Source organism: Glutamicibacter sp. BW78 (assembly GCF_002332245.1).
Lineage (GTDB): Bacteria > Actinomycetota > Actinomycetes > Actinomycetales > Micrococcaceae > Arthrobacter_H > Arthrobacter_H rhombi_A.
Genome location: NZ_NRGU01000011.1, coordinates 1 through 57,671 on the forward strand (window position 1 = coordinate 1; position 57,671 = coordinate 57,671).

Annotated in this window: 47 protein-coding genes (1 of these 47 running past the window's edge); 35 read left to right on the forward strand and 12 right to left on the reverse strand. The window is 63.5% G+C overall.

Going from position 1 to position 57,671, the window contains the following annotated elements:
• Positions 1 to 310 precede the first annotated feature (310 nt).
• The 13 genes from rpsD (at position 311) to nusB (ending at position 11,989) form a co-directional block, all read left to right on the forward strand.
• Entirely contained in the window at positions 311 to 937 is a 627-nt protein-coding gene (gene rpsD / locus CIK75_RS01880) for a 30S ribosomal protein S4 (RefSeq protein ID WP_087000669.1), read from the forward strand.
• Positions 938 to 1,187: 250 nt separating this feature from the next.
• The gene (locus CIK75_RS01885; RefSeq protein ID WP_096223042.1) at positions 1,188 to 1,559 is read left to right on the forward strand and encodes a DUF948 domain-containing protein; all 372 of its coding nucleotides are present in this window, start codon (positions 1,188 to 1,190) and stop codon (positions 1,557 to 1,559) included.
• 9 nt (positions 1,560 to 1,568) lie between these two features.
• Positions 1,569 to 1,814, forward strand: a complete 246-nt coding sequence (locus CIK75_RS01890; protein ID WP_342744405.1) for a hypothetical protein — start codon at positions 1,569 to 1,571, stop codon at positions 1,812 to 1,814.
• A 54-nt stretch (positions 1,815 to 1,868) separates the two neighbouring features.
• Positions 1,869 to 4,562, forward strand: coding sequence for an alanine--tRNA ligase (alaS, locus tag CIK75_RS01895; protein WP_096223043.1), 2,694 nt, complete (start codon positions 1,869 to 1,871; stop codon positions 4,560 to 4,562).
• On the forward strand, positions 4,559 to 5,083 hold the full coding sequence (ruvX, locus tag CIK75_RS01900; RefSeq protein ID WP_096223044.1) for a Holliday junction resolvase RuvX: 525 nt from the start codon (positions 4,559 to 4,561) through the stop codon (positions 5,081 to 5,083). The genes alaS and ruvX overlap by 4 nt, the downstream gene beginning before the upstream one ends.
• 16 nt (positions 5,084 to 5,099) lie before the next feature.
• A complete protein-coding gene (gene mltG, locus CIK75_RS01905) occupies positions 5,100 to 6,710 on the forward strand; it encodes an endolytic transglycosylase MltG (RefSeq protein WP_158225856.1) in 1,611 nt (536 codons plus the stop codon).
• The gene (locus tag CIK75_RS01910) at positions 6,707 to 7,573 is read left to right on the forward strand and encodes a shikimate dehydrogenase (protein ID WP_158225857.1); all 867 of its coding nucleotides are present in this window, start codon (positions 6,707 to 6,709) and stop codon (positions 7,571 to 7,573) included. Before mltG ends, CIK75_RS01910 begins: the two co-directional genes overlap by 4 nt.
• Before the next feature lie 26 nt (positions 7,574 to 7,599).
• Positions 7,600 to 8,799 carry a chorismate synthase gene (gene aroC, locus CIK75_RS01915; protein WP_096223047.1) on the forward strand — a complete coding sequence of 400 codons (1,200 nt, stop codon included), beginning with the start codon at positions 7,600 to 7,602 and terminating at the stop codon, positions 8,797 to 8,799.
• Positions 8,799 to 9,332: a shikimate kinase gene (locus CIK75_RS01920; RefSeq protein ID WP_096223048.1), complete on the forward strand. Its 534-nt coding sequence runs from the start codon at positions 8,799 to 8,801 to the stop codon at positions 9,330 to 9,332. Before aroC ends, CIK75_RS01920 begins: the two co-directional genes overlap by 1 nt.
• A complete protein-coding gene (aroB, locus tag CIK75_RS01925) occupies positions 9,329 to 10,420 on the forward strand; it encodes a 3-dehydroquinate synthase (RefSeq protein WP_096223049.1) in 1,092 nt (363 codons plus the stop codon). Before CIK75_RS01920 ends, aroB begins: the two co-directional genes overlap by 4 nt.
• Positions 10,417 to 10,920: a tetratricopeptide repeat protein gene (locus CIK75_RS01930; protein WP_096223050.1), complete on the forward strand. Its 504-nt coding sequence runs from the start codon at positions 10,417 to 10,419 to the stop codon at positions 10,918 to 10,920. The genes aroB and CIK75_RS01930 overlap by 4 nt, the downstream gene beginning before the upstream one ends.
• 98 nt (positions 10,921 to 11,018) lie before the next feature.
• Positions 11,019 to 11,579, forward strand: coding sequence for an elongation factor P (gene efp / locus CIK75_RS01935; protein WP_087000690.1), 561 nt, complete (start codon positions 11,019 to 11,021; stop codon positions 11,577 to 11,579).
• On the forward strand, positions 11,579 to 11,989 hold the full coding sequence (gene nusB, locus CIK75_RS01940; RefSeq protein ID WP_096223051.1) for a transcription antitermination factor NusB: 411 nt from the start codon (positions 11,579 to 11,581) through the stop codon (positions 11,987 to 11,989). The genes efp and nusB overlap by 1 nt, the downstream gene beginning before the upstream one ends.
• Before the next feature lie 95 nt (positions 11,990 to 12,084).
• Here the strand turns inward: nusB and CIK75_RS01945 are convergent, their stop codons facing one another.
• Complete coding sequence (locus CIK75_RS01945; RefSeq protein ID WP_158225858.1) at positions 12,085 to 13,314, reverse strand: PrsW family intramembrane metalloprotease; 1,230 nt, start codon at positions 13,312 to 13,314, stop codon at positions 12,085 to 12,087.
• A 262-nt stretch (positions 13,315 to 13,576) separates the two neighbouring features.
• Between CIK75_RS01945 and CIK75_RS01950 the strand changes: the two genes are divergently transcribed.
• A complete protein-coding gene (locus CIK75_RS01950) occupies positions 13,577 to 14,860 on the forward strand; it encodes an MFS transporter (RefSeq protein WP_158225859.1) in 1,284 nt (427 codons plus the stop codon).
• A 4-nt stretch (positions 14,861 to 14,864) separates the two neighbouring features.
• Here CIK75_RS01950 and CIK75_RS01955 read toward each other — a convergent pair whose 3' ends face one another.
• Complete coding sequence (locus CIK75_RS01955; protein ID WP_096223054.1) at positions 14,865 to 15,602, reverse strand: SDR family oxidoreductase; 738 nt, start codon at positions 15,600 to 15,602, stop codon at positions 14,865 to 14,867.
• Between the two features lie 108 nt (positions 15,603 to 15,710).
• Here CIK75_RS01955 and CIK75_RS01960 point away from each other — a divergent pair, with 108 nt between their 5' ends.
• A complete protein-coding gene (locus tag CIK75_RS01960) occupies positions 15,711 to 16,022 on the forward strand; it encodes a hypothetical protein (RefSeq protein WP_096223055.1) in 312 nt (103 codons plus the stop codon).
• 36 nt (positions 16,023 to 16,058) lie between these two features.
• Here the strand turns inward: CIK75_RS01960 and CIK75_RS01965 are convergent, their stop codons facing one another.
• The 4 genes from CIK75_RS01965 to zorA form a co-directional block, all read right to left on the reverse strand.
• A complete protein-coding gene (locus CIK75_RS01965; RefSeq protein WP_158225860.1) occupies positions 16,059 to 18,395 on the reverse strand; it encodes a DEAD/DEAH box helicase in 2,337 nt (778 codons plus the stop codon).
• 751 nt (positions 18,396 to 19,146) lie between these two features.
• Positions 19,147 to 20,571, reverse strand: a complete 1,425-nt coding sequence (locus CIK75_RS01970) for an EH signature domain-containing protein (RefSeq protein WP_158225861.1) — start codon at positions 20,569 to 20,571, stop codon at positions 19,147 to 19,149.
• Positions 20,572 to 20,646: 75 nt separating this feature from the next.
• A complete protein-coding gene (locus CIK75_RS01975; RefSeq protein WP_241895227.1) occupies positions 20,647 to 21,345 on the reverse strand; it encodes an OmpA family protein in 699 nt (232 codons plus the stop codon).
• 73 nt (positions 21,346 to 21,418) lie between these two features.
• Positions 21,419 to 23,209: an anti-phage ZorAB system protein ZorA gene (gene zorA / locus CIK75_RS01980; RefSeq protein ID WP_096223059.1), complete on the reverse strand. Its 1,791-nt coding sequence runs from the start codon at positions 23,207 to 23,209 to the stop codon at positions 21,419 to 21,421.
• 391 nt (positions 23,210 to 23,600) lie between these two features.
• On the opposite strand from zorA, the gene pyrR reads away from it, so the two are divergent.
• From pyrR to CIK75_RS02045, 13 genes are all read left to right on the forward strand, one after another.
• Positions 23,601 to 24,206 (forward strand): bifunctional pyr operon transcriptional regulator/uracil phosphoribosyltransferase PyrR, encoded by a 606-nt coding sequence (gene pyrR / locus CIK75_RS01985; protein WP_087000700.1) that lies wholly within the window; start codon positions 23,601 to 23,603, stop codon positions 24,204 to 24,206.
• Positions 24,203 to 25,183, forward strand: a complete 981-nt coding sequence (locus CIK75_RS01990) for an aspartate carbamoyltransferase catalytic subunit (RefSeq protein WP_087000702.1) — start codon at positions 24,203 to 24,205, stop codon at positions 25,181 to 25,183. The genes pyrR and CIK75_RS01990 overlap by 4 nt, the downstream gene beginning before the upstream one ends.
• A 14-nt stretch (positions 25,184 to 25,197) precedes the next feature.
• Positions 25,198 to 26,532, forward strand: coding sequence for a dihydroorotase (locus tag CIK75_RS01995; RefSeq protein ID WP_096223060.1), 1,335 nt, complete (start codon positions 25,198 to 25,200; stop codon positions 26,530 to 26,532).
• On the forward strand, positions 26,529 to 27,074 hold the full coding sequence (locus tag CIK75_RS02000) for a hypothetical protein (protein WP_241895228.1): 546 nt from the start codon (positions 26,529 to 26,531) through the stop codon (positions 27,072 to 27,074). Before CIK75_RS01995 ends, CIK75_RS02000 begins: the two co-directional genes overlap by 4 nt.
• Complete coding sequence (gene carA / locus CIK75_RS02005) at positions 27,071 to 28,258, forward strand: glutamine-hydrolyzing carbamoyl-phosphate synthase small subunit (protein ID WP_096223061.1); 1,188 nt, start codon at positions 27,071 to 27,073, stop codon at positions 28,256 to 28,258. Before CIK75_RS02000 ends, carA begins: the two co-directional genes overlap by 4 nt.
• Positions 28,258 to 31,557 carry a carbamoyl-phosphate synthase large subunit gene (carB, locus tag CIK75_RS02010; RefSeq protein ID WP_087000708.1) on the forward strand — a complete coding sequence of 1,100 codons (3,300 nt, stop codon included), beginning with the start codon at positions 28,258 to 28,260 and terminating at the stop codon, positions 31,555 to 31,557. Before carA ends, carB begins: the two co-directional genes overlap by 1 nt.
• Positions 31,558 to 31,617: 60 nt before the next feature.
• A complete protein-coding gene (gene pyrF, locus CIK75_RS02015; RefSeq protein WP_096223103.1) occupies positions 31,618 to 32,409 on the forward strand; it encodes an orotidine-5'-phosphate decarboxylase in 792 nt (263 codons plus the stop codon).
• 119 nt (positions 32,410 to 32,528) lie between these two features.
• Positions 32,529 to 32,864: an integration host factor, actinobacterial type gene (mihF, locus tag CIK75_RS02020; protein ID WP_096223062.1), complete on the forward strand. Its 336-nt coding sequence runs from the start codon at positions 32,529 to 32,531 to the stop codon at positions 32,862 to 32,864.
• A gap of 11 nt (positions 32,865 to 32,875) precedes the next feature.
• On the forward strand, positions 32,876 to 33,454 hold the full coding sequence (gene gmk / locus CIK75_RS02025) for a guanylate kinase (RefSeq protein WP_096223063.1): 579 nt from the start codon (positions 32,876 to 32,878) through the stop codon (positions 33,452 to 33,454).
• A gap of 48 nt (positions 33,455 to 33,502) precedes the next feature.
• Positions 33,503 to 33,769, forward strand: a complete 267-nt coding sequence (gene rpoZ / locus CIK75_RS02030) for a DNA-directed RNA polymerase subunit omega (RefSeq protein ID WP_087000714.1) — start codon at positions 33,503 to 33,505, stop codon at positions 33,767 to 33,769.
• Between the two features lie 8 nt (positions 33,770 to 33,777).
• Entirely contained in the window at positions 33,778 to 35,046 is a 1,269-nt protein-coding gene (gene coaBC, locus CIK75_RS02035; protein ID WP_096223064.1) for a bifunctional phosphopantothenoylcysteine decarboxylase/phosphopantothenate--cysteine ligase CoaBC, read from the forward strand.
• A 9-nt stretch (positions 35,047 to 35,055) separates the two neighbouring features.
• Complete coding sequence (gene metK, locus CIK75_RS02040; RefSeq protein ID WP_096223065.1) at positions 35,056 to 36,261, forward strand: methionine adenosyltransferase; 1,206 nt, start codon at positions 35,056 to 35,058, stop codon at positions 36,259 to 36,261.
• A 10-nt stretch (positions 36,262 to 36,271) separates the two neighbouring features.
• Complete coding sequence (locus tag CIK75_RS02045) at positions 36,272 to 38,329, forward strand: primosomal protein N' (protein WP_096223066.1); 2,058 nt, start codon at positions 36,272 to 36,274, stop codon at positions 38,327 to 38,329.
• On the opposite strand, the gene CIK75_RS02050 is transcribed toward CIK75_RS02045, so the two are convergent.
• Together CIK75_RS02050 and CIK75_RS02055 are read right to left on the reverse strand one after the other, a co-directional pair.
• Positions 38,295 to 39,206 (reverse strand): alpha/beta hydrolase, encoded by a 912-nt coding sequence (locus CIK75_RS02050; RefSeq protein ID WP_096223067.1) that lies wholly within the window; start codon positions 39,204 to 39,206, stop codon positions 38,295 to 38,297. The two genes, CIK75_RS02045 and CIK75_RS02050, sit on opposite strands and share 35 nt — an antisense overlap.
• Positions 39,207 to 39,270: 64 nt before the next feature.
• On the reverse strand, positions 39,271 to 40,293 hold the full coding sequence (locus CIK75_RS02055) for a sugar-binding domain-containing protein (RefSeq protein WP_096223068.1): 1,023 nt from the start codon (positions 40,291 to 40,293) through the stop codon (positions 39,271 to 39,273).
• A gap of 126 nt (positions 40,294 to 40,419) precedes the next feature.
• Between CIK75_RS02055 and CIK75_RS02060 the strand changes: the two genes are divergently transcribed.
• The 7 genes from CIK75_RS02060 (at position 40,420) to CIK75_RS02090 (ending at position 50,252) form a co-directional block, all read left to right on the forward strand.
• Complete coding sequence (locus CIK75_RS02060; protein WP_241895229.1) at positions 40,420 to 42,123, forward strand: glycerol-3-phosphate dehydrogenase/oxidase; 1,704 nt, start codon at positions 40,420 to 40,422, stop codon at positions 42,121 to 42,123.
• A gap of 147 nt (positions 42,124 to 42,270) precedes the next feature.
• Positions 42,271 to 42,999: an MIP/aquaporin family protein gene (locus CIK75_RS02065; RefSeq protein ID WP_087000721.1), complete on the forward strand. Its 729-nt coding sequence runs from the start codon at positions 42,271 to 42,273 to the stop codon at positions 42,997 to 42,999.
• A gap of 47 nt (positions 43,000 to 43,046) precedes the next feature.
• Positions 43,047 to 44,561 (forward strand): glycerol kinase GlpK, encoded by a 1,515-nt coding sequence (glpK, locus tag CIK75_RS02070; protein WP_096223070.1) that lies wholly within the window; start codon positions 43,047 to 43,049, stop codon positions 44,559 to 44,561.
• 253 nt (positions 44,562 to 44,814) lie between these two features.
• Entirely contained in the window at positions 44,815 to 47,319 is a 2,505-nt protein-coding gene (gene leuS, locus CIK75_RS02075) for a leucine--tRNA ligase (RefSeq protein WP_087000723.1), read from the forward strand.
• Positions 47,320 to 47,328: 9 nt separating this feature from the next.
• Positions 47,329 to 48,381 (forward strand): DegV family protein, encoded by a 1,053-nt coding sequence (locus tag CIK75_RS02080; RefSeq protein ID WP_087000724.1) that lies wholly within the window; start codon positions 47,329 to 47,331, stop codon positions 48,379 to 48,381.
• A 91-nt stretch (positions 48,382 to 48,472) separates the two neighbouring features.
• Positions 48,473 to 49,276 (forward strand): ComEA family DNA-binding protein, encoded by an 804-nt coding sequence (locus CIK75_RS02085; protein ID WP_087000726.1) that lies wholly within the window; start codon positions 48,473 to 48,475, stop codon positions 49,274 to 49,276.
• 19 nt (positions 49,277 to 49,295) lie between these two features.
• Positions 49,296 to 50,252, forward strand: coding sequence for a hypothetical protein (locus CIK75_RS02090; protein ID WP_096223071.1), 957 nt, complete (start codon positions 49,296 to 49,298; stop codon positions 50,250 to 50,252).
• A gap of 300 nt (positions 50,253 to 50,552) precedes the next feature.
• On the opposite strand, the gene CIK75_RS02095 is transcribed toward CIK75_RS02090, so the two are convergent.
• The 4 genes in view from CIK75_RS02095 to CIK75_RS02110 are tightly spaced (at most 2 nt apart) and all read right to left on the reverse strand, a layout consistent with a single transcriptional unit that may run on beyond the window.
• A complete protein-coding gene (locus CIK75_RS02095) occupies positions 50,553 to 51,971 on the reverse strand; it encodes a hypothetical protein (RefSeq protein WP_096223072.1) in 1,419 nt (472 codons plus the stop codon).
• A 2-nt stretch (positions 51,972 to 51,973) separates the two neighbouring features.
• Positions 51,974 to 55,120, reverse strand: a complete 3,147-nt coding sequence (locus CIK75_RS02100; protein ID WP_096223073.1) for a type I restriction endonuclease subunit R — start codon at positions 55,118 to 55,120, stop codon at positions 51,974 to 51,976.
• Positions 55,117 to 56,313, reverse strand: a complete 1,197-nt coding sequence (locus CIK75_RS02105) for a restriction endonuclease subunit S (protein ID WP_158225864.1) — start codon at positions 56,311 to 56,313, stop codon at positions 55,117 to 55,119. The genes CIK75_RS02100 and CIK75_RS02105 overlap by 4 nt, the downstream gene beginning before the upstream one ends.
• A protein-coding gene (locus CIK75_RS02110; protein ID WP_096223075.1) for a class I SAM-dependent DNA methyltransferase crosses the window boundary here: on the reverse strand, positions 56,310 to 57,671 show its 3' portion. 198 nt of this gene lie beyond the right edge of the window; the window shows 1,362 of its 1,560 coding nt (coding positions 199-1,560); its start codon lies off the right edge, out of view; it ends in the stop codon at positions 56,310 to 56,312. The genes CIK75_RS02105 and CIK75_RS02110 overlap by 4 nt, the downstream gene beginning before the upstream one ends.

Here is a 57,671-nt window from a genome sequence, read left to right on the forward strand (position 1 = left end):
GAGCTCTCGGCGAGGGTGACCCCCGCGGGTGCGGCCTCCGCCGTATTCGGACCTGCCGACCAAAGGGATCGAGAGGAACGACGATAAGGGGTTTCCGACGGTCCAGGGGTTTGAGCACGGGGCAGGGCCGTCGGGAGTGTTAGGATGGTTCCTTGGCTGGCAAGCCGATCACATCCGCATGACCTTTTGGGTGGCACCTTGGTGCCGCGGATGGAGATCGAGTTGTAGTACCAAGGGAGCGGCTTCCCTTAACTCTCCGACATGGAGGCCAGTTACACACAGCCGCCGATAGAAAAGAAGAAGGACACCAGTGGCTAATAACACCCGTGCCCGCCGTAAGGTTCGCCTGTCGCGTTCCCTCGGCCTCGCCTTGACCCCCAAGGCAGAGAAGTACATGGAGCGTCGTCCCTATGGCCCCGGCCAGCATGGACGCGCCCGCAAGAAGCAGGACTCCGACTACGCCGTGCGTCTGCGTGAAAAGCAGCGCCTACGCGCCCAGTACGGCATCCGCGAATCGCAGATGGCCCGCTACTTCGAGGATGCCAAGCGCTCAGCTGGCGACACCGGCGAAAACCTGGTGGAGTTCCTCGAAATGCGTCTGGACGCCCTGGTTCTGCGTTCGGGCATTGCCCGCACCATCGCCCAGGCCCGCCAGCTCGTTGTTCACCGCCACATCGTGGTTGATGGACAGCGCGTTGACCGTCCGTCGTTCCGCGTAGGCGAAGGCCAGCTGGTCGCCGTCCACGAGCGGTCCGAGACCATGGTCCCGTTCCAGATTGCCGCCGCTGGCGCGCACCGCGACGTCCTGCCGGCCGCACCGGCCTACTTGGACGTCAAGCTGGAAGCACTTCAGGCACGCCTCGTGCGCCGCCCGAAGCGCTCGGAGGTCCCCGTGACCTGCGAAGAGAACCTCGTCGTCGAGTACTACGCACGCTAAGAACCAGCCACCGCTGATTCTCGGCACGTAGTCCGCGTCAAGCAGGGAGTCCATGACCTTCGGGTCGTGGGCTCCCTGCTTTCGTGTGGCCGGTCGGGGGAGTCACCGCGCGGGGCCGACCAATAACTCCCATGGGCTACTTCCCCCGGAAAACACGGTACCGGGTGAGCCGACTGCGTCACCGGTGACGTAAAAAGGTAATGTTGTCCTTTGTTTGTTGATTAGTACCTAGTAAGAGGAGCAGTTCCATATGACCGGGTCCGATATTGCCGGCCTCATCGCCGCAGGGGTCTTTGCCATTCTGGTGGCGCTGCTGGCCGTTCCCGTGATCAAGCTGGGAAGGGTCTTTGATGAACTGCGTCTGGCCGTGCGCGAGCTCTCGGAAGGGACCAGCCCGCTGTTGGAGGAAGTGACCACCACGGTCTCCACCACCAACGCCCAACTGCAGAAGGTCGATGGCATCACCAATAATGTCTCCGACGCCTCGGCAAACGTCACGGCACTGTCTTCCTTGGCCGCCACCGTGCTCGGCGCCCCACTGATTAAGATCGCAGCATTCAGCCATGGCGTCCGTAGTGCCATTAATACCCAAACGGGCGGCACCGGCCGCCGCAGCCGCTAGGAGGCCAGCATGATCAAGAAACTCTTTTGGGTGGGGATCGGCGTCGGCGTCGGCGTGCTCGCGGCCCGTAAGGTCGCCAGCGTGAAGCAGGGGTTGGGACGCGAGAACCTGAACCGTTCCGTCGGACGACTGGCCGACGCCATGACCGCGTCCGCCGAGGCTTTCCGCGACGGCATGCACGGTCGCGAAACCGAATTACGCACCGCTCTGGGGCTGGACAACCCACAGGACACCGGAGCTACGCACCGCCGCTAAGGCCCAGCTCACCACACGTCGCAGTACCGTTCCATGAAGGGATCGCCAGCACTTATGAAATCGCAGGAAATCGCCAACCGTTGGGTTGAGTTCTTCGCCGCCAAGGGACACACCCCAGTGCCCAGCGCCTCGCTGATCTCCACGGATCCCTCCTTGCTGTTCACCGTTGCCGGCATGGTTCCCTTCATTCCCTACCTCACTGCCCAAGAGGAAGCCCCCTACCCGCGCGCCGTGAGCATCCAGAAGTGCCTGCGTACCGGAGACATCGAAGAAGTCGGCAAAACGGCCCGCCACGGCACGTTCTTCCAGATGTGCGGGAACTTCTCCTTCGGCGACTACTTCAAAGCAGAAGCCATCGCCTACGCCTGGGAACTGCTGACCGGCTCGGTCGAGGATGGTTGCTTCGGTTTGGATCCCGAACGCCTCTGGGTCACCGTCTATGAGGACGGAGAGGAACGCGACGATGAAGCCCGGGCCATCTGGCGCGACCAGTTGGGCGTTCCCGACGAGCGCATCGTGGGAACCGGCAAGGAAGACAACTACTGGAGCACCGGCCAACCGGGCCCCGGTGGGCCTTGCTCGGAAATTTATTATGACCGGGGTCCCGCCTACGGGCTCGACGGCGGGCCCGCGGTGGACGAAACCCGCTTCGTGGAGATCTGGAACCTGGTCTTCATGCAATACCAGCTCTCGGCAGTGCGCTCCAAGACCGATTTCGACGTCGCCGGGGAGCTACCGCAAAAGAACATTGACACCGGTTTGGGTCTTGAACGTCTGGCCATGATCCTGCAGGGCGTCGAAAACATGTATGAGACCGACCAGGTCCGCCCGGTTCTGGACCGTGCCGCCGAACTGGCGGGGCGCGAATACTCATCCACTGAAGACCCGGAAGACCCGCGGCATACCGATGATGTGCGCCTGCGGGTCGTAGGAGACCACATCCGTTCGTCGCTGATGCTCATCAGCGATGGCGTGAGCCCCTCCAATGAGGGACGCGGGTACGTCCTGCGCCGCCTGATCCGCCGCGCGGTGCGCGCCATGCGCCTGCTCGGAGTCGAAGACCCGGTCCTGCCCGAACTGCTTCCGGTCTCACGCGACGCCATGAAGGGCGTCTACCCGGAGGTCGAAACTGATTTCGCCCGCATCTCACGGATCGCTTACGCCGAAGAGCGGGCCTTCCTCCGCACCATCGCCAGCGGTACGGCACGGCTGGAACAAGCCGTCACTGCGTCGAAGGCCGCCGGCACCTCACTGTCAGGGGAGGAAGCCTTCGCCTTGCACGACACCTACGGTTTCCCCATCGACCTAACCCTCGAGATGGCCTCTGAAGCCGGTTTGGCGGTGGACGAGGGGGCCTTCCGTTCACTGATGAACGAACAGCGCCAGCGGGCCCAGAAGGACGCGAAAGACAAGAAGGCCGGTCACGCGGACCTGACGGTCTTTAGCCGGCTCCACGGCGCCGGGGATACCACCTTCACCGGCTACGACGAGCTGACCACCGGTTCCTCGGTACGCGGGATTGTCCGTGACGGTGAGCTGGTGCGCTATGCCGAACAGGGCCAAGAGATCGAACTGGTCCTGGATGAGACCCCGTTCTATGCAGAAGCCGGTGGCCAGGCCGCCGACGTGGGGCTGATCACCGGAGACGGCTTCGTGGTGGAGGTCCTGGATGTGCAAGCCCCCGTCAAGGGACTTTCGGTGCACCGTGCCATCGTCCGCGAGGGCGAATTGCCTTCCGACGCCCTGGTGACCGCGGAAGTCGACGCGCAGCGCCGGCGTTCGGGGGAGCAGGCCCACTCGGCCACCCACCTGGTCCACGCGGCCCTCCACCAGATCCTCGGCCCCGAAGCCTTGCAGTCCGGTTCCTTCAATAAGGCCGGCTATTTGCGCTTCGACTTCAGCTGGACCGAGGCGCTTTCCCAGGCTGCCCGTTCGGAAGTTGAAGAAGTCACGAATCTGGCCATCCGCAACAGCCATGAAGTCCAGACCAACGTGATGGGCCTGGACGAGGCGAAGACCCTGGGGGCCACGAGCCTGTTCGGCGAAAAGTATGGGAACACCGTTCGTGTCGTGGAAATCGATGGAGCCTGGTCCCGCGAACTATGCGGTGGCACCCATGTGGCGAATACCGCCCAGATCGGCAGCCTGACCTTGCTCGGCGAGCAGTCGGTCGGTTCAGGCAACCGACGGGTCGAGGCGCTCGTGGGCATGGAGGCTTTCCGTCACGGTGCTGCCGAACGGGCGCTGGTTAACGAACTGACCGACCTGTTCAGGGTCCCTTCGGTGGAATTGACTGATCGGATTCATGCCACGTTGTCCCGGCTGAAGGCCGCCGAGAAGGAAATCGAGAAATTGCGGGCCGAACAGCGGGCCGCGCAGGCAGGCTCCTTGGTCTCGCAGGCACGCGAGGTATCGGGTGTGAAGGTCTTGGCCCACAACGTCGGAGTTGTCGCCTCCGCTGATGACCTGCGCGCCCTGGCCCTCGACCTGCGCAACCGGCTGGGCTCCCAGCCTTCGGCCGTGGCCTTGACCGGTGTGGCCAATGCGCGACCGTTGGTTCTGGTGGCCACCAATGAGGCCGCACGCGGTCTGGGTGTCAAGGCCGGCGCCCTGGTGCGCACGGCTGCCGGCATCCTCGGTGGCGGTGGCGGCGGAAAAGACGACGTCGCCCAAGGCGGAGGTTCCGACTCCACAAAAACTGATGATGCGCTGGCCGCTGTCCTGCACCAGATCGCGGAGCGATCCTGATCGGCTCGGCGGATCCGCGCCCTCCACGCGGTGTGAAACTCGGCGTCGACGTGGGCATGGCACGCGTCGGGGTGGCTCTTTGCGACCCCGACGGCGTTCTGGCCACACCGCTGAAGACTCTGAAACGAGATCTGAAAAAGCACAGTGACGTGCGCGTTCTACTCAAACTGGTGGCGGAGCACGAGGCAGTACAGGTCTTCGTGGGCTTACCCCGTTCCCTGCGCGGGCATGAAACCGGGTCGACGCAGATGGCACGTGAATATGCGGCCCTCGTGGCCGAGGGACTCCAGGACCCTGCTCCAGGGGTTTCCGTGCGCCTGATCGATGAGCGCCTGACCACGGTTTCCGCCCATCGTGCCCTCCACGAATCCGGGTTGGATGGAAGAAAACACCGTGAAGTGGTGGATCAGGTCGCCGCAGCGGATATTCTGCAACAAGCGCTGGATATGCAAAAATCACTAGGGCGCGATGTGGGGGACCCTGTGGTCCCCGGAGAACGTCCCACCAGCACAGATCTTTAGTGAAGGACATCAGACGATGAACGACCAGCAATCCGAGGGCCCCGGCGCCGAACCCGGGACTCCTCGGGAGCGCGCCCAGGGCACCGACGTGCCTGATGCGCCCGCGCCGTTCCGTCGTCTACGTTCGGGCCGCCGCCGTGCGGGCGGCACAGCCCCCTGGGATGCCCCAGCCCAGCAAGGCGACCCCGCCTACTCGGTTCCTGCGCAACATGCCGCCGAACCCGTTGACCCCGTGGAAGCCGTTGACCCCGAGCCGACGGCCGCTCATCCGGCCCCGGCTGAACCCTCCGACGAGGTGGCTTCACCGGAGCTGCCGGTCCGGGATCATCATCAGGCGGAAGTCCTCCAGGCCCACCCTCCCGTAGATACCGAGAACGACGACGCCGCCGGTTCGGCAGCCGCGGACCACTCCACCGAACTGCCGGTCAATGACGCTGGGGCACCGACGGAAGATCCGGTCATGGGCTCGTCCACCGTGCTGGCCGACCCCGAGGAAGTCCCGGAGGAGGAGAGTCCCACGGAATCCCTCCTCAATGGGGGGCATTCCGCTCCCGGAGTGCGTAAGCGTCGCCGGCGTCGCCGAAATGTCATCATGGGCATCGTCTTGGGCATCTTCGCCGTCATCTTGGCGGTCACCGTGCTGCTGCTGCAGAACATCCTGGGCATGTGGAGCGCCGAGGACTACCCGGGTCCCGGGGAAGGCGAAGTGACCTTCACCGTCGAACCCGGTTGGGGCCCCTCGGTCATCGGCGGGCACCTGACCGAGAAGGGCATCGTTTCGGATCGGAAGATCTTCCTCGAGGCCGTCCAGGAAGTGGATGCCGAGAATAAGGAAATCCATCCGGGGGAGTACCACCTCAAATACAAGATGGCCGCCAAGGATGCCGCAACCGTGCTGGTCGGCGAGGCCGCGGAAAAGGTCAGCTATGTGGCGGTGAAACAGAACGTCAGAACCAAGGCGGTCTTCGAAGAGATTTCCAAGGCCACCGAAATTCCGATCGGTGACCTCGAGGAACTCAACGACCAGCCTGAGAAGTTCGGACTCAAGAAACCGGTCAAGAATCTCGAAGGCTATTTGCATCCCGGCGAATACCGTTTCCCGCTCGATGCCAGCGCCCAGGACATCCTGCAGGAAATGGTCGATGCGACCCTGAAGGAACTCACCAGCCAGGACGTCACAGATCCGGCCAAACAATATCGGATCCTCAAGATCGCCAGTATCTTGCAGGCCGAGGCCAGCCCGAAGGACTATAAGATCGTTTCCGGTGCCCTGGATAACCGGCTGAAACCGGATAACAAGGAGACCGACGGACTGCTCCAGGTCGACTCCAGCGTGATCTACGGGTTGAACCGCTATACCTTGCAGCTGAGCAAGGAAGAGAAAGCGGATAAGGGTAATAAGTACAACTCGTACCAACATCGGGGTCTTCCCCCGACTCCCATCGGCTCGCCGGCCGATCAAGCCATCGAAGCTGCCATCCACCCGGATAAGAACGACTACTACTACTGGGTGACCGTGAACACCGAAACCGGTGAGACGAAGTTCGCCAAGACCTATGAGCAGCACAAGGTCTACCAGCAGGAATTTAGGGACTGGTGCGCCGACAACGAGGACACCTGCAAGTGATCGCGCCGGGAAAAGCCGCCGTCTTCGGCCAACCCATCGCGCATTCGAAGTCTCCGGCATTGCACCGGGCCGCCTATGCGGCCCTCGATGTCCCGATCGACTACCAATGCCTCGAAGCTGGCGCCGGCCAGGCGCCGGAACTGGCAGAAAGGATGCGCGAGGAAGCGGGCTGGCGGGGCGCCTCGGTGACCATGCCACTGAAGAACGTCATGGTGCCGTTAATGGATAGTGTCTCCGAACGCGTCCAGCGACTGGGGGTACTGAACACCATCGTGGTCAGTCAGGCTTCGGGTCGGGTCCACCTGCGCGGAGAGAACACCGACGTTGACGGGATCATCCGCGCCCTGGCCGAAGCTGGCGCCCAACACGTGAACACGGTGGCAGTCCTTGGCGCAGGAAGTACCGCTACGGCGGCCACTGAGGCCTTCCAAGCGATGGGTGCCACCACGGTTGACTACGTCGTCCGCGACGCCGGCAGGGCCACCGGAGTCATCGAACTGGCAACGGAGCTGGGGTGCACGGCCACGGCCATCGATGTGGCCGCCGCAGGCCAGGACCTGAACCGCTATGATGCGGTGGTCTCCACCTTGCCCCCACGCGCTGCTGATGCCCTGATCGCGGATCTACAACTCCAGAAACTGCGTCCGGGCACCGCCCTGCTCGATGTCGCCTACGACCCCTGGCCCAGTGCCCTGGCCACAGCCTGGGAAGCCGCCGGTGGGATGGTCATCGGCGGACTGTCCATGCTCTTGCACCAGGCCGTCGAGCAAGTGAAGATGTTCAGCGGGGTCACCGAAGCCGACTGGGGCCAAGTCACAAATGTGATGTGTGACGCAGTAGGGCTGCCTCACCCCCGAACCTGAGCCTTGGTCATGGCAGGATGGAGATCATGTTGCGATGGTTGACGGCGGGCGAATCACACGGACCCGCACTCGTAGGAATATTGGAGGGCCTGCCGGCTGGCGTGCCCCTGACCACATCCGATGTCCAGGACGCCCTGGCCCGTCGCCGGCTCGGTTACGGACGTGGTGCCCGGATGAAATTCGAGAAGGATCAGGTCACTTTCGTCGGCGGCGTCCGCCACGGACTCACCCAGGGCGGTCCGGTGGCGATCGAGGTCGCGAACACCGAATGGCCCAAATGGGAAAAGGTCATGAACGCCGACCCGGTGGACGACGCCGAATTGTCGTCCATGGCACGTAACGCGCCGTTGACCCGGCCCCGACCCGGCCACGCAGACTTCACCGGCATGCAGAAATACGATTTCGACGACGCCCGTCCCGTCCTGGAGCGAGCCAGCGCCCGGGAAACCGCAGCCCGGGTCGCCCTGGGCACCGCAGCCTCACGCTTCCTGGCCGGCCTGGGCATCGAACTGATCAGCCACACCGTGGCCGTGGGCAGCGTTTCGGTCCCCGAGAACGCCGCCCTGCCCATCCCGGAGGACGTCGTCGCCCTCGACGCCGACCCGTTGCGCTGTTTCGACCGCGATACCTCGGACGCCATGGTCGCCGAAGTCGACGCTGCCCATAAGGACGGCGAAACCCTCGGCGGGATCGTTGAGGTCATTGCCTATAACTTGCCCCCCGGTTTGGGCTCCTACGTCCACTGGGACCGCCGCCTCGATGGGCGTCTAGCCGCAGCCCTGATGGGCATCCAGGCCATTAAGGGGGTCGAGGTGGGAGACGGCTTCCTCACCGCCGCCCGCCGCGGTTCGGCAGCCCATGACGAAATTGTCCGTGGCGAAGACGGGATCATCCAACGCTCCTCCAACCGTGCCGGAGGCATCGAGGGCGGGATGAGTATTGGTGACCCGCTCAGGGTCAGGGCAGCGATGAAACCGATCGCGACCGTGCCACGGGCCCTGCGTACGATTGACACGGCCACCGGCGAAGCGACCACCGCCCACCACCAGCGCTCCGACGTCTGTGCCGTACCGGCCGCCGGGGTCGTGGCGGAAGCCATGGTCGCCCTGGTCCTGGCGCAGTCGGTCGTGGAGAAGTTCGGCGGCGACTCGTTGGGCGAGACCCGCAGAAACCTGGACTCCTACCTGGATTCCATTCCCGAGGCGTTGGGAACGGTCCGCCACTAATGGCGCAGGACATTTTCCTGATCGGCCCCATGGCCAGCGGCAAATCGGTGGTGGGCCGGGCCCTGGCACGCCGGCTGGGGTTCGATTTCATCGACACCGACGAGGAAATCACCGCCGAGCACGGCAGTATCGCCGGGATCTTCGCTGCCGGTGGAGAGGCTGAGTTCCGGCAACTCGAAACCGCCGCCTTGTTCCGGACAGCTTCACGGGATCAACCCTCGGTGGTCGCCACCGGTGGAGGGGTGGTCTTGGCCCCGGGGAATCGGGACCTGCTGGCCGGGCATTTCACGGTCTACCTGGAAACTGATCTGGAGACGGTTCGTCCCCGGATCGAGGCGGATACGGGCCGTCCCCTGCTGGAAGGTCATCCGGCGCAGCGCTGGACAGATATTCTGGCCGAACGCGAACACTTATACCGCGCTTGCGCGAGCCTGACCGTCGACGCGCGGACGCAATCCGTCGCGGAGTTGACGGAAATCATCGAGGGCGCCTACCGGCGTCGTGCATCAACATCTGGAGGCATCACCACATGAGCAGCGCTTCGACCCGCATTAGCGTGACGGGGACGGCCCCTGAAGACAACTACGACGTCGTCGTGGGAGAGCAACTGCTCGGGGAACTACCTGGCCTGCTCGGCGAGCGGGTCCGCAAGGTCCTGATCATTCACCCCCGTGCCCTGCGCACCACCGGGGATACCGTCAAATCCGATCTGGAGGCAGCAGGGCTGACGGCGATGACCGCGGAGATCCCCGACGCCGAAGAGGGCAAGCACATCGAGGTCGCCTCCTTCTGTTGGAAGGTCCTGGGCCAGAACGACTACACCCGTTCGGACGCCATCGTCTCCGTCGGCGGCGGGGCCGTGAGTGATCTTGCGGGGTTCGTCGCGGCCACCTGGCTGCGCGGGCTCAAGGTCATCCACGTTCCCACCTCGCTGCTGGGCATGGTCGACGCGGCAGTGGGCGGCAAGACCGGGATCAACACGGCCGAAGGCAAGAACCTGGTGGGTTCCTTCCACCCGCCGGCAGGGGTCCTGGTTGACCTTGACGCCCTGGCCACCCTGCCGCCCAATGAGCTGGTCACCGGGCTGGCCGAAGCCGTTAAATGCGGTTTCATCGCCGACCCGCGCATCCTGGAGATCATCGAAGCCGACCCGAAGGTGGCCTCCACGGCGGGAACACCCGAACTGCGCGAGATCATCGAGCGGACCATCGCCGTGAAGGCCAAGATCGTTTCGAGCGACCTGCGCGAAGCAGGCCAGCGAGAGTTCTTGAACTACGGCCACACCCTGGCCCACTCCATCGAATTGGCCGAGCGGTACCAGATGCGCCACGGGGCTGCGGTATCGATCGGTTTGGTCTTCGCCGCCGAACTGGCCCGTTCCATGGGCCGGATCAGCGATGAGCTGGCGGACCGTCACCGGAACATCCTCGAGTCACTGGGGCTGCCGGTGTCCTACCGTCGGGACCGTTGGCAGTCCCTGCTCGATGGGATGCGCCGGGATAAGAAGGCCCGCGGCGACCTGCTGCGTTTCGTGGTCCTGGACGGGCTGGCCAAACCGGGAATGCTCGAAGTCCCCGATACCTCACTGCTCTTTGCCGCCTACCAGGAAATTGCCGAATGAGTGCCACAGCGAATTGGATCCGCACCGGGATCCCCGGGCTCTCCATCGACCCCGACACCTTGCTCGCCGAGGTCGTCGACGCGGAGGCCGCCCGGCAGGCCTATTCGACGGCCAACCCGGTCGAGAAGGTCATGATCCTGGTGGCCCGCGGCGATGTGGCCGACGCGGCGGAGCTGGTCACCGAAACCCGGCTCGTGGAACCGCAAAACTTTCCGATGCGCGTCGTGGACGCCGACGTGGTCCGCGCCAACGGTGACCCGCATCGGGCCATCGACCGGCTGCGCAACCTCCTCGAGGAATATAAGGACCTGCCCCATGAGTCGGTATTGCAGCAGCAACTCGGGGTCTTGTATTACACGGTGGGCGATTTCCATGCAGCGGTGACCCGCTTCAAGCGGGCGTTGGACCTGCGCCTGGAGGCGGGAGATGAGCAGTTCAGGATCGAGATCTCCCGCAGGTCCCTTGAGGCCGCGCAGGCCAAGGCCTCGCCTGTACGTTAGAATGGCTATGGTTTTTTGATAAGGCGACCCGAACCGCAGTCCTGCCCCCACCTGAGCGGGCACTGACCGCGGAGCGGGAATCAACAGAGAGAGTATTTGTGGCTACCACTAACGACATCAAGAACGGCACCGTGCTGAAGATCGACGGCCAGCTATGGACGATCACCGAATTCCAGCACGTCAAGCCCGGAAAGGGTGGAGCGTTCGTCCGCACCAAGATGCGCAATGTGCTCTCCGGAAAGACCGTTGACAAGACCTTCAACGCCGGCCTGAAGATCGAAACCGCGAATGTGGATCGCCGCGATTACCAGTACCTGTACCAGGACGGCGCGGATTACGTCTTCATGGACACCTCCGACTACGACCAGCTCACCGTCGAAGGCAAGGTCGTCGGGGACGCCGCGAACTTCATGCTCGAATCCCAGATGGTCACCATCGCCATGCATGAGGGCTCCGTGCTGTACGTGGAACTGCCCCCTTCGGTCACCCTGGAGATCACCTACACCGAGCCGGGCCTGCAGGGCGACCGCTCCTCGGCCGGCAATAAGCCGGCCACGGTGGAAACCGGCTACGAGATCCACGTCCCGCTCTTCCTCGAGCAGGGCACCAAGGTCAAGGTCGACACCCGCACCGGCGAGTACCTGGGACGTGTCAACTAGTGAGTGCCCGCACCAAAGCCCGGCGGAGGGCGCTGGACGTCCTCTTCGAAGCCGAGCAGCGTTCCGTCTCCCCGTTGGAGGCCATGCGTCTGCGTCGGGAGACCACCGACATCACGGTCAACGCCTACACGTTGACGCTGATTGAAGGGGTCATGGCCCAGGGGGAGAGGATCGACGAGATCCTGAGCACCTATGCCAAGGGCTGGACACTGGAACGGATGCCGGCGGTGGATCGCACTCTGCTGCGGCTGGGGACCTGGGAGCTGCTCTATAACGACGACGTTCCCGACGCGGTGGCGGTGGCTGAAGCGGTCGCCACGGCGAAGGTCTTCTCCACCGATGACTCCCCGGAATTCATCAACGGCCTGCTCGGACGCATCCAGCAACTCAAGCCAACGCTGCTGGCCTAGCCGGCGCCGGGCTCTTCCCGGAAAAAAGACAGTGCACGACGGCGGGTGCCACCCCTGGGAAGGGGATGGCACCCGCCGTTGCTGTCTGTGCCGCCTCAGGCGAGGCCCGGGGCCTGCGGGCTGCCGGTCAGCGCCAGCCGGTAGTCGAGGATGAGTGCCAGCAGTCTGGCCTCGTCGCGTTGGGCCTTCTGCCGGTGGGAGCCGGCAATGATCCGGTTCCGGGTGGCTGCCAGACGCATCGCCGTCCGGGTGAAACCGCGCATGGCCTTCCGACGTCCGGTGGCCGAAGCCCAGCCATTGGCTTGGCGGCGTCCCCTGCGGGTGGCGAACATTTCGACCTCCTCCGGGCTGAACCAGCCGGCCTGGGCATAATCGTTCAACCGTTGGGCCACCAGCCGGCGTTCGGCCCGGCGCAGCATGATCACCGCCACGATGGCACAGATGAACAGGGGGACCTGCAGCAGCACGTAGAACGTCCAGAAGTTGTGGAAGATCAGCCCCACCCCGCCGTTCCACAGGAAATGTCCGAGCATCGCCGGGATCAGACCGGCCAGGAAGTATAGGGGCCAGTAGCGACGGGCCCCGCGTTGCACGGCCAGGCCCAGGGCGAATCCGGTCCACGCGGTGAACATCACGTGGGCGAAGGGGGAGAACAGGCCGCGCAACACGAACACCTGCACCGCCCCGGATCCGGCCCCGGCAAAGGCGTCGGAGAAGTAGAGAATATTTTCGGTGAACGCGAAGCCTGCGGCAATCGTGCCCCCGTAAACGATCCCGTCGACCGGCCCGTCGAAGTTCCTCCGGGCGACGAAGAAGATCAGCAGCACCCCCAGACCCTTCATGGTCTCCTCGATGACCGGGGCCTGCACCACGGCGCCGAAGAGATCGGGTCCGGTGACCGCGGCCAGGGACGCGAAGGCCCGCTGGAACGCTGCCCCGAAGATCAGTGACCCGGCGACGGAGACCCCGGCACCCCAGGCGAACGCGCTGATCAGGATCAGTTTGGGTTCGGGATCCCACCGGTCCACCCAGGCCAGTCCCGCCAAACAAATACCGAGCGGAAACAAGGCCAGCAAGCCCACGACAAAGAGTGTTCCGGCCCCCAGGACCAGTCCCAGCCACAGAGCGACCCCGAGCAGGATCAGCCCGCTGAGCGCCAGAACGACCACCAGCCCCGGGCTATGGCGCCGCGGCGGTTTCACGGGGGACAGCCGGGTCGGATGGAACAGGTTTTCGGCCGGCTCGTGATGGGGCCAGGCAGGAGTCGAGGGTGCCGACGGATCCACTCCGTGGAGCTGGGGTTCCCGGGGAGGGTATGCGTTCATGGTTTCCAGCATATCCATTCGTCGGATAGATTCCTTGACGCCCAGGCAGCGGGCAGGGACATACGGCGTCTTGGACATCGTGCCGGAGCGGCCCGGTCCGTAGACTGCTTGCGGCTCAGACCACCGCAGGAAATCCCTTCACGTTCCTGCGTGCATCCCCGGATGCGAGACACCCACCCTTTTTGGAGCGACCATGGTTTCCCCGACGCATCGCGAGAATAACCCTCCCGCAGTGCAGCCCTCGTCCTCCACACTTCGGCGGGTGATTACCTCCGCCGCGCTGGGCCAGTTCGTCGAGTGGTACGACTTCGTGATCTATGCCTACTCGGCGGTGATCATCGCGAAATTATTCTTTCCCTCGGAGGACCCCGTGGCGGGGGTGCTTGCCGTCTTCGGCGTCTATGCCGTGGGTTTCCTCATGCGCCCGCTGGGCGGCATCGTCTTCGGGCTGCTGGGTGACCGGATGGGACGGCGGCAATTGCTTGTCATCGTCATCGTCACGATGGGTGCCGCGACCATGGGAATCGGTCTGCTGCCCACCTACGGGCAAGTCGGCGTGCTGGCGCCCCTTCTACTCATCTTGTGCCGAATGGTCCAGGGCTTTGCCGCTGCCGGGGAAACCGTGGGATCCAACGCTTTCGTGGCAGAGCATGCACCCACGGGCCAACGTGGACTCTATGTGGCTTTCACCTATAGTTTCTCGACTGTTCCTTCTGTGGCCGCTGCCCTCTTCGTCCTGTTCCTGACCAACACGCTCGGGGAGGCGACCTATAACGCGTGGGGCTGGCGCATCGCCTTCCTGATCGGTGGCCCCATGGCATTGATCGGGCTCTACATCCGCATGAAGGTCGATGAGTCCCCCGTCTATGAAGCGGCACGAGCCGCCCGGACGGCGGACGACCAACCCCCAGGGCGCACCCCGTCGACCCGTCCGGCAGTGGTGAGGACCATCGCGTTGGCAGCTCTGGCCAGTCTCGCGTTCTATACGCTCAGTGGATACTTCGTCACGTTCCTCACCACCGGCGCGAATTTGTCCAGCAGCGATGCCCTGCTGAGCAACGGCATCGCTCTGAGCATTTCCTTCATGGCCTTTTGGGTTGGGGGAGCGCTTTCGGATCGTTGGGGCCGCAAGCCAGTGCTGTTCACTGCCATTTGGGCGGTCATCGTGTTGTATTTGCCGGCTCTCTGGCTCGCCAGTCTGGGGACCTTCGCGTCGGCTTTGGCTGGACAGCTCGTCATCGGGATGGTCTTCGGCGTGTACTGGGGAGTTTTCGGTGTGACCGTGATCGAGCTCTTTCCGACGCGTAACCGGCTCAGCGGGGCAACGATCAGCTGGAATCTGGCCTACACGGTCTTCGGTGGCACGGCCCCGCTCCTGGCGACCTGGCTCATCGACAGGACCGGGAGTCTGGTGTCCCCGGGAATCTACATGATGGTCATTGCCTTCATCGCTTTTCTCTGCGTGCGCGGCATGCCCGAAACCGCCGGGTCCAATCTGCTGCATGAACAAGATCGAAGCCAGCCGAGCGCTTCCGAACGGCTCTAGAGGCCTACACGGCCAGGCCACCATCAACCGGCAGGAGGACCCCATTGATATAGGAAGCCTCCTCCGAGAGCAGGAAAGCCACCGTGGCAGCAATTTCCTCCGGCTCGGCCATGCGTTGCATGGGCCCGAAGCCCGAGAGATCCGCTGATTCGGGCATGCCCGCGGTCATGGCCGTCTTCACACCCCCCGGGCACACGGCGTTGATGCGCAGTCCATGCGGGCCGTATTCGCTGGCCGCCGTCACCGTCAGCCCCGCCAGGGCGTGTTTGGTCGCGGCATACATCCCCATCGTCGGTTCGGCGCGAATGGCCGCATGCGAAGCCGTGTTCACGATCGCCCCCGAACCCTGGAGCATCATCTGCTCCAAGACGTACTTCATCCCCATGAAGGCCCCGCGCAGGTTCACCGCAACGATCTGGTCGAAGTCCTCGATGCTGGACTCGTGGAGCAGACCGGGGACCTGCAGGATGCCGGCATTATTGTGGAACAGGTCGACCCGCCCAAAATTCTCGATCGCGGCCTGGACGTAGCCGTGCACGGCACTGGAGTCCGAGACGTCTGCGCCGACCGCATGGGCTTCCGCGCCGTGGCCCGTGACCAGATCCAGCGTTTCGTGGAGGGCTTCCTCGTCGTAGTCGACCAGGATCAGCTTCGCCCCGTCTTCGGCCAGCCGTCGCGCCGTGGCACGCCCGATACCGCTCGCCGCCCCGGTAATGATCGCCGATTTGTTTTCAAGTCTCATGACCAGTCAACTCCCTTGCTGTCTCCACTGTCTCCATCGATCCTTGTCTGAAATATCCTTAAGCGCCAGAGCTGAGATAAGGACGCGGGTTTTACCTATGCCGACCTGATGGCTCTTCCCCGCATGCTGAAGCATCGGCATCTGCCGCGGATGGAAGCGGCAACCACCGGCGGCAGATATGCCAACGCCGACTACTATCAAATGTTGGCTTGCTCCACCGTTCTCGACAGCACTCCCGCATGGCTGCGCTACGCGGGCCCCGGGATGCCGGGTAGCCGTGAGCTCTTCGCGACGACGACACTGATCACCGCGTACTCCATCGTTCTCGGACGTGAGGCCGGCGAGCTCTTGGCCTGCTTCGATGCGCTAGCCGAGTCGGCCAAGGCCATGATGAAGCAAGCAGATTCCCGCGATGGATAACCGAGGAGCGTCGGTTCCGGTATTTTCTGTACGGATCTACTCCAACCCCAACGCGGAAAGCATCTCCTTTTCGGACACGGCTTCCGGAACCACTACGGCGTCCTTCAGATCCGTTTTCCGTTGCAACAACTGGTTGAGGTTCAGATCGAAGGAGCGAATCGACTCGTCGGGATGGATGGCCAAGGGAAGATAGACGTGCACCGGTCGTTGCTGCCCGATCCGGTAGATCCGGTCCGTCGCCTGGGCTTCCTTGGCCGGGTTCCAATGCCTCTCCAGGTGGATGGCATGGTTTGCCGCGGTCACGGTCAGGCCCGTGCCGGCCGCAACCGGTGACATGATGATGACACCGAAGCCTTGCCGTCGTTGAAAGTCCTCGATGAGTTGTTTCCGTGAAGGCGAACGGCCACCGGATAGAGCCTGGGTGTCGCCGTTGATGATGTGCACGCGCACGCCGTATCGGTCTTGGAGCCAGCGGGCCATCAGCCGTTGGAGCATTTTGTCGATGAGGAACACGATGGCTTTTTCGCCGCTTTCGCGGACCCGGTCAAGGACGTCGAAGGTGGCTTCGACGCGGCCTGCAGCGTTGGGAGCCACGGCCAGCGGGCCCGGACTCCCGTGACGGTCGACGGGATGCAGACTGACGGTCTTCAGCCCCTGAAGTGTTTTCAGGGCTGCTCCCTTTTTTCCGGACCGGGCGGAGTGGCTGCTGAGGGCTTGAAGGTATTTATGGGCCTGTTCCTCAGGCATCAGCCGATGGAGTTCCGGCAAATAGTCGACGCCGACACCCGGCAGGCCACTATGGATCGTCTTCGGAGGCAGGTTTTTCAGGTGGTCTTCCTTGATGCGCCTGAGCATGAACGGGCGGACGTGCTCGGCTAGTGCACGACCCTTCGCCAATTGGGCTTCCGCACTGGATTTTTCCACCGAACGAACCCATTCCTGATTGAACTCCGGCCAGGTACCCAGCAGGGCTGGCTGCGCCGTATCCATCAACGACCAGAGATCCTTGAGTCGGTTTTCCACGGGGGTTCCTGTGCAGATGAGTTTGAACCACGCCTTGAGCCCCTTGGCTGCCCGCGAAGCCAACGTCTCCGGATTCTTGGTCTTTTGGGCTTCATCGAAGATGACCGCACCCCACTCGACCTGGCCTAGGGAGAGCTGATAGGAAGCGAGGGTCTCGTACGTGGTGATGACCAATCGCCCGGGTTGGTCGAGGCGGTCCTCGCCGGCTTGCGGGCCGACGGCAAGGGAAAGCGTCAGGTCGTCTTCCGCAAGCATCCCCTCGGCGTCGAGTAGGGACGCACTCGCTGCGCTCTCGCGCTGGGCCCCGCGATATTTGAACCGGTTCAGGTCCTCACTGGCTTGAAGGACCACCACGTCCCGGAAGGGAGAGCGAATGAACGTCTCAGCTATTTCATCCTTCCAGTTATCTATCAACGAAAGCGGCAAAACCGCCAGTACGGGGCGGGGCTGGCTGCCCCCGGAGTCCTGCAGTTTTATCATTTCCCGCAGGGCCACCAGGGTCATGAACGTCTTGCCCAAGCCCATGTCGTCAGCCAGGATCGCCCCTTGGACACGGCAGGGTTCATCACGTTCGCGTGTCAGGGCCGTGGCCATGAGACGCACCATCCATTCGATGCCTTCGCGTTGATGCGGATACGGTTCCCTGCGGAGTCCGGAAAAATCGATAGCCGATGGCAGCTCCGCTTCCAACGCGGCAGTTCTCAGCCGGGTACTGAGGGAGTCGGCTTCATTGATGATGAAGCCCACCTGGACGGCGTCGTCGGCTTTTCCGGGCAGGGGAGACACCGGGTCCAGGAATTTTTGTCGTGCCCGGTCCAGCGATGCGTCGACCCGGGGACCGTCACTGATGTCGACCAGATGTTCACCATAGGTGGCTATCGCCGCATGAGCGGAGCGAGCGCGTTCCACGGATTCCTCAACGTTGGTGAGTTCGTCTTCGGTTTCGGCCAATTCAGCGAGTATTTCCGGTTCCAGAACCTCGTGGGCTTCGTCGATCCATTGAATACCGGATTCCGCGGCCTGATTGAAGGACACCGGTGCCAATACTCCGATGCCTTTGACCCGAACGCTGAAGGCACCTTCCATATCCACTTTTTCAGCATCGATGAAGCTACCGGGTGCCTCATAGAAATCACCGACACGGTCGGCCGGAATGTGAGGACGTCGATAGATCTCCCGAACCCCGTCCATCTGTTCCTTTTCCAGCAGAATGAGCTCGTTGCCCATCCTGAGGACATTCTCATCGCGGTCCAGGGCCAGCTGGTGACGTCGTTGCCTCAGCTCATCGGCGCCATGGCCAGTCCCGAGATCTGGCGTCAAGGCAAGGGAGCCATCGCCCAGTTCTTCCACGGTGAGTCCTACCTTTTCGGGCGTACTCGTTTGAAAACGTTGGAAGTAACCAAGATCCAGTGGGAAAGCGACACCTTCCGGTGGGGGGGTCATAGACGTCGTCGTCGAGATTGTTGGGGCGGAAGCTACTGGCCTCACGTTGCGCTTTCTGTAATTGAGCAATGAGACGAACGTTGGCGATCTCACCACGATCCTCCGCTCCCATCGCTTCGTGGGAATCTATGGCCTCAAGAGCATGCAAGACCGGGCTGGTCAGTCTGTAGCAGCTATCGGCAACCTGGAGAAAGGCACCAGTCCGGGTATAGGGTTCTGGATGTTCTCCCCGCAAGACGCGAACCGAAATCCCAAAGGATGCGGAGGTGGTGTTGCTTCGCCGGTCAACACTGAATAGATCAGAAAACGTCGGTGGCAGAGCAAGAATTTCTGCAACATCGTCTCCGAGCCGGGCAATGTCTTCCGTTGGAACCGAAAACCCCAATCCTGGTAGGTGGAGGGCGCTACCAGTTTCTTCCAGCATGGACAAGACAATGAACTGGTCTGCGAGCGTTCCGCTACCGCCACCGGCATCCAAGACAGCCAAGTTATCTTGACTCGTCGTCCACGTCGCACCTGATTCATCCATCTGAACATCAAGTCCCGCAGTGTCAGAAGAGTCCACCATAGTGGGACCCGAATCCGTCCCATTCTTGCGTCGCCTGATCATATCGAGCAAGCCCATCTGATCCTCCTTTTATTGGCGCCCTATGAGCCGCTATTTGGCTGGACGTCTGATACCGAATCGCACCGCATAGTTTCTGTAGGTGTGGGGATCGAGAAGTTTCTTCTCCGGCAACCAAATATCGTGATCAATCAGGAAGTCCATTGCTTTGAACTGCCAAGTACCGTTTTCGGAACCCTGATGGGTGATATCAACATACGCGGCAGGTGCAACATTTGTGTGGAGGAAGTTCCGAGGGATGTCTGCGCGGAGGAATCCCGGAGTGAACGTCGTCTTCCTGCGGTCCTTCAGCGCTTGGGCAGGTTTGCCGACGTAGACCCACAACCGGAAATTGTGCGAACCTTCGACCAAGTGGAAATCGCCGCAGTCCACGAAGATGATGGATTTTTGCGACTCCTGTTTCAACATGGCAATATCCGAGCGCAGCGACTTCCCCAGTCGCTCATGGACATACTGGTGCGCTTGATTGCCAAGGATCAGCCGGGTCTCTTTGATGAGGCCCAGCCCGAGAAGTCCCTCGAGGAAGGCCTTCCTTCCGGGGAACATGCGTTGGAGATCTTCTTGGCCGGAACGGATGCCATATTCTTCAACGGCTGCCAGAAACAGGCCCAGATCCTGGGCACTAAGCCACGATTTGACGCGGTCGATGCACCACTGGGGAAGGGGTTTCCACCATTCGAACCAGTCACTGGTGTGTTCCAGCCGGGGGTCTTTGGCGATGGTCAGGATGGTATCTAGCCAGGCCGGACCAGGTTTCTGGTTCTTATCGGCCATGGCCTGAAGGATCTTATGTCCGAAATATCCATCCTGAACCGGGGCCTTAAACACTGACGACCGGGTCAACTCGGTCAGGAAGTCATGATCTGCGGTGGGGTCCGCCTCGTGGATCTGCTGGATGTAATACCACAACCGGATTTGCTCACCGTAGTCACCACCGTCGAAGCCTGGTAGGCCAGCCTCGTCCAGGAAGTCATCCAGGCTTCTCCCGTTCTGGATCAGGTTCCGGGCGACCGTTTCCGGCGCTGTGGTGTCCAGTACCAGGTCGGCATGGCTACGAACATATTCAATGGCATCGCGCCGTGTTGGCTTCGATTCAAGCTGGGCAACGGCATAGGTGATCAAGCTACTCAGTGCAGCCAGCAGGCCGGGCTGCCAATGATCCAACCGGGAGAAATAGCGCAGATGAACCATCAGCAGCCCTGCTGTGGCCATACGAGAGAGCCGATGCGGCGAATTGGCGAGCATTTCCAACGGTGCCGCCCGCAACGTGGAAGTTGCCATATGCGGTTCATCGTTCCACAGAGTGATGAATGCCCGCCCCATCTTTTTCTCCTCCAGGGCGGCCGCAATTTCCTCCCCGTCGCCGCGCAGCAGGATCTCCCTGGCGCGGCCCAGGACTCGGGCAATCCCGACCCCAGCAGTGGCACTGCGCGATAATTCGGTGGCGCGGCTGGACAACTGTTCCCAGCCTTCGGCTGCTGCCGCCCGAGACGAAGGACTGAACAGTTCCGGGGTAGGGGCGGGCCCAAACATCTACTTCCCAGCCTTGTCGAGACTCTTGCTGATATTGAGCAGATCCTCCGCATCGGGCCGGACGATCGTGAATCGAATATCGATGCGCCGGTTGGCCGCACGTTTTTCATCATTGTCCTGTTGGGAGGCGACCGGACGGCTTTGGCCATAGCCCGAGACAGAAAAAAGCAGTTGGCTGTTTTGGTTCTGGAGTTTTCCCAAATTCAAGGTGGGCGGCAGTTCCTCGTCCCACAGTGACCATAGCGAAATAGCCCGGAATGTGGAAAGGCCCCAGTTGCCCGTGCCCTCCAGGCCCTTGAACCGGACATTATCGGTGTGGCCCTCGACGAAGACCGTGTCCAGGAACTTCATGCGGTCATCGGTCTGGATGCTCCCCGAAATAACGGAGCCGATGGACATGGCCACCCCCTTGAATTCGTCGTCAATATCGTAGGATGCCGCAGCAAATCCCAGCTTTTCGCTGGGAATGCTCAACACCGAGTTGTTCTCCGTGATGAGGACATCGATACCGCGATCCTTGAGGGTCTTTTGCATTTCCTCCAGCATGTCCTTTCGAACCACTTCCGCTTCCCTGAGCGTCGAGACCTGGTCATTGAAGCGATCTTGCTGAACTTGGACCTTGTCTTGTTGCACAGTGAGCTCGTGTTGCTTTTCCGATAGCTGCAGCACCAAGACCACCACCGCCAGGATGAAGATCATGACCAAGGCCGACATCAGGTCGGAAAAGGAAATCCAAAACGACTCGCCCTCCTGGTTCGACTCACTCCGAGGTCTACGCCGTGTGAACGCCATTCTTCACACGCCCCCTCAACTCGTCGATTTCCTCCAAAGTGTCTTGCAGACCTTGCGCGGTACGGAGCATCTGGGATGCGTACGCTTGGCTCTGGGCGTTCCATTCCTCGAACCGTTTTTGCGTGTGTTCGGAGACGGCGGTCGAGTACTCATTGAGCCACCCACGCATGGAGTCCTGTGTTGCTTCCAGACGGGTCGACAAGCCGTTCGTGAGGTCTTCGAATTCTGTGTGTAGGGCCTTCAGATAGGAGGTTTGGTGCTGCTCGAGGGCTGTAAACCCGTCCCGGGACGTTGCAGCCGCCTCGGTCAATGACTGGCCGGCCTCCTGCAGGTGACCGTGCAGTCGCTCCAGCTGTTCGTGCTGCTGGGCAAAGGTATCGGCGATTGCTTGTTGACGATCCACCGTTTCAATCAGTTTTTTGGTGGAGGAGTCCAAAAGCTCTGCGGAGGCCGTCGTCCGCTCACCAATAGTCGAGGAGGCGTCGGTGAAGGCATTCGCCGATTTTTCGAGATCCCGTGACGCACTCTGCAAGTGTTGCGAGGAAGTCTTCATCGTCAGACCGGCGGCATCAACAGTTTCAGCCAGAATGGCGACCACCTCTTCGGTATGGGTTCGTTGCTGCGACATGGCCAGCATCAACTCCTCCAAACGCTTTTGGGAGGCCTCGGACTGTTCCCCGCTTTTTTCCATGATGCCGTCGACCTTGGACGAAAGTCGCTCCATCATTGTGCTGAATTCACCGCTCATGGCCCCTAGGGATGCCCCGACATTGCTGGCGGCTTCCCCCATTTGCTGTGCCTGGCGATTGCCGATGTCCTCAAAGGAAGACGCGAACTTTCCCACCAGGTGCTCGAAGACTTCGGTTGACTGCTTCGATGCCGATTCGCTGATCTGCGCCATGGCCGGAGTGACTGAGGATTCGAGGGCAGCCGTCACCGCCGCCTGCATATCTTGGGACAGGCCGGTCACGGCTCGTTGCAGCTCGACACCGATCTTTTCGTGAAGCTCCTGTAAAGCAGTGTTCGAGTCTACGGAATTGCGCTCGATCTCGATGAGAGACCGTTCAGCCGTATGCCGGCTAAAAAGATGATCGATCCGTTCCTGGATCTTCTTGACGTCCTGGGACACCTGATTGGCAACATGATTACCCCACATATTTGCCGCCAGACTGAGAGATACCCCAAGAATCGAGGTCAGGAACGCCAAGGAGGCTCCGGAGATCAGATCTCCGACACCGGACCTCAATTCGCTACTGTCGGCGTCGCTGCCCAGGTCCAGCCCCCAGAGACCCGCAACCAATCCCACGAAGGTTCCCAGCACGCCCAAAGCAGTCAGGGCTGAAGGGAGGAATTTCTGGATGCGGTTGTGTAGTACTTCGCCGGCCAGCGTTTCGGTATCGAAGAAATATTCGGCATCCACTGTGTTGAAGAGGCGGCGGCGGTCCGGGGACTCCACCAGGGACTCGTCGAATTCCATCCACGCTTCAGGAGCGGCACGAGAGGATTCCCGGAGGGCACGGGCCGTATCCAAGGCAGACTGTCGCATGGCAACGAGGTTCTCGTCGCTCAGTGGGGAAAGGATGGTCTCGAGCTGGCGAATCCGTCGGCGAGCTTTCTTTTGTCCACGTCTGAGTGAATAACCGAACCAGGTAAAGCATCCGGCCAAGACGAGGACGAAGCAGATCAGCACCCAGAATGCCACGGGTGTCAGGTCTAGACCCAAGAGATTGATGGTGCTGGCAGAGTGAATTTGGGCTGCACTAGGCAACATGATGTTTCCCCCCCTAAGCGCTGCCGAGCAACATCACGTGAACAAGGAAGCGACGCGTAACAAGTTAGGACATCGACTCTACTCTCAGCACGTCACCCCATAAAACTGATGTTCCAATGAGCAGCGGTGAAATGCCTACCGAAGTTGTCGAGGCTTCCGAGGACTTCTGGGTGTCTTTGAATCACCTCACTTGACGAGATCAACCTGGAGGGCTTCACACGGCGGGATCGTGCGAGTTTGACGGGCCAGAGACGACCCGTGATCAACGCCTCCCGAGGCAGCTAGGTCACGCAGCTTCCCCGGGGCGAGAGCCGTCGTCCTCCTGTGGTAATTTTGATCGAGCAGTCACCCTTTAAATTCCGTCCAGTGAGGCGGGGAAGGAGGCGGCATCATGGAAACCTACGGCGCCACCGACGAGACCGGGTCCACCGGTCCCACCAGCGTTCGCACAGTACTTTCAGAAGCCGACATCTCGCGGGCGCTCACCCGCATCGCCCATGAAATCATTGAAGCCAATAAGGGCACCGAGGACCTGGTTTTGCTGGGTATTCCCACCCGCGGCTTCCCCTTGGCGCAGCGGCTCGCGGAACGCATTGCCCGCGCCGAACCGAGCACCAATCCCGCAGCGATCACCGGTCAACTCGATATCACCATGTACCGGGACGATCTGCGCCATTCCACCACCCGCACCCCGCTGCCCACGAAACTGCCGGCCGGCGGCATCGACGGCAAGGTCGTGGTCCTGGTCGACGACGTGCTCTACTCGGGGCGAACCATCCGCGCCGCCCTGGACGCCCTCTCCGATCTGGGCAGGCCGCGTATCGTCCGCCTGGCAGTGCTGGTGGACCGGGGCCACCGCGAATTGCCGATCCGTGCCGACCATGTGGGCAAGAACCTGCCCACCGCCTCCTCCGAAAAGGTGAGGGTCCGCCTGGGTGAATTGGACAGCGCCCACGGTGAACCAGTGAACGACGTCGTCATCGAGTCCCGCGCATGAGGCATCTGCTCTCCACCGCCGACCTGGCCCGCGCCGACGCCATCCGGATCCTGGACATCGCCGAAGACATGGCCGCCGTGGGCACCCGTGAGGTCAAGAAGTTGCCCGCTTTGCGCGGACGCACCATCGTGAACCTGTTCTTCGAGGACTCCACCCGCACCCGGATCTCCTTCGAAGCCGCCGCCAAACGGCTCTCGGCCGATGTCATCAACTTCTCCGCCAAGGGCTCCTCGGTGTCCAAGGGAGAATCCCTGAAGGACACCGCACAGACGTTGAAAGCCATTGGTGCCGATGGGGTGGTCATCCGCCACGGTTCCTCCGGCGCCCCGGCCCGGTTGGCAGCCGCCGGCTGGATCGATGCCCCCGTGGTCAACGCCGGAGACGGAACCCACGAACACCCCACCCAGGCCCTGCTGGATGCGTTCACGCTGCGCAACCACTGGGCGAAGGTCCAGGGCGTGGAATCCACCGGCTCGGACCTGACCGGGATGCGCGTGGTCATCGTCGGAGACATCCTGCATTCGCGGGTGGCCCGTTCGAACCTGTGGCTGCTGCGCACCCTGGGGGCCGAGGTCACCCTGGTCGCACCACCCACCCTGCTGCCGGTCGGCGCCGCCGCCTGGCCGTGCACCATCAGCTACGACCTCGACGCCACCCTGGCCGCGGGGGCGGATGCGGTGATGATGCTGCGTCTACAGGCCGAACGCCAGCACGCCTCCTTCTTCCCCAGCACCCGCGAATACTCGCGCATCTGGGGTTTCGACGACGCCCGCCTGGCGGCACTGGACGCGCAGCCGGGCCGGGAGACGATCATCCTGCACCCCGGACCGATGAACCGCGGGTTGGAGATCTCCTCGGCCGCCGCCGACTCACCCCGCTCCACCGTGCTGGAACAGGTCAGCAACGGCGTCGCCGTACGCATGGCCGTCCTGTACCTCCTGCTTTCCGCGGACCCGCAGCAACCGGGCTCCCTCTGAGAATCGAGAATCACATGAGCACCACCACCTACCTCATCCGTGGGGCGAGCCTCGCCGGCGGGGAAGCCTCCGATCTGCTGCTGATTGACGGCCGTATCGCCGCCATCGGCGCCGACGCGGGAACCCACGAAGCAGCAAACACAGCAGAAGTCATCGAAGCAACCGGCCTGATCGCCCTGCCGGGCATGGTCGACCTGCACACCCATCTGCGCGAACCCGGCCGCGAAGACGCAGAAACCGTCGAAACCGGCACCCGGGCGGCGGCCCGCGGCGGATTCACTGCGGTGCACGCCATGGCCAATTCCACCCCGGTGGCCGATACCGCGGGCGTCGTGGAACAAGTCCATAATCTGGGTCAGCGCAGCGGCTGGGTCGATGTGCGGCCCGTCGGCGCCGTCACCGTCGGTCTCGCCGGGGAACGACTTTCGGAGATCGGGGCCATGGCCGATTCCAGGGCCCGCGTCCGGGTCTTCTCCGACGACGGGATCTGCGTCTGGGATCCGGTGCTGATGCGCCGGGCACTGGAATACGTGAAGGCCTTCGACGGGGTGATTGCCCAGCACGCCCAGGAACCCCGGCTGACCGAGGGCGCCCAAATGAACGAAGGCGAGGTCTCGGCAGTGCTGGGTCTGGCCGGCTGGCCAGCGGTGGCCGAGGAATCGATCATCGCCCGCGACGTCCTGCTGGCCCAGCATGTCGGCTCGCGCCTGCACGTCTGCCACGTCTCCACCGCCGGGTCGGTGGAAATCATCCGCTGGGCCAAATCCCTGGGCATCAATGTCACCGCCGAAGCGACCCCGCACCACCTGCTGCTCACCGACGAAATGGTGCGCAGCTACGACCCCGTCTACAAGGTCAACCCGCCGCTGCGCCGCGAAGCCGATGTCATGGCGTTGCGGGCCGGTCTGGCCGACGGGACCATCGACATCATCGGCACCGACCACGCCCCGCACCCCTCGGAGGCCAAGGATTGCGAATGGGCGCAGGCAGCCATGGGGATGACCGGGCTGGAAACGGCGCTCTCGGTCGTCCAACACACCCTGGTCGAAACCGGGATGATGACGTGGGCGGATGTCGCCCGCATCACCTCGACCACCCCGGCACTGATCGGCCGGCTGGGCGACCAAGGCCGGCCGCTGGCGCTCGGGGAACCGGCCAACCTGATCCTCGTGGACCCGGCAGCACGCTGGACGGTGGACCCCACCACCATGTCCACCAAGGGCAGGAATTCGCCGTTCGCTGGGATGGAACTGCCCGGCAGCGTGCGCGCCACGTTTTTCCACGGCCACCCCACCGTCCTGGACGGCGCCTTGGCCACCCCTCGGCCCTATACCGGAGTCCCAGCATGAGCGAATACGTCCCCTACCTCATCGGCCTGGTCGTGATCGCCGCCGTCGCGATCCTGCTGATGCGCCTCGGCTGGCGTCACCGCCAAGGCCGCCAAGCAGATATCACCGCCCCCGTGGCAACCCCGGCAGCATTGAATGCGCCGCTGGCCGAAGCCGTCGGACAATACGTGTGCACCACCACGGCGGGGGACTGGTTGGACCGCATCAGCGTCCACGGTCTGGGCATGAAATCCAACGCCGAACTCTCCCTGCACCCCGAGGGCGTCCTGTTCTCCCGCAGCGGAGCCCCCGATGTGTTCATCCCCGCCGCCGACCTGGAATCGGTCCGCAGGGAATCCGGAATGGCCGGCAAATTCGTCGAATCCGGTGGCCTGCTGGTCCTGGGCTGGCGGCTGGGAGAGCACGACGTCGATACCGGCTTCCGGCCGCGCGCCGCCGAGGATATGGCCACCCTGGTCTCCGCAGCAGAAACTTTGATCCCCGATCACGGCGCCCCCGCGCCCACCGATGACCGCACAGCACCGAAGAAGGACAAGCCATGAGCGTCAACACCACCCCCGAACCGGCAGTACTGGTCCTGGAGGACGGCCGGATCTTCCGCGGCCGCGCCTATGGCGCCGGCGGCACCACCTTGGGAGAGGCAGTCTTCACCACCGGCATGACCGGCTACCAGGAGACCCTCACCGACCCCTCCTACGCCCGCCAGCTCATCGTCCAGACGGCACCCCATATCGGCAATACGGGAATCAACGTCGAGGACAACGAATCCGATCGCATCTGGGCTGCCGGCTACGTTGTCCGTGACGCGGCCCGCCGCCCCTCCAACTGGCGTTCCGAAGGCACGCTGGACGATGAACTCATCCGGCAGGGCATCGTGGGCATCCAGGGGGTCGACACCCGGGCCATCACCCGGCACCTGCGCGAACGCGGAGCCATGAAGGCGGGCATCTTCTCCGGGGACGACGCAGCGGCCACCGATGCCGAACTCGTCGCCCGGGTCGCCGAACAGGAATCGATGGAGGGCTCCCAGCTGGCCGAGGAGGTCAGCGCGAAAACCGCCTACACCGTCGAACCTGCCGACTACGGTTGGCAGGGCGAACCGCGGTTCACCATTGCCGCCATCGACCTGGGCATCAAATCCACCACCCCGGAACGGCTGGCCGAGCGGGGACTGCGCGTGCACGTGATCCCCGCGACCAGCAGCTTCGAGGACATCACCGCATTGAATCCTGATGGCGTGTTCATCTCCAACGGGCCAGGGGACCCGGCCACCGCCACCGACCAGGTGGCCACCCTGCGCCGGGTGCTCGACGCGCGGATCCCGTACTTCGGCATCTGCTTCGGCAACCAGATCCTGGGCCGGGCGCTGGGCTTCGGGACCTATAAACTGCGCTACGGGCACCGCGGCATCAACCAGCCGGTCATGGACCTGTCCACCGGGAAGGTGGAGATCACCAGCCAAAACCACGGCTTCGCGGTCGACGCACCCCGCGGGGGCGCCTTCCAGGCCCCCGAGCAGAAATACGGTCGCGTCGAAGTGTCCCATGTCTCCTTGAACGACGACGTCGTGGAGGGACTGCACTGCCTCGACCTTCCGGCGTTCTCCGTCCAATACCACCCCGAGGCGGCTGCCGGACCCCACGATTCCGCCTACCTCTTTGACCGCTTTTTTGACCTGATGGCCGCCAACGGCGCCCACTCCACGAACTCCAAGGAAGAGAACTAATGCCCAAGCGCGAAGACCTCAAGTCAGTCCTGGTCATCGGGTCGGGCCCGATCGTCATCGGACAGGCCGCCGAATTCGACTACTCCGGAACCCAGGCCCTGCGCGTGCTGCGCGAGGAAGGCCTGCGGGTCATCCTGGTCAACTCGAACCCGGCCACCATCATGACCGACCCGGAGTTCGCCGACGCGACCTACATCGAACCCATCACCCCCGAGGTGGTGGAAAAGATCATCGCCAAGGAACGCCCCGACGCCGTCCTGCCGACCTTGGGCGGGCAGACCGCCCTGAACACTGCCATCGCCCTGGATAAGTCGGGGGCACTACAGCGCTATAACGTCGAACTCATCGGCGCGAACATCGAGGCCATCGAACTCGGCGAGGACCGCGAGAAGTTCAAGGGTGTCGTCGAACGCTGTGGTGCCGAGTCGGCGAAGTCCATCATCGTGCACTCCATGGACGAAGCTTTTGCCGCCGTCGAGGAACTGAACTACCCCGTCGTCGTCCGCCCCTCCTTCACCATGGGAGGCCTGGGCTCGGGGATGGCCTATAACGCGCAGGACCTGCGCCGTATCGCCGGTGCCGGCATCCAGTACTCACCAACCTCCGAGGTGCTCCTGGAGGAGTCCATCCTGGGCTGGAAGGAATACGAGCTGGAAATGATGCGCGACGCCAACGACAACGTCGTCGTCGTCTGCTCCATCGAGAACTTCGACCCCGTGGGCGTGCACACCGGCGACTCCATCACCGTGGCCCCCGCCATGACGTTGACCGACCGGGAATACCAGAAGCTGCGCACCATCTCCATCGCGGTCATCCGTGAGGTCGGGGTGGACACCGGCGGCTGCAACATCCAGTTCGCGATCGAACCCGATACCGGTCGTGTCGTCGTCATCGAGATGAACCCTCGGGTATCGCGTTCCTCGGCGCTGGCGTCGAAGGCCACCGGTTTCGCGATCGCCAAGATCGCCACCAAACTCTCCCTCGGATACACCCTGGACGAGATCCCCAACGACATCACCCGCAAGACCCCGGCCAGCTTCGAACCGGCCCTGGACTATGTGGTGGTCAAGGTCCCGCGGTTCGCCTTCGAGAAGTTCCCGGCAGCGGATCCGACACTGACCACCACCATGAAGTCGGTGGGGGAGGCCATGGCCATCGGACGGAACTTCACCGAGGCCCTCCAGAAGGCACTGCGTTCACTCGAGCAGCGTGACGCCCAACTGGAATTCAGCAAACCCAACGCCCTGGACGTCCCCGGCCTGCTCGAACGCAGCCGGGTGGGCACCACCGGCCGGCTGGCCATGGTCCAGCAGGCACTGCTGGGTGGGGCGAGCATCGAGGAAACCTACGAGGCCACCGGAATCGACCCGTGGTATCTGGACCAGCTGGTCCTCATCAACGAGATCGCCGAACAGATCCGGGAGGCCGGTTCCCTCACCGAGGACGTGCTGCGCCTGGCCAAACGCCATGGCTTCTCCGACGAGCAGATCGGTGCACTGACCCACACCCCCGAGGCAGTGGTTCGCGGTATTCGCCACGCCTTGGGCGTGCGGCCGGTCTATAAGACCGTCGATACCTGCGCCGCCGAATTCGCCGCCTACACCCCGTACCACTACTCCTCCTACGACGAGGAGACCGAGGTCGAGCTCCATGAGAAGCCCTCGATCATCATCCTGGGTTCCGGGCCCAACCGGATCGGCCAGGGCATCGAGTTCGACTACTCCTGCGTCCACGCGACCATGGCCCTGCGGGAAGCCGGACATGAGACGGTCATGATCAACTGCAACCCCGAAACCGTCTCCACCGACTACGACATCTCCACCCGGCTCTACTTCGAACCGCTGACCCTGGAGGACGTGCTGGAGGTCATCCACGCCGAGGAGGCCACCGGTGGGGTGTTGGGCGTCTTCGTTCAGCTCGGCGGGCAGACCCCGTTGAAGCTGGCCCAGGAACTGGCCGACGCGGGGGTGCCGATCCTGGGCACCTCACCGGAGGCGATCGATCTGGCCGAACACCGGGGCGCCTTCCAACAGGTCCTGGACGCCGGCGGGCTCATTGCTCCGAAAAACGGGACAGCAGTGTCCTTCGAGGACGCCAAGCGCATTGCCGACGAGATCGGCTACCCGGTCCTGGTCCGCCCCTCCTACGTGCTGGGCGGCCGCGGCATGGAAATCGTCTATGACGAGGCAAACCTCGCCCGGTACATCGAAAACGCCACCGAAATCACCGTTGACCACCCGGTGCTGGTGGACAGGTTCCTCGAAGACGCCATCGAAATCGACGTCGACGCCCTCTATGACGGCACCGATATCTACGTCGGCGGAATCATGGAGCACGTGGAGGAAGCGGGCATCCACTCGGGAGATTCTGCTTGTGTGCTGCCCCCGATCACCCTGGGCACCGAAGTCCAGGCGCGGGTCGCCGAGGCCACCTTGGCCATTGCCCGCGGGGTGGGGGTCCGCGGACTGATCAACATCCAGTTCGCCCTGGCCTCCGACGTGCTCTACGTCATCGAAGCCAACCCGCGCGCTTCCCGCACGGTGCCCTTCGTGTCCAAGGCCACCGGCGTGCAGCTGGCCAAGGGTGCGGCCCTGATCGGTACGGGTGTTTCGATCAAGCATCTCCGCGAGGTCCATCACCTGCTGCCCGCCACCGGCGACGGATCGCATCTTCCCGACGACGCCCCGGTCTCGGTGAAGGAAGCCGTCCTGCCCTTCGCCCGATTCCGCACCCCGGAGGGTCGGGTCGTCGATTCCCTGCTGGGCCCGGAAATGCGCTCCACCGGCGAAGTGATGGGGATCGACAAATACTTCGATACCGCCTTTGCCAAGAGCCAGGCTGCGGCGAATTCACCGTTGCCCACCCATGGGCGCGTCTTCGTTTCGGTGGCCAACCGGGATAAGCGCTCCATCGTGTTGCCGGTCAAACACCTGGCGGATCTGGGCTTCGAAATCATCTCCACGGGAGGTACGGCCGAGGTGCTGCGCCGTAATGGCATCACCGCCACCGTGGTGCGCAAGGTGCGGGAGGGCACCGAGGACGGTGAACCGACGATCGCGGATCTGATCACCGACGGCAAGATCGACATGATCCTGAACACCCCTTCGGGGGGCGACGCCCGCGGCGACGGCTACGAGATTCGGGCGGCCGCCACCTCGGTCGGGACCCCGGTCATCACCACGGTGGCCTCCTTCGGGGCAGCCATCCAGGCCATCCAGGCGATGCGCCAATTCGAATGGTCGGTCACCTCCTTGCAGGAGCACGCCGAACGGCTCAACAATTCCCGCCAGGGAGTCTGAGTCGTGACCGCAGAGCACGACGCCGGCCGGGAGCCTTTCGGCTCCCGGCTCGGGCGGGCCATGAGGCAGTACGGCCCCCTCTGCGTCGGCATCGACCCGCATCCCGGGCTCCTCGCCGACTGGTCGTTACCGGACAGTGCTGCAGGGGTGGAACGCTTCGCCCTGACCGTCGTGGAGGCCATGGCGGGTCAGGTGGCCCTGGTCAAACCCCAGGTCGCCCTCTTTGAACGCCACGGTTCCGCCGGTATGGCCGCACTGGAACGGACGCTGGCCGCCTGCACCGAGGCCGGCCTACTCACTTTGGCCGATGCCAAACGCGGGGATATTGGCTCCACCATGGCCGCCTACGCTGATGCGTGGCTCCGCGATGACTCCCCGCTGGCAGCCGATGCCGTGACGTTGAGCCCCTATCTGGGGTTCGGTTCGCTGCGCCCTGCCCTGGAGCTCGCAGCCTCATCTGGCCGGGGGGTTTTCGTGCTCGGACTAACCTCCAACCCCGAGGGGGCCAGCGTCCAACATGTTGGCGGGGCCGCCTCGGTGGCTCGGAGGATCGTCGAAGCAACAGCCGTGGAGAACGAGGGCTCCGTTCTGGGGTCCACGGGGCTGGTGATCGGTGCGACCGTCGGCCCAGCCCTGCGGGAACTGGGGATCGACTTGGAGGCCAGCCATGCACCGATCCTCGCCCCGGGCCTGGGGGCACAAGGGGCGACGCCGGCAGATTTGCGTGCGGTGTTCGGCTCCGTCTGGGATCAGCTGGTTCCGACGTCGAGCCGCGATATCTTGGCTCACGGACCCGACGTTGCCTCCCTGCGTGCCGCCGCAGCCGGCGTGCAGGATTCCTTGCGCGACTGAGGATCTGCGGCTCAGCCCATTGCGCCTGCTGCCAGGGTTCGCTAGGTTCGGATCACATCGTCACTAGGGGCGTTCGGTTCCTGGCGACGACAGATTCCTAGCCGGCAGGGGATTACGCTATGGTTTTGAAGTCATTATCGGAGGAAGACCGCGCGAAGGCGCGGGCCAAGGCTCTGGTCTCGCGAACGCGCCGAGCCGAAGTGAAGCACAGCTTCGGTCGCGGTGAGCTGACCATTGCGGAACTGCTTGAACTGGCCAGGAGCGATGAGGCGGTCGGACGTTTACGCGTGACGGATCTGCTGGAGTCGGTTCCCGGGATCGGGTCGGTCAGGGCCGCTGCGTTGATGGAACGCATCGGCATCTCGGCTAATCGTCGGCTCCGCGGCCTGGGCCGCAAACAGCAGGCGGCGCTGCGGTCCCACTTCGACGACACGCCGCCCCACGCAAAAAAGTAACAAAGGACACCATGCCGGCTTCCAGCCACCCGCCCGTCACCGTTCTCGCCGGTCCCACAGCAGTAGGCAAGGGGACCGTATCCACCTATATTCGCGATCATTATCCTGAGGTGTGGCTCTCCGTTTCGGCCACGACGCGTGACCCGCGGCCGGGCGAGCAGGATGGGGTCCACTACTTCTTTGTCGGGCCCCAGGCCTTCGACGAACTGGTCAGAGCCGGGGACATGCTCGAATGGGCGGTGGTCCACGGGCGCAACCGCTACGGGACGATTCGTACCAAGGTCGAGGAAGCCGTTGCCGCCGGTCGCCGGGTCCTGTTGGAGATCGATTTGCAGGGTGCCCGCCAGGTCAAGGAGTCGCTTCCGGAAGCAAAATTCGTCTTTCTTGCCCCGCCCAGTTGGGAAGAATTGGTGCGCCGGCTCATCGGACGAGGCACCGAATCCGAGGAGGAACAGCAAAGACGGCTCGATACCGCTAAACTGGAACTTGCTGCCGAATCCGAATTCGACGTCACCATCGTGAACGACGATATTCGGCGTGCAGCCGACGAGCTGGTTTCCCAGATGGGCCTGACTCCGCACGAGCGGTAGTCAGGGTCAACCGGCACCGACGAACACCACACAGAATTTGGAGGCTTCGTGTCTACGAACACCGAAGGCATCATCAATCCGCCGATCGACGAGCTGCTGACCACCACGGATTCCAAGTACGCCTTGGTGATCAACTCGGCCAAGCGCGCACGCCAGATCAACGCCTACTACTCGCAGCTGCATGAGGGCCTGTTTGAGTATGTCGGCCCGCTGGTCGATACCCAGCTGAACGAAAAGCCGCTGTCCATCGCCTTGCGTGAAATCAACGAAGGTCTCCTGCAGGTCAAGCCGTTGGCCGCCGAAGACGCCGAGTAGCACCACCCGTGACGGCCCAGCAGCGCATAGTCCTCGGTATAGGCGGCGGGATCGCCGCCTATAAAGTTGCGTCGCTGCTGCGCCTGTTCACCGAATCGGGTCATCAGGTCGATGTTGTTCCCACCGAATCCTCGCTTCAGTTCGTCGGCAAGGCCACGTGGGAAGCCCTGTCCGGGCGTCCGGTGCACACCAGCGTGTTCGAGGCCGTGGAGGACGTCAATCACGTCCGTCTCGGCCAGGACGCGGACCTGATCGTCATCGCCCCGGCCACCGCCGACCTGATGGCCCGACTCGCCGCAGGGATGGCCAACGACCTGCTGACCAACACCGTTTTGGCCAGCAGGGCGCCGGTCGTCCTGGCGCCGGCGATGCATACCGGAATGTGGGAGAACGCCGCCACCACCGCCAACGTGGCCACCTTGCGCTCCCGGGGGATCACCGTCATCGATCCGGCCGTGGGGCGTCTGACTGGCAAGGACACCGGGGCGGGGCGCCTGCCCGACGCCGAAGACCTTTTCGCGGCAGTGCAACGCTTCCTGCCGCCACCTACACAGCAAAAACCCCCGGGGGAGGCGGCGCCCCCCTCGGGTGAAACTGCCTTGACGGGCCGAACCATCGTCGTCTCCGCCGGCGGTACCCGTGAGCCCCTGGACCCCGTCCGGTTCCTGGGTAACCGTTCCTCGGGTAAACAAGGTACGGCCATCGCCCGGGCCGCCCTGGCTGCCGGCGCCACCGTCCGGCTGGTCGCTGCCCACTTGGAAACCGACGTCCCCGAAGGCGTCGAGCTGAGCACCGCCTCCACTGCACTGGAACTACGCGACGCCGTCACCGAAGCCTGCCAGGGGGCCGACGCCGTGATCATGGCGGCGGCTGTCGCCGACTTCCGGCCCGCCGATTATGCCGGCACCAAGATCAAGAAGGTGGGCGAGGACGGGGCCCCCACCGTATCCCTGGTGCGCAACCCGGATATTCTCGCCGGTCTCGTCGGCCACCGCCGGCAGAACCCGGACGCGGGCCCGGGCCTCATCGTCGGATTCGCCGCCGAAACCGGTGACACCCACGGCTCGGTCCTGGAGTACGCGCGGGCCAAGCTGACGCGAAAGGGCTGTGACCTGCTGGTTGTCAATGAGGTCTCCACCACCCTCGGCTTCGGTACCGAAGACAACACGGTGACCATCCTGGCCGCGGACGGCGGCCCAGAGGCCCGGTTTGCCGGGACCAAGGACGAGGTTGCCCGCGGACTGATCGCGACGTTGGGAACCCTTTTGAACCGGTAGAGTAATCGGGTGACTTCCCAGAATCCCGCCTTGCGCCTGTTCAGCTCCGAATCCGTCACTGAAGGCCACCCAGATAAGATCTGCGACCAGATCAGCGACGCCATCCTTGATGCGATGCTCGCCCAGGACCCCAACTCGCGGGTGGCCGTGGAAACGTTGGTGACCACCGGGCTGGTGCACGTCGCCGGGGAGGTCACCACCGCAGGCTACGTCGAGATCCCGCATCTGGTGCGCAAAACGATCCTGGACATCGGCTATGACTCCTCGGCCAACGGGTTCGACGGGGCCCGCTGCGGGGTCTCGGTCTCCATCGGCCAACAGTCCCAGGAGATTGCCGATGGCGTCTTCAACTCGTGGGAACAGCGTGAAGGCACGGGCCAGGACCCCCGGGACGCCCAAGGCGCGGGGGACCAGGGCATCATGTTCGGCTATGCCTCCGATGAGACCCCGGTTTTGATGCCCACCCCCATCTGGCTGGCCCAGCGGCTATCCGAGAAGCTCACCGAAGTCCGCAAGACCGGCTCACAGCCACTCTTGCGTCCCGACGGCAAAACCCAGGTCACCATCGGCTATGACGGGAACGTGCCGGTCTCGGTGGAGACCATCGTCGTCTCCTCCCAGCACGCCCGCGAACTGGAACTCGAAGCGTTACGGACCGACCTCCATGAACTGGTCGTCCGCCCCGTCCTGGCGGGAATCGACCTGGACATCACCAATACCCGGATCATCCTGAATCCATCGGGCCCGTTCATCATTGGTGGTCCCGTCGGAGATGCCGGGCTGACCGGACGCAAGATCATCGTGGACACCTACGGCGGTTTTGCCCGCCACGGAGGTGGTGCCTTCTCCGGTAAGGATCCCTCCAAGGTCGACCGGTCGGCAGCGTACGCCATGCGTTGGATCGCCAAGAACGTGGTGGCCGCAGGTCTGGCACGCCGCGCCGAAATCCAGGTGGCCTACGCCATCGGTGTCGCCCGGCCCGTCGGTCTCTATGTGGAGACCTTTGGTACCGAAACCGTGGATCCGCTGAAGATCGCCACTGCCATCGAGGAAATCTTCGATCTGCGCCCACTGGGTATCATCGAGGACCTTGACCTGAAACGACCTATTTACCAGCGCACCGCAGCGCATGGCCACTTTGGCCGAGAGGAACCAGGCTTCACCTGGGAGCAGACGAACCGCGTCGACGCGCTGCGGCACTACTTCAACTTCTAGGAGGGCCCGCGTGGACCGGTCAGCGTCCGAGCCCGAGCAGCCCACGTTGCTGCAGGGTTTCGACCTGCGCCGGCCCCTGCCAACCGGTGTCACCCCGGCGGCCTCGCTGCCCGTCGCGCGGGTTTTGTTGGAGACCCAGGTGCCCCATCTGGACCGGTTCTACGACTACCTGGTCCCCGCCGACCTGGACGCCGTCGCCGTCCCCGGGGTTCGTATCAGGGCCCGTTTCGGCGGGCAGGAACTCACCGGCTACCTCGTCGAGCGGCTCACCGAAACCGACCCCGGACTGAAGCTCCAACCCCTGGGCAAGGTCGTCTCGCCGGAGGTCGTCCTGCGCCCCGACGTCCTGGCGCTGTGCCGGGCGGTGGCTGACCGCTATGCGGGAACCCTTCCCGATGTGGTCCGCTCGGCCATCCCACCGAGGATGGCGCGCGTCGAAACCGAAATCAGTGCCGCGGACGCCTCGGATGCACCACGGGCCGCGCAGCCCATGATCCCCAAAGACCAGAGCGAGGCCTGGCCTCCGTCCTGCCTGATGCAGTACGACGGCGGCACCGGGTTCGGGCAGGCCCTCACCGCTGGCGAGTCTCCACGGGCCGTGCTCAGCGTGATCCCCAACCAGCCGGGCGGCTGGCCGGCGCTACTCACCGAGGCGGTGGCTGCCTGTTTGGATTCGGGACGCGGAGCCCTGGTGGTCGTGCCCGATGCCCGCGACCTGGAACGGCTCAGCGAGACACTGACCGCGACGCTGGGACCTGCCGCCGTCGCCCGGCTCAGCGCCGAGGATGGCGCCACCCCGCGGTACCGCGAATTCCTCCGGGTATCGCGGGGGCAGGCCACCGTCGCCGTGGGGACGCGGTCGGCGGCCTACGCCCCGGTCCATGACCTGGGCCTGGTGGTGCTCTGGGAGGACCAGGATTCCAGCCACGCAGAACCGCGGGCCCCCTACCAACATGCCCGCGAAACCCTGCTCTTGCGCGCCCAACTGGCCGGCTGCGCCTTGCTGATGGCCGGCACATCGCGCAGCGCCGAGGCCCAACGCCTCGTGTTGACCGGATGGGCCGTCGAACTTGCGGCCCCGCGGCCGCTGCTGCGGGCCCAGGCGCCCCGCGTGGTGGCCAGTTCGGACTCCTTCGAACAGGAACGCGATCCCGTCCTGCACGCCGCCCGGTTGCCGCGGTTGGCCTGGACGACGGCCTCGAAGGCGTTGGATCACGGTCCCGTCCTGGTCCAGGTCGCACGCACCGGGTTCCTGCCGGCGGTGCGCTGTGAACGGTGCCGCGAACCGGTGCGCTGCACCGAATGTTCGGGCCCCATGGGACTGGATCATTCCACTGCCGTACCCGGCTGCCGCTGGTGCGGGGTCCAAGCGCCGAACTGGAGCTGCCCCACCTGCGGGGGTCACCGTCTGCGGGCCGCGGCCATTGGCGCCGACCGTACCGCCGAAGAACTGGGAAGAGCCTTCCCGAAGGTCCCTGTCATCAGCGCCACCGGCGGCCTGCCCCGACGTCGCGTCCCCGGCTCCCCGTCACTCGTGGTCGCCACCCCGGGAGCCGAGCCGGTAGCCGAGGGAGGCTACGCGGCCGTGTTGTTGCTGGACGGGGACCGGATGCTCGCCCGTGACGAACTGCGCACCGGGGAGGAAGTGCTCCACCGGTGGCTCGCGGCGGCCTCATTGGCCAAAGCATCGCGCGACGGTGGTGTCGTGGTGATTGCCGCGGGGGAGTCGGATCCGGTGCGCGCCCTGGTGCGCTGGGATGCCGCCGGATTCGCCGAACGCGAGCTGAACCTGCGTCGGGAACTGGAACTGCCTCCGGCGGTGCGCACTGCTTCCCTGTCCGGCCCCGCCAGGTCGGCAGACGCCTTTGCCGAGGCCCTCGAACTCCCGGAGGGTGTCCGGCTGACCGGGCCGGTCATCGAAGAGGACGGGGTCCACCGCTGGCTGCTGTTCTTCAGCTACGGCCACGGAGGTGCGGTCTGCACCGAATTGCGGCGGGTCAAGGCCAGATCCTCGGCCAACCGGGACCCGGTGGTCAACGTGCGGGTCGACCCGCAGGGCCTGCTGTAGTTCGGGCGTCCACGAAGTTGCTGATCAGGCGCGCCGCAGTGCGTGGACGTTCATAATGGATGAGATGCCCCACCCCGGCGATGATCTCGATCCAGGCCTGCGGGAAGGTGGCAGCCAACGAGTACTGTCCCGGGACGGAGCCCAGGTCATCGACTTCACCGACGATCAGCAGGGTCGGTTCCTGTACCGTTGCGGCAACGTCGCGGACCGTATCGGTGATCGAGGAAGCGAAGGCCTCCTGGAGGCTGGCCCGGGTGGCGAATTTGCTGAAGTATCGTCGGTGCTGGTCCACCACGTAGGCCTGGGTTCGGGCATCACCGGAGGTTCCCATCGTGGCCGACATCAGGTCCACGATCAGCCGGTTGCGTAGTATCGCCAGCCCCCACCGTTCGGGGAGCAGACGTCCCGCCGCATAGTAGCCGGCAGCCAGCCGGGAAAAGAGGGCCTGCCGTCCCTCCAGGGCGGGTTCGCAGATGGGGTTGATCAGGATCAGGGAGGCGAAGCTGCCCGGATGTGCTGCCAAGTACCCGGCGGCGACGATGGATCCGAAGGAGTGCCCCAGCAGGAGGGCCGAGGCGGGAATCCCCAGATCTTTCCGCAAGGTATCGATGACACCGGCGTAGGTGACCGCGTCGTGGCGGGCGTGAGTGAAGGCCGTGGAGTCGCCGAACCCCGGGAGGTCGGGAACGATGATGGTGTACTCCGGCAACTGGCGGACCAACAGGTCCAAGCCGTGGTGGTCTCCACGGAAACCGTGGATCGCCAGGATGATCCCGTGGGATGGTCCGTGTGAAGGGTAGGTCCGAACCGATAGGTCCGAACCCAGATGGTGGTGGTGGGTGACCCACGGGGGACGGTAATCGGTGGGGGAGTTCATGAACCGAGCCTATCGGGCAGTGGGGTGGGGGTACCGCTGTGGCACACCGAGGGTGGGGTTCCTCCTACTTCAACAACCGCCAGGCGGTTCCCTCGTCGATCACCAGGTCGGTCATCAGCCGGCCCTCCAGGGCGCCCCGTACCGCTTCGAGCTTGCCGCGTCCGGCGACGATCGCCAGACGTTGCGGAATCCTGCGCAGGGCCTCGAGCGGGAGACCGGTCGAGCGATCGTTCATCGCAATCGAATCGTCGCTGCCGTCCCGGCGGTAGAAGACGGTGGCCACGTCCCCGACAACCCCCTGATCGCGCAGCCCGGCGGCTTCCCGGGCACTGACATAGCCTCCACGGTAGATCTGGCTCGGGACGGCAGCGTCGATGGAACCCAAACCGAAAACCGCCAATCGGATCTCCGTTCGGGTGTCCAGCACGCGACGGACGGAGCGTTCCTGCCACATGGCGGCCCGCGTCTCGGCACGATCGAAGAAGGCCGGCACCGGGAACTGTTCCACCCGGGCGGTGAAGGCTGCCCCGAACCTGAACAGGATTTCACTGGCATAGGAGATGCCGGTGGTCTGGGGGTTGGCGGCGCCGTTGAGCTGGACGAACACCGTGTCATGGGTGGGTTTATGAACCAGGTGCCGGCTCAAGGCCGTGAGCGTGGAACCCCACGCCAGGCCAACGGTCATCCCCGAAGAAATCAGGGGTTGGACCACATGCGCCCCATGCGCTGCCACGCGTTCGAGGACCTCTGCCTCGGACAGCGAACCGTCGGTGGGCACCACATGACCGCGCACCCCGTACCGTGTCTCCAGCTCCTTCACCAGTGAGGTGGCTCGGCCCCGCGGTGGGTTCAACTCGATCTTCACGAGGCCGTTGCGTTTAGCCAGCGATAGCAGGCGGGAGACGGTCGACCGGGAGACCCCCAGGTCCCGGGCAATGGCCTCCATGGTCAACTCCTGGACGTAGTACAGCTGGGCAGCACGCAAGGCATCACGTTCTCGCCGATCGCCGGAAATGTGTCGTGCGCCATGAACGTTCGGCTCACCTATTCCGTCTCCCGGCTGCTCTGCCAGCGGGTCCCGAGCCATGATTCCTCCGGTTCTTGCACATTTGTGCAATGTGATTGACGGCAACGTTCTGCACTGGCAAGACTACTGGTCGGTTGCCCGTTCAGGGGACCAACAGTTCCATTTCGCAGCAAAGGATTGATCAGAGTGTCACCCACGCAAGCAGCCCGCCAGAGCGTTTCACAGTTGTCGGAGCGGCCTCAGGCCCAGGTCCTGATCGTCGGTGGCGGCATCAATGGGGTCGCCACGTTCCGCTACCTGGCCCTGCAAGGCATCGATGTCGCGCTGGTCGAGCGCGGAGACTACTGCCAAGGGGCCTCGGGGGCCTCCTCCCATATGATCCATGGGGGCATCCGCTACCTCGAAAACGGTGAATTCCGGCTCGTGCGCGAATCCGTCCAAGAGCGCAACACCCTGCTGGCCATCGCCCCGCATTACGTCAAACCCCTGCGCACTACCATTCCGATCTTCTCCACCTTCTCCGGGATCCTCAGTGCACCGGCCCGCTTTCTGACCCACCGCAACGGCAAGCCCCAAGAACGCGGGGCACTGCTGATCAAGGCGGGACTCATGATGTATGACGCCTTCGCCGGTTCAGGGCGCCTGACCGAACGCCACCGCTTCCATGGCCGCCGCCAGGCCCTCCACGATCTCCCGGCCCTGCGGGACGACGTGAAGTATGCGGCCACCTACTTTGATGCCTCCGTGCACAACCCCGAACGGCTCACCTTGGATGTGCTCCACGATGGCCTGCGTGCCAACCCGGACTCGAGGGCCTCGAACTACGTTTCCTTGGTCAACGAGCACGACGGCGTCGCGAGACTGCGCGACGAACTCACCGGCGAGGAATTCGATTTCACTGCCCCGGTCATCGTCAACGCCACCGGCGCCTGGGTCGATGAGACCAACGGCGCCCTGGGCCAGAAGAGTCGGTTCATGGGAGGCACGAAGGGATCGCATATCGTGCTGGACAGCCCCGAACTGCTGGCAGCCTGCGGTGGACGCGAAATCTTCTTCGAGCACAGCGATGGACGGATCGTGCTGATCTACCCGATGGGGGACCGGGTGCTGGTGGGCACCACGGACATCGACGCGGATATCAACGAGCCCGCACGCTGCACCGCCGAGGAAGTCGACTATTTCTTCGAGCTGATCAACCATGTCTTCCCCGAAGTTGCCGTCTCCCGGCAGGAGATCGTCTACCGTTTCTCGGGTATCCGCCCCCTTCCGCGCCACGACGACACCCAGCCCGGGTTCGTCTCGCGTGATTACCGCATCGAAAAGCGAGCAGGTGCCCAGGGATCCACGATGCTCAGCCTGGTCGGCGGCAAATGGACAACATTCAGGGCTTTGGCCGAACATTTGGGAGGCGAGGTCCTCACAGCGCTGGGACGGTCCGGCGGCCCCGATACCAGTTCCCTAGCCATCGGCGGCGGCGTTGATTACCCGCGCAACGACGTCGAACGCGAACAGTGGATCTCCGCCAGGGCTTCACAGGCAAGCCGCGAACGACTGGCGGTCCTGCTCGAACGCTACGGAACCCGTGCCGACGAGGTCCTGGATGCCAGCGGAGCCGATGACGCACTGCTGCTGAGCAGCAGCGAACTCAGCGTGGACGAGCTGACCCATATGGCCAACCACGAGCAGGTCGGACGGCTGGTGGACGTCTTCATTCGCCGGACCTCGCTGGCCTTCCGTGGTCTGGTCACCACCGAACTGATCGACGAATGCGCCGACGTGTTGGCGCCCGTGCTGGGCTGGGACGCCGCTCGCGTCGAGTCCGAGCGAGCCGATACCCGCCGCGTCCTGTCCGAAGAGCATGGAGTCGCCTTCACGCAGGCATCTGCCTAGCCAACACAGCGAAACACCACCGTGCCGGACCGCGCTGATGAGCCCGGCCCGGTCCCATGATTTCCGCGCCGGCAACCGCCGGCTGCCGGATCACCGCGGGAGCATCGAATGATGCCCTGACAATTGAAATCTACATAGGAGTCAACGATGTCTCTGCAAGTTTTTAGCGCCGAAGCGCTCGGCACCATGCTGCTGATGCTCCTCGGCTGTGGCGTGGTGGCCAACGCCGTGCTCAGGGGCGCCAAAGGCAATAATGGCACCTTCCTGATGGTCAACTTCGGCTGGGGACTCGGCGTCTTCGCCGGCGTGTGGGTCGCTGCCGCTTCCGGCGCCCACCTCAACCCCGCAGTCACCGTCGGGCTGCTGGTCAACCCCAACGTCGACGAGTACGCCCCGGGTGTGGCCATCACGCTGGCGAGCACTTTGCTCTACTTCGCCGCCCAAATGGTCGGCGCCATCATCGGCGCCGTGTTGGCCTACCTCTCCTATAAGCAACATTTCGACGCCGAGGAGGACCCCGCAGCGAAGCTGGGCGTGTTCGCCACCGGCCCCGTCTACCGCCACAAGGGCTGGAACCTGCTGACCGAGATCATCGCGACGTTTGTCCTGGTGTTCGTCATTGCCGGCTTCGGACTGACCCCCAACGGATTGGGCCCGCTGGCCGTGGCCCTGATCGTGGTCGGCATCGGCGCATCCCTCGGTGGCCCCACCGGTTACGCCATCAACCCGGCCCGTGACCTGGGCCCCCGCATTGCCCACGCCTTCCTGCCGATCAAGGGCAAGGGTCCCAGCGACTGGGGCTACTCCTGGATCCCGGTCGTCGGCCCACTGATCGGTGGAGCCATCGGTGGCCTGGCCGGAGGCGCCCTCTTCTAGGGAACGATTGCGCTGCTCATCACCCGTACTTCGAAGGGAAGAAACCCATGACCAAAAACATCATCGCCATCGACCAAGGCACCACGAGTTCACGTGCCATCATCTTCGACCACGACGGTTCCATCGTCTCCGTCGGACAGAAGGAACACGAGCAGATCTTCCCGAAGGCAGGGTGGGTCGAGCACGACGCCGAGGAAATCTGGACCAACGTCCGTGAAGTCGTCGGCAGCGCCCTCTCCAAGGCCAACCTGACCCGGCACGACATCGCCGCCGTGGGCATCACCAACCAGCGTGAAACCACGGTGGTCTGGGACAAGAACACCGGCAAGCCGGTCTACAACGCGATTGTCTGGCAGGACACCCGGACCCAGAACACCGTCGAGGAGCTCTCCGCCGACGGCGGCGGGGACCGTTATAAGGACCGGGTGGGCCTGCCGTTGGCCCCGTATTTCTCGGGCACCAAAATCAAGTGGATCCTGGACAACGTCGACGGCGTCCGTGAACGCGCCGAAGCAGGGGAGTTGCTGTTCGGCAACACGGATACCTGGGTGACCTGGAACCTCACCGGCGGCACCGACGGCGGCATCCACATCACCGATGTCACCAATGCCTCCCGCACCCTGTTCATGGACCTGGAGAAGTTGGCCTGGGACGAAGAGATCCTCGCCGACTTCGGCGTCCCGATCTCGATGATGCCAGCCATCAAATCCTCCTCGGAGGTCTACGGCACGGTGCACACCAACCAGCTGTTGCGTGAGGTCCCGGTTGCGGGCATCCTGGGGGACCAGCAGGCCGCGACCTTCGGCCAGGCAGCGTTCAACGCCGGCGAAGCGAAAAACACCTACGGCACCGGTTGCTTCTTGATCTTCAATACGGGTGAAGACATTGTGAAGTCCTCCAACGGGCTACTCACCACCGTTGCCTACCAGCTCGAAGGCGAGAAGCCCGTCTATGCCTTGGAGGGCTCCATTGCCGTGGCCGGCTCCCTCGTCCAGTGGCTGCGCGACAACATCGGCATGATCTCCTCCGCCGCAGAGGTCGAGGACCTGGCCGCGCAGGCCGAGGATAACGGTGGCGTCTACATCGTCCCGGCATTCTCGGGGCTCTTCGCCCCCTACTGGCGTCCCGACGCCCGGGGCGCGATGGTCGGGCTCACGCGGTTCGCCAACCGCTCGCATATCGCGCGGGCGGCCATGGAAGCCACGGCATTCCAAACCCGGGAGGTCCTTGACGCGGTCAATGCCGACGCCGAAGTGCCGCTGACCGAGTTGCGGGTCGATGGCGGCATGGTCGCCAACGAGACCCTGATGCAGTTCCAGGCCGATATGCTCGGTGTCCCGGTCGTCCGACCCCAGGTCACCGAGACGACGGCCCTGGGTGCCGCCTACGCTGCCGGGCTGGCCGTCGGATTCTGGTCGGACCGCGACGAATTGCGGGCCAAGTGGGCCGAGGATAAGCGGTGGGAACCCGAAATGGATCCCACCGAACGTGACCGTCAGATGCGTCTGTGGAAGAAGGCCGTCACCAAGACCTTCGACTGGGTCGACGAGGACGTGCGCTAGACCACCGTGCCGATGCTCTGATCTGCAGGCTGGGGCCGTGACATCCACCGTGTCACGGCCCCGCCGTACTGTAGACTGGCCCCATGTCAGCAGTCCTACTTCTTTTCTAGCCGGGCCCGAACCGTCCGGCTGCCCCTTGTATGCCAAGGGGTTTTTTCATGTTCGGCCTTCGTTGGAACCCCGTGGGGGAACATCGGCGGCTGCCGGGACTGCATGACCAACCGAATCTGCACTACCAGAAGGCGAACCCACCGTGAGCACAGAGGCACCCGGAACCCCGGAGACCGGCACCACCTACAGCTTTAGTGAGCTCGAGGCACGGTGGCAACCCGTATGGGAGGAACTGGGAGTCTTCACCCCCAAGGACGACGGCAGCGCCGAACGCCGCTACGTGCTGGACATGTTCCCGTATCCGTCGGGTGACCTGCATATGGGCCACGCCGAAGCCTTCGCCATGGGTGACGTGATTGCCCGGTACTGGCGCCAGCAGGGGTACGACGTCCTGCACCCGATCGGGTGGGACTCCTTCGGCCTGCCCGCCGAGAACGCGGCCATCAAACGCAACGCCCATCCTGCGGAGTGGACGTATAAGAACATTGAAACCCAGGCAGCGTCCTTCAAGCGTTACGCCATCAGCGCCGACTGGTCACGACGGATCCACACGTCGGACCCGGAATACTACCGGTGGACCCAATGGCTGTTCACCCGCTTCTACGACAAGGGGCTGGCCTACCGCAAGGACCACCCGGTGAACTGGTGCCCCAAGGACCAGACGGTGCTGGCCAACGAGCAGGTCGTCAACGGCACCTGCGAACGCTGCGGAACCGCGGTGACCAAGAAGTCCCTGAACCAGTGGTACTTCAAGATCACCGACTATGCCGACCGTCTGCTCGAGGACATGGACGCCCTGAAGGGCCACTGGCCCGAACGCGTGCTGGCCATGCAGCGCAACTGGATCGGCCGCTCCGAGGGGGCGCATGTCGATTTCGTGATCCAACCGACCGACGAGGACGCTGCGGAGCGTCAGGTGACGGTCTTCACCACCCGGCCCGACACCCTGCATGGGGCAACGTTCTTCGTCGTTGCCGCCGACGCCGTCTTGGCCGACGATCTCGTGGCACCGCAGCACCGCGAGGAACTGGCCGCCTACCAGGATCAGGTCAAGGCACTGACGGAAATTGAACGTCAGTCCACCGAACGCACCAAGACCGGGGTGTTCCTCGGCAGGTATGCGATCAACCCGCTCAACGGTGAACGCCTGCCGGTCTGGGCAGCCGATTACGTCCTGGCCGATTACGGCACCGGGGCCATCATGTCAGTGCCCGCCCACGATCAGCGTGACTTGGACTTCGCCAGGACCTTCGACCTGCCGATCCGCGTCGTCCTGGATACCGGCGAAGAGGACCCGGCAACCAGTGGGGTCGCCACGACCGGTGAGGGGACCTTGGTGAACTCCGGGGAGCTGGACGGCCTGGAGAAGGACGCCGCCATTGCCCGCGCCGTGGAAATTGTTGAAGCCGCAGGAACCGGCCAACATACGGTGAACTACCGGTTGCGCGACTGGTTGCTGTCGCGCCAGCGTTTCTGGGGAACTCCGATCCCCATCATCCATTGCCCACGGTGCGGTGAGGTCCCGGTCCCCGACGACCAGCTGCCGGTGCGTCTGCCGGATGACCTGCGGGGGGAGCAGCTGGCCCCACAGGGCACCTCCCCGTTGGCTGCGGCCACCGACTGGGTCAACACCACCTGCCCCAGCTGCGGTGGTGCCGCAACCCGCGACACCGACACGATGGATACCTTCGTTGACTCCTCCTGGTATTTTCTGCGCTTCTTGTCCCCGGACTACACCGAGGGGCCCTTCGACCCGGAAGCGGCCGACGCATGGATGCCGGTGGGCCAGTATGTCGGTGGGGTCGAGCATGCGATCCTGCACCTGCTGTACGCCAGGTTCTTCACCAAGGTCATCCACGATCTCGGCTTGATCCAGGCCAGCGAACCCTTCTCCGCCTTGTTGAACCAAGGGCAGGTTCTGAACGGTGGCAAGGCCATGAGCAAGTCGCTGGGCAACGGGGTGGACCTGGGCGAACAGTTGGATAAGTACGGAGTCGACGCGGTACGCCTGACCATGATCTTCGCCTCACCGCCTGAAGACGACGTCGACTGGGCGGATGTTTCCCCGGCGGCTGCCGGAAAGTTCTTGGCCAGGGCCTGGCGCCTGGCCCAAGACGTCAGCAGTGAGGTAGGGGCCGACCCGTCCACCGGGGACCAGGGGTTGCGTACCGTGACCCACCGGGCGATCTCCGAAGCTGCCGACCTGTTGGATTCAGGAAAATTCAACGTCGTGGTAGCCAAGCTGATGGAAATGGTGAACGCCACCCGCAAGGTGATCGATTCCGGCGTCGGCGCCTCCGACCCGGCCGTGCGGGAGGCGGCTGAGGCCGTGGCCGTGATCCTGAGCCTGTTCTCCCCGTATACGGCCGAGGACATGTGGGAGCGTCTGGGCCACAGCCCGTCGGTGGCCAATGCCGGCTGGCCGACGGTGGATCCCGCGTTGCTGGTTCAGGACACCGTGGTCGCCATCGTGCAGATCAAGGGCAAGGTGCGTGATCGGCTCAATGTGCCGGCCGATATCGGCGAAGAGGAGCTGCGGGAACTGGCCTTGGCCTCGGAGACGATCCAACGGGCCCTGGACGGACGCGAGCTGCGAACGGTCATTGTCCGGGCGCCGAAGCTCGTGAACCTCGTTCCAGCCTCCTAAGGTAGGGACATGCCTTCAGCTCCGCGCCGGGGCGTCCCGACGGCTCATACCGCGGGACGTCCGACCGGCTTCCTGGAACGGTTCCTTCCCCGTGAGCGGCGCCAACGCGCGCGGGGGAGTAGCGGACCGCGTACCGCAGTGGTGACGGATACGGCCGCTGCCATCCCGGCAGCGTGGGCGCAGGAGCATGCCGAATATCTTCGCATCCTTCCCTTGCCTGTGATGATCGACGGACAGATCTACACCGAAGGACTGGACGACGTCGAGACGGCCCTCGCCTTGGCGCTGGCCACCGGAGCTTCCGTGCAGACCTCCAGGCCAGCCCCCGGGGCCTTTCAACGCACCTATGAATCTCTCGCCGCCGCAGGTTTCGAACGGATCTATTCGCTGCACCTGTCCAAGGAACTCTCGGGAACCGTTGATGCGGCGAGCTGGGCCGCGGAGCAGGTCGACGTCGAGGTCACCGTCCTTGACACCAGGACCGTTGGGCTGGCCCAGGGATTGGCGGTGATGGAGGCAGTCATCGCCGCGGAGTCGGGGGCCACGGCACAGGAACTCGAACACGTGGTGAACCGCGCACAAGACCATGGGCTGTTCTTCGTCGTTCCCAGTTTGGAACAATTGCGCAAGGGCGGACGGATCGGTGCCGCGGCCAGCGTGTTTGGCACCCTGTTGGCTGTCAAACCCTTGCTCGCCATCGAAAATGGCCGCATCGGTGTCCACGAAAAAGTGCGGACCATGCCGCGGGCCATGTCCCGGCTGGTCGAGATCTCGCGAGAAGAGGCAGCTGCCGCACCGGCCGGCGCCCGGATCGCCGTCCATTATTTCGGCAACCCCGACCAGGCCCATGAGCTCTGCGCCGAATTGGAAAGCTCCAGCATCGGCGACGTGCTCTGCGAACCGCTTCCTACCGTCCTGGCAGCCCACGCGGGTGCCGGGGTGCTGGCCGTGGTCATCGCAGCCCTGCCGGACCCCGACGAGCCGCAGGAACCGGACACCGGATCCGAAGCTGCCAACGATACCGATGACCTGGAGGAACCAGGGCCCATCCAGCACGACTGAGGCGGGCCTCCACAGCAGGCCGGACAGCGGCGTTGTCCACATCCGCGAACCCCTGCTTGGGGCGGCCGCCGGCCGTTCCTAGGCTGGGGGAATGGTCCGACACCGTTGGGAACAGCGCACCGATATGGCAGCGGGCCCCGCCCCGCGTCTGCGTTTCCGCTTCCGGTTGGGGCGCGGGGCCATCATGTGCTTGCTGTTCACCGCAGTCATCTGGATCGCGGCCAGCCTGCTCTTCCATCCCCCGGAGGGCGCGGGCCAACAACTCGACGCCGTGGCCATGGATCCCAGTGCCGAAACCACCACGGCGTCCGCCCCGCCGACGCCTGACGCCCGTGGCAACGCGCCGGGTTCAACGAGGGCAGCGCCTGAGCCGGGAGCCTCTGCTGCGGCCCAAGGAAAATCCAACGGTTCCGCCGCGGCTGACCCCGCAACGGTTCTGGTCCATGTTGCCGGTGCAGTCAAAAAGCCGGGCGTCTATCATTTCCCGTCCGGCGCCCGGGCCCAGGACGCTGTCCGCTCCGCCGGGGGTTTGGCCTCCGGTGCGGCACCTGCAGCCGTAAATCTTGCGGCACCCTTGGTGGACGGACAACAACTGTATCTACCAACCACCGACGAACTTCCGGCCGCCGCAGACCGGGCAGCACCCCCGCAGGCGGGAGCGCCGGGAGCAGGGACGGCTGGCGAAGCTGGCGCTCCCGAGGGCAAGATCGACGTCAATACCGCCGATGGAACCGATCTGCAGGAACTGCCAGGCATCGGCCCTGCCCTTTCCGCGAGAATCATCGAATTCCGTGCGGCCAACGGACCTTTTGCCTCCATGGAGGAACTCGATGCCGTGTCAGGCATAGGTCCCGCCATGATGCAGCGGCTCGAACCGCTGCTCCGGTTCAACTAGTGGACGGGGCTACGCCGTCATGCTGAAAGCTGTCGGCACAGCCTTCATTCCGCGCCTTTTCGCCCGCTGGACACGCCCCCAGGCCGTGACCACCTCAGGGCCCGTTGACGACGGTTACCTCGACCTGCGCAGTCTCGCCGCGGCAGCCGGAGCATGGATTGCTGCTGGGGAGCTGGTCCAACACGATCCGCTTTTTGCGCGGACGCTCACCGTAGCGTTGGGCTTTGTCTTGGTTTCGCTGTTCTGGGTGCTGTTACGCAACAGGGGCCTGTTGGCATGGTCCCACCATTGGTGGACGCCGGTGGCCGCGGCAGCGGTCGGGGTGTTCTTGGTAGCGGCGGCGATCTCCACCCATTCCCTGGCCCAGCGGGATCCGACCTTCGCGGCTTTGGCAGCAAGTTCGAGCACGGTGCGGGTCGAGGCCGTCATCACCGGGGACCCGCGTTGGCTGAAATCTCACGGGACGGATGCTGCGGGGGAGTCGATCATTGGGCAGCAGGGCCCCGAAAAGGTGGAGGAACCTGCCACAACACTTTTGGTGGATGTCAGGATCCTGAAGTACTCGGCCGCCGGCAACTGGCATGCCGGGGCGGCCGAAGCAGTGCTGGTCATGGACCGTGGGCACATCACTGACGAAGATCCGGCACCGGGGCGAATCGTCTCCGGGTTGGCACGTCTTCGTCTCGCGGATCCGGGAGAACGTCAGGGGTACTGGTTGCGGGCGGCCGCGTCCATGCATACCCACGACGCCGGGGCGCAGGAACCACTTTCCGAAGAGTGGCGACGACGGTTTGCCCGGGAGTCCCAAGTCCTTCCCGGCCATGGTCCGGCGCTTCTTCCGGGAATGGTGATGGGGGACCGTTCGGCTCAGGATGCGGAACTGGACACCGCCATGAAAACCGCTGGTCTGGCTCATTTAACCGCGGTGAGCGGCGATACAAGTATAGACAGAGATGGGTCTGCGTATGCCAGTTAGTCGGAGCCATTCCTTAGCGCTGCAGCCGCTGCCTCGGCCTTTGAAAGGGTCTACGACGCTGTGTACCCTGTGTTCGGGACGGGAGAACGCGATTCAGAGCCCCTGCTGCTCGCCCGCGTCGAACGGCTCGGGCGGACAATCCCGCCCGCCGTCCGCGCACGAGGGATAGCGCGGATGGATTCGACCTTGTCCCTCGGGGCCGAGATAGCTGCGCGCTTGTGGTCGTCGACCATGCAAGGATGGCCTCTGACCTTGCCGCGCTTCCTAATTGCTCGACTCCACCCACACACTTGCAACGTCTTATATCTTGGATGCCGAGAGCGGGCGCCTGGCATCAACGGTTCCATACCGAATTCGTTTATTGGCTCTCGTGGACGCTGCTGCAACTTCAACAGGAAGCGTTGCCAGACGGTCAAAGGCAGGCTTATTGCCTCGATACTGAACGGCAACGAACCAGCCATGTGTAGCATCGTCTGATTTTAGGTAGCTCGGAAGCTGTTGATGGAGTCCGTTCCAGAATTTTCCGTTGTGCAACTTCTTTATCTCGATTAGGAGCCGCGCAGTTGATCCAGAGGATGCTTTGAAGTCGACGGGTCCCCTGCCGAGTTCGACTTCACGGTCGAGCTCGACGTCGAACTGCCGCAGATAAGGTTGCGCCACACCAAGAAACACTAGTTGCACCGCCTCTTCGGGTTTCTCGGAACCATTATCATTCCAGAGCAAGCTCCACCCCCGTTGTTGCTCAACGAATTGACGAAATTGTTCGATTACTTGCGCTATGAGGGCAACAAGGTCTTCGGGTGTTTTTACAGCTTGGGCGTGCAACGGATGCTCGACGGCAAACTGAGAGGGTTCACGGTCCCACAGAACGACACCAAGCGGGTCATTTCCGAAGTCGTAGCCGACGAGGTCGTCCCTACTCGTTTGCTCTCGCGCCCAGTCTCTGACGCGACCGGGGTGTCGTCGCGCGCATCCTACGATGTCCGCCTTGCTCACGGCCTGTCCAACCTTGAGGTTCAGCGACAGACGAATGTCATCATTCAAGTGGGACGAAAACCAATCCTCCGCGTTCAGCGTCGGAAGCTTGTTCAGTAGGAAGTTCGGCACAAGGATCAAAGGTCTCCCACTATCTGGGTTCGTCGGGAGATCTACCTCCTCATCATGCCAGCGGGCACTGTCCAAGGTGACTCTGGCGTGCTGCACTTTATGGCGCTCCAGTGCTATACCGTGTCGTTTCGCGATCTCTTGGGTGTAAGTAATCAGTCGCGACTTGATCACGTTGGCAGTCGCATCGGAAATTCGATCAGCACCCACGCCCTCGTTTAAGATACCGATCTCTTCGATATGTTCGGGTTGGGTCAGACCTGCGGCAATCGCGACCGCGATTCCGTCGGCCATACGTGCGGCGAACTGATCACCAGAGCCGGAACCTCTTGTTCCGACCGCGGTATACCCTAGACCCAGTTCATATGGTTCAGGAAAAGTGAGCAGTCGCCGCGCGGCTTTGGCAGATACAGAAGTAGTGCCCGTCGCCTTTGCCACCAGCTTGTAGCAATGCACAAAGTGGGCGATTAACTCACTATGGGCCGCGGCCCACTCACCGCCCGCTTCCAGTAACAGAATTGGGTCGATGAAGAGCTTCGTGTCTACGGTCAGGTGGGGGTCGAACCAGTCATCTTGTTCGGTCCGCTCGACTCCGAACTGTTCTGAGAATCGCATCTCTACATCTTCCGTTGGTGCTCGGTTCCGCCCGCGAATAGCTCAGCCTGCTCGAGAACGAGTTCGATGGCCTTCGCTTCCGCGTCGGGTGGGTAGTCATACCGAGCGAGGATGCGTCGGACTTTCGACCGCATCGTCGCGAGGACCGACTCTTTCAGGTTCCAGTCGATCGTGGCCGATTGCCGGACCGACTTGACTAGATCCTGAGCGATGGCCTTCAGCGTCTCGTCCCCGAGCTCCATCACAGCGGAGTCGTTCTGGGCCACGGCATCGTAGAACGCTACCTCGTCATCGCGAAGCCCCAGCTCCTTGTGCCGCTGCTGCGCGTCGCGCATCTGCTTGGCGAGCCTGACCAGCTCCGCGATGATCTCCGCCGTCGATAGCGAGCGGTTCGTGTAGCGGTTGACGGCCTCGTCGAGCATCTCGGAGAACTTCCTGCCCTGCACGATGTTCTTGCGTTGCACCGTGCGGATCTGGTCGTTCAGCAGCCGCCGAAGCAAGCCCATCTGGAGGTTTGGCTTCTCCTTTTGCGCCAGAGAGTCCAGGAACTCATCGCTGAGGATGGAGATTTCCGGCGTCTCGACCCCAGCAAGCTTGTATACGTCGACGACCTGATCCGCGGCGACTGCCTCGTTGAGCAGCTGCCCCAGCGCTGTGTCGATCTCTACCGCTCCGGACCCACCCCGGCCGGAGTCGGGGTTCTGGATCTTCAGGATTGCGGCCCGTACATCCGTGAACAGGCGCACGTCGTTCCTGATCGCTGCTGCCTCGTCACGGGCACCAGCCAGCGCGAAGGCCTTTGCCAGGGCAAGTACCTGATCGTTGAACCGCGATGTGCGATCCGGGTCAGCCATGACGAAGTCGAGCACCTTCGCGTATTCGGCAAGACGCTGCGAGGCCGAAATTTCGGGGGAGGAGTCGTAGTCCACCCCGTGCAGCAGCCCACGCACAATGTCGTGCTTCTCCATCATGACCGCGACCATCTCGTCGATCGGCACGCCGGCCTGATCTCGGTCCGAAGGCGAGTACTCCGACAGAGCGGTCTGCAGGTTCGCGAACACCCCGATGTAGTCGACGATGAGGCCTCCGGGCTTGTCACGGAACGTCCGGTTGACGCGAGCGATCGCCTGCATGAGCCCCGCGCCCTGCATGCTCTTGTCGATGTACATCGTGTGCATCGATGGAGCGTCGAATCCCGTCAGCCACATGTCGCGCACGATGACGAGCTCGAGCTCATCGTCAGCGTTCTTGGCCCGCAGCTTCAGTTCCTTTCGCACGTCCTTTGAGTGGATGTGTGGCTGGAATGCTGCAGGATCGGAAGCGGACCCGGTCATGACGACCTTGATCTTTCCCTTGGCAGGGTCGTCGGAGTGCCAGTCGGGCCGGAGCGCCACGATCTTCTCGTACAGGCGCACAGCGATGCGGCGACTCATCGTCACGATCATGCCCTTACCGAAGAGTGATTCCCGGCGTTTCTCCCAGTGCTCGACGATGTCCTGAGCGACGAGATCCAAGCGTGCCTCGGCTCCCACGATCGCTTCCAGACGAGACCACCGTGACTTCGCAGCTGCCGCCGCGTCTTCCTCGACGGTCTCTGTGATCTTCTCGGCCAGATCATCGAGAGTGGCGAGGTCGGCCTCGGAGAGGTCGACCTTTGCTAGACGCGACTCGTAGAATATTCTGACGGTCGCGCCGTCCTCTACTGCTCTGGTGAGGTCATAGATGTCTACGTAGTCCCCGAACACCGACCGGGTCGACTTGTCGTTCGACTCGATGGGCGTGCCCGTGAACCCGAGATACGTCGCGCCAGGCAGTGCGTCGCGCATGTGCTTCGCCAAGCCGGACTTGAGGCGCCCGTGCCGGTCGAGCGTCTCGCTGAAACCGTACTGGCTGCGGTGCGCCTCGTCGGCGATGACGACGACGTTGCGGCGGTCAGTGAGCACCGGGTTGCTGTCTCCGTCCTCACCTGGGGCGAACTTCTGCAACGTCGTGAACACAATGCCGCCCGAGGCCCGTTTTAGCTTTGCTCGAAGGTCCGACCTCGTCGACGCCTGTACCGGCGTCTCAGGAAGAATGCGCGCCGGGGCGAAAGCTTCACCGAACAGCTGGTCGTCGAGGTCGTTCCGGTCGGTGATGAACACCAGCGTCGGGTTCGCCATGCGTGCATCGCGCATGATCTTCGCCGCGTAGAACACCATCTCAAAGCTCTTGCCCGACCCCTGTGTGTGCCAGACAACGCCACCGCGCCGGTTACCGTCGGGCTGGGAAGCCTGCACCGTGGACTCGACGGCTGCGTTGACTGCCCAGTACTGGTGGTACTTCGCCACGCGCTTCACAAGAGAGCGAGTGGGCTGGCCAGACGCCTTGTCCGTGACGGTCTCGTCGCTGAACACGATGAAGTTCTTCAGCAGGTCCAGGAACCGCTCCGGCTCGAACACGCCCTTGATTAGCACCTCGAGCGCAGGACGATCACTGACGACCTCACGACCGTCGATCGTCTTCCACGGCGCGAAGTGCTCGAACGCACCCGAGTAGCTGCTCATGGCCGCTGAAGTGCCGTCCGAGATCACCGCGACCGCGTTGGGCACGAACACCGATGGGATGTCGTGCCGGTAGGTCTGCAGCTGGTTCCACGCCGACTTCAGAGTCGCGTGCCCCGCGGCCGGGTTCTTCAGCTCCAGGAGCGCCAGCGGCAGGCCGTTCACCATCACCAGCACGTCGGGGCGGCGGTTCTTTCCGTTCTCCACGATCGTGAACTGGTTGACGGCGACCCAGTCGTTGTTCTGCGGGTGTTCGAAGTCGATCAGCCAAAGCCGAGTCGTACGGAGCTGGCCGTCGCCACCGCGATGCTCCACAGGGACACCGTCGGTGACCAGCCTGTGCAGCCGAGCATTCTCATCGATCGGGCTCTGCGACTCAGCACGTTGAACCTGCTTTACTGCCTCGTCGACGAGTGCGGGGGGCGTACCCGGATTGATCTGGCGGATCGCGTCACGCAGGCGGCCCCAGAGCACCACGTCCTCATACGACTGCCGCTCTGAGGCGAGTTCGCCGGGAGCTAAGTCAGGTCCATGCAGCCGGTGGTAGCCAAGCTCTGCGAAGTACTCCAGAGCTGCTAGTTCGACGACATTTTCGTTGAAAGCTGTCATGGCATGAGTCCTTCCACCGGAACGCGGATACGGCCAGAGAGCAATTCGGGGAGCAGCGTGTTACGCAATGCCTCCAGACCTTCCGTCTCGGTTCTAGCCCTAGCGACACGTCGCCGCAACGGCATCGTGTCGGCCTCGAAACGATCAGCGTCGGCCACTTCCTTTGGTACAGCGATTTGGTAGTTCCCCATCGCCTGAACACTAACGGCAGGATAAGCACTACCGCTGGCAACCGACTCTAGATACTCGGCGAACTCAGGCGCACCAATAATGCTAGTCAGCAAAGATGAGCCGAGTCGGTGTCTGGGAGTCATAACGGCGAACCCAGTGGAAGCAACGCTGTCAGGACTGGGGTCGAGAACCAAGGCAAAAGATCTCCGCCCGGGACGAACGGTCGAGAAGACTACGTCGCCATCGCTCACACCGCGTCGTGCCCGGCTCGGCGCCTCATCCCAAGCCAACTCCTGAACCGAGTCGATCCGACCTGGTGATACTGACGCGATATCGATGTAGCGCAGAGCTTCTGTCGAATACGGTTTCACTGTAAGCAGGTTGAAGCCGACGAGTTCGGAGAGAGAAGCTACCTCCGTCGATGCGCGAGCTAGAAGTTCCAGGGCAAGTGCATCGATAGCCTCCGTGGCCAGTTCTGCAGCCCGCCGGTTCGACTCGATCTTGTCGTCGAGGGCACCGAGCGTCGCGGCGATCGCGCGCTGCTCCGGTAGTGAGGGTATAGGTAACTCGATATTGGACACTTCCGCCAAACTCAAGTTTTGCTGTACGGATTGCACCACTCGCGTGCGCGCGCGAGCGATGCGATCCGTATCGCGAAGGCAGTAGTAGAGAAAACCCCGATCAATCTTGTGTATGTCGGGACGAATGATTGCAACAGCCTGGTTTGTGTTGGCAGGGAGGTCCGACGGCTGTGCGCGCGCGACGCGGCCGATCGTTCCAGCGATGGAAAAAAGTATGTCGTCCGTTTCGATGATGGAGCGGGCAAGCTGTCTATGGGTCTCTTCGCTGATGAAGGCTAGTTTCGAATGATTGAGTGCGCCCGCATCGTTAATCGACTCCACCTTGATGAAGTTGACGCCGCTTTCCTCAAACCTACCGCCTAGTGTTGTGGGGGTAGTTCCTTTGGTGACTCGCCGCGTAACCTGACCAACTGTGCCGCTCCGCCACTCGCTGCGCGTCAACGTAATTCCCCAAGCCGACGCCGAACCTCGTCCTCTAGCTTGCGCCCATTCTCGAACTCTGCGAACAGTTCGCACGTCAAGCGTTCGATCCTCTCGTCGATCGGCTCGTCATCAATCTCTGCCTCTTCCGCACCGACGTAGCGGCCAGGGGTGAGGACGAAGTCGTGTTTCTCGATCTCGTCGATATTCGCAGCCTTCACGAAACCAAGTACGTCTTCGTAGCCGCCGTCGTGGTTGCGCCAGGCATGGTAGCTACCAGCGATCTTCTCGATCGCGTCGTCATCGAGGACGCGTAGCTTCCTGGACTCCATGTCTCCGAGCTTGCGGGCGTCGATGAACAGCACCTCATCAAGACGTTCGCGGTGCCCGTTGCCATCCCGGCCCTTCGACACGAACCATAGGGAGACCGGAATGCCGGTATTGAAGAACAGTTTGTCCGGCATCGCGACGATGCAGTCCACCAATCCAGCCTCGACCAGCTTCCGCCGGATCTCGCCCTCACCGCTACTTTTCGATGACAGGGACCCGTTCGCCAGCACAAACCCGGCCGTGCCGTTGGGTGCGAGGTGGTGAATGAAGTGCTGAACCCATGCGAAGTTTGCGCTGCTCGGTGGGGGAGTGCCGTACTTCCAACGGGGGTCGTCAGCGAGCTTCGCGTCCCACCAGTCCGAGACGTTGAACGGCGGGTTGGCGATCACGAAGTCAGCCCGCAGGTCCTGGTGCAGATCCTCACTGAATGAGTCCGCCGAGTGGGAACCCATGTCAGCCTCGATGCCACGCAGCGCGAGGTTCATCTTCGCAAGCTTCCATGTGGTGTCCGTGAACTCCTGGCCGTACACGGAGATGTCGGTGCGCTTGCCGCCGTGGGCCTTCACGAACTCCGCAGACTGCACGAACATGCCGCCTGAGCCGGCTGCAGGGTCGTACACGCGGCCCTTGTAAGGCTCCAGCATCTCCACCAGGGTCTTGACCACTGAGCGCGGTGTGTAGAACGCTCCGGCGTCCTTGCCGGTCTCCTTGCCCGCGAACTGGCCGAGGAAGTACTCGTAGACCCGCCCTAACACGTCGTCAGCGCCGTGGTCATCGCTCTCCGTGAACCCGATGGAACCGATGAGGTCGACGAGTTCGCCGAGGCGCCGTTTGTCGAGGCCGTCACGTCCGTAGTTGCGAGGCAGGACGCCGCGAAGCGAGGGGTTCTCCTTCTCGACCAGGTCCATCGCCTGGTCGATGTCCTCACCGACCACGGACAGCTTGGCGACCGACTGAATGTAGCCCCAGCGGGCGAGCTCGGGCACCCAGAACACATTGCGGCTGGTGTACTCGTCGCGGTCCTCAAGGAACGAGTCAATCCTCTCGGG

Bases quoted from the DNA above. Each gene is read 5' to 3' on its own strand.
- CIK75_RS01885 (WP_096223042.1), top strand. From the start codon at position 1,188: ATGACCGGGTCCGATATTGCCGGCCTCATCGCCGCAGGGGTCTTTGCC.
- CIK75_RS01890 (WP_342744405.1), top strand. From the start codon at position 1,569: ATGATCAAGAAACTCTTTTGGGTGGGGATCGGCGTCGGCGTCGGCGTG.
- alaS (WP_096223043.1), top strand. From the start codon at position 1,869: ATGAAATCGCAGGAAATCGCCAACCGTTGGGTTGAGTTCTTCGCCGCC.
- mltG (WP_158225856.1), top strand. From the start codon at position 5,100: ATGAACGACCAGCAATCCGAGGGCCCCGGCGCCGAACCCGGGACTCCT.
- aroC (WP_096223047.1), top strand. From the start codon at position 7,600: ATGTTGCGATGGTTGACGGCGGGCGAATCACACGGACCCGCACTCGTA.
- CIK75_RS01920 (WP_096223048.1), top strand. From the start codon at position 8,799: ATGGCGCAGGACATTTTCCTGATCGGCCCCATGGCCAGCGGCAAATCG.
- aroB (WP_096223049.1), top strand. From the start codon at position 9,329: ATGAGCAGCGCTTCGACCCGCATTAGCGTGACGGGGACGGCCCCTGAA.
- CIK75_RS01930 (WP_096223050.1), top strand. From the start codon at position 10,417: ATGAGTGCCACAGCGAATTGGATCCGCACCGGGATCCCCGGGCTCTCC.
- CIK75_RS01945 (WP_158225858.1), bottom strand. From the start codon at position 13,314: ATGAACGCATACCCTCCCCGGGAACCCCAGCTCCACGGAGTGGATCCG.
- CIK75_RS01955 (WP_096223054.1), bottom strand. From the start codon at position 15,602: ATGAGACTTGAAAACAAATCGGCGATCATTACCGGGGCGGCGAGCGGT.
- CIK75_RS01960 (WP_096223055.1), top strand. From the start codon at position 15,711: ATGGCTCTTCCCCGCATGCTGAAGCATCGGCATCTGCCGCGGATGGAA.
- CIK75_RS01975 (WP_241895227.1), bottom strand. From the start codon at position 21,345: ATGATCTTCATCCTGGCGGTGGTGGTCTTGGTGCTGCAGCTATCGGAA.
- zorA (WP_096223059.1), bottom strand. From the start codon at position 23,209: ATGTTGCCTAGTGCAGCCCAAATTCACTCTGCCAGCACCATCAATCTC.
- pyrR (WP_087000700.1), top strand. From the start codon at position 23,601: ATGGAAACCTACGGCGCCACCGACGAGACCGGGTCCACCGGTCCCACC.
- CIK75_RS01990 (WP_087000702.1), top strand. From the start codon at position 24,203: ATGAGGCATCTGCTCTCCACCGCCGACCTGGCCCGCGCCGACGCCATC.
- CIK75_RS01995 (WP_096223060.1), top strand. From the start codon at position 25,198: ATGAGCACCACCACCTACCTCATCCGTGGGGCGAGCCTCGCCGGCGGG.
- CIK75_RS02000 (WP_241895228.1), top strand. From the start codon at position 26,529: ATGAGCGAATACGTCCCCTACCTCATCGGCCTGGTCGTGATCGCCGCC.
- carA (WP_096223061.1), top strand. From the start codon at position 27,071: ATGAGCGTCAACACCACCCCCGAACCGGCAGTACTGGTCCTGGAGGAC.
- carB (WP_087000708.1), top strand. From the start codon at position 28,258: ATGCCCAAGCGCGAAGACCTCAAGTCAGTCCTGGTCATCGGGTCGGGC.
- pyrF (WP_096223103.1), top strand. From the start codon at position 31,618: ATGAGGCAGTACGGCCCCCTCTGCGTCGGCATCGACCCGCATCCCGGG.
- mihF (WP_096223062.1), top strand. From the start codon at position 32,529: ATGGTTTTGAAGTCATTATCGGAGGAAGACCGCGCGAAGGCGCGGGCC.
- gmk (WP_096223063.1), top strand. From the start codon at position 32,876: ATGCCGGCTTCCAGCCACCCGCCCGTCACCGTTCTCGCCGGTCCCACA.
- CIK75_RS02050 (WP_096223067.1), bottom strand. From the start codon at position 39,206: ATGAACTCCCCCACCGATTACCGTCCCCCGTGGGTCACCCACCACCAC.
- CIK75_RS02055 (WP_096223068.1), bottom strand. From the start codon at position 40,293: ATGGCTCGGGACCCGCTGGCAGAGCAGCCGGGAGACGGAATAGGTGAG.
- CIK75_RS02065 (WP_087000721.1), top strand. From the start codon at position 42,271: ATGTCTCTGCAAGTTTTTAGCGCCGAAGCGCTCGGCACCATGCTGCTG.
- glpK (WP_096223070.1), top strand. From the start codon at position 43,047: ATGACCAAAAACATCATCGCCATCGACCAAGGCACCACGAGTTCACGT.
- CIK75_RS02080 (WP_087000724.1), top strand. From the start codon at position 47,329: ATGCCTTCAGCTCCGCGCCGGGGCGTCCCGACGGCTCATACCGCGGGA.
- CIK75_RS02085 (WP_087000726.1), top strand. From the start codon at position 48,473: ATGGTCCGACACCGTTGGGAACAGCGCACCGATATGGCAGCGGGCCCC.
- CIK75_RS02090 (WP_096223071.1), top strand. From the start codon at position 49,296: ATGCTGAAAGCTGTCGGCACAGCCTTCATTCCGCGCCTTTTCGCCCGC.
- CIK75_RS02095 (WP_096223072.1), bottom strand. From the start codon at position 51,971: ATGCGATTCTCAGAACAGTTCGGAGTCGAGCGGACCGAACAAGATGAC.
- CIK75_RS02100 (WP_096223073.1), bottom strand. From the start codon at position 55,120: ATGACAGCTTTCAACGAAAATGTCGTCGAACTAGCAGCTCTGGAGTAC.